This is a genomic window from Acidocella sp., from assembly GCF_036489515.1.
Taxonomy (GTDB): Bacteria; Pseudomonadota; Alphaproteobacteria; order Acetobacterales; family Acetobacteraceae; genus Acidocella.
In genome coordinates this window covers 1-55,024 of the sequence record NZ_DASXFO010000040.1, presented here as the reverse complement: position 1 = coordinate 55,024, position 55,024 = coordinate 1, and the positions used below count along the sequence as shown (strand labels likewise).

The 55,024-nt window shown below is 63.0% G+C and carries 58 protein-coding genes (1 of these 58 cut by a window edge); 33 read left to right on the top strand and 25 right to left on the bottom strand.

Features of this window, described 5'->3' with window-relative positions:
- Positions 1 to 852 carry the 3' portion of an RluA family pseudouridine synthase gene (locus tag VGG47_RS05995; protein ID WP_331536440.1) on the top strand. The gene continues 132 nt to the left of window position 1, outside the view, so only the last 852 of its 984 coding nucleotides appear in the window; the start codon falls outside the window, past its left edge; it ends in the stop codon at positions 850 to 852.
- 247 nt (positions 853 to 1,099) lie between these two features.
- A complete protein-coding gene (rpoH, locus tag VGG47_RS05990) occupies positions 1,100 to 1,993 on the top strand; it encodes an RNA polymerase sigma factor RpoH (RefSeq protein WP_331536438.1) in 894 nt (297 codons plus the stop codon).
- A gap of 105 nt (positions 1,994 to 2,098) precedes the next feature.
- Here rpoH and dksA read toward each other — a convergent pair whose 3' ends face one another.
- Positions 2,099 to 2,515, bottom strand: coding sequence for an RNA polymerase-binding protein DksA (gene dksA / locus VGG47_RS05985; RefSeq protein ID WP_331536476.1), 417 nt, complete (start codon positions 2,513 to 2,515; stop codon positions 2,099 to 2,101).
- A 233-nt stretch (positions 2,516 to 2,748) separates the two neighbouring features.
- Between dksA and VGG47_RS05980 the strand changes: the two genes are divergently transcribed.
- From VGG47_RS05980 to VGG47_RS05965, 4 genes are all read left to right on the top strand, one after another.
- Entirely contained in the window at positions 2,749 to 3,852 is a 1,104-nt protein-coding gene (locus VGG47_RS05980; RefSeq protein WP_331536436.1) for a nucleotide-binding domain containing protein, read from the top strand.
- Between the two features lie 5 nt (positions 3,853 to 3,857).
- Entirely contained in the window at positions 3,858 to 4,631 is a 774-nt protein-coding gene (locus tag VGG47_RS05975; RefSeq protein ID WP_331536434.1) for a glycosyltransferase family 2 protein, read from the top strand.
- Positions 4,615 to 5,307: a TVP38/TMEM64 family protein gene (locus tag VGG47_RS05970; protein WP_331536432.1), complete on the top strand. Its 693-nt coding sequence runs from the start codon at positions 4,615 to 4,617 to the stop codon at positions 5,305 to 5,307. The genes VGG47_RS05975 and VGG47_RS05970 overlap by 17 nt, the downstream gene beginning before the upstream one ends.
- Positions 5,308 to 5,439: 132 nt before the next feature.
- Positions 5,440 to 6,723, top strand: coding sequence for a multidrug effflux MFS transporter (locus VGG47_RS05965; protein WP_331536430.1), 1,284 nt, complete (start codon positions 5,440 to 5,442; stop codon positions 6,721 to 6,723).
- 117 nt (positions 6,724 to 6,840) lie between these two features.
- On the opposite strand, the gene VGG47_RS05960 is transcribed toward VGG47_RS05965, so the two are convergent.
- The 5 genes from VGG47_RS05960 to VGG47_RS05940 all read right to left on the bottom strand — a co-directional run bounded on the left by VGG47_RS05960 (position 6,841) and on the right by VGG47_RS05940 (position 11,524).
- The gene (locus VGG47_RS05960) at positions 6,841 to 7,143 is read right to left on the bottom strand and encodes a glycosyltransferase (protein WP_331536428.1); all 303 of its coding nucleotides are present in this window, start codon (positions 7,141 to 7,143) and stop codon (positions 6,841 to 6,843) included.
- Complete coding sequence (locus VGG47_RS05955) at positions 7,101 to 8,108, bottom strand: glycosyltransferase (protein ID WP_331536425.1); 1,008 nt, start codon at positions 8,106 to 8,108, stop codon at positions 7,101 to 7,103. Before VGG47_RS05955 ends, VGG47_RS05960 begins: the two co-directional genes overlap by 43 nt.
- Positions 8,105 to 9,673: a hypothetical protein gene (locus tag VGG47_RS05950; protein WP_331536423.1), complete on the bottom strand. Its 1,569-nt coding sequence runs from the start codon at positions 9,671 to 9,673 to the stop codon at positions 8,105 to 8,107. The genes VGG47_RS05955 and VGG47_RS05950 overlap by 4 nt, the downstream gene beginning before the upstream one ends.
- Before the next feature lie 222 nt (positions 9,674 to 9,895).
- Complete coding sequence (locus VGG47_RS05945) at positions 9,896 to 10,552, bottom strand: glutathione S-transferase family protein (RefSeq protein WP_331536421.1); 657 nt, start codon at positions 10,550 to 10,552, stop codon at positions 9,896 to 9,898.
- Positions 10,553 to 10,678: 126 nt separating this feature from the next.
- Positions 10,679 to 11,524, bottom strand: coding sequence for an alpha/beta hydrolase (locus VGG47_RS05940; protein WP_331536419.1), 846 nt, complete (start codon positions 11,522 to 11,524; stop codon positions 10,679 to 10,681).
- A 107-nt stretch (positions 11,525 to 11,631) separates the two neighbouring features.
- On the opposite strand from VGG47_RS05940, the gene folP reads away from it, so the two are divergent.
- The 4 genes from folP (at position 11,632) to VGG47_RS05920 (ending at position 15,126) form a co-directional block, all read left to right on the top strand.
- Entirely contained in the window at positions 11,632 to 12,480 is an 849-nt protein-coding gene (gene folP, locus VGG47_RS05935; RefSeq protein ID WP_331536417.1) for a dihydropteroate synthase, read from the top strand.
- On the top strand, positions 12,464 to 13,837 hold the full coding sequence (gene glmM / locus VGG47_RS05930) for a phosphoglucosamine mutase (RefSeq protein WP_331536415.1): 1,374 nt from the start codon (positions 12,464 to 12,466) through the stop codon (positions 13,835 to 13,837). Before folP ends, glmM begins: the two co-directional genes overlap by 17 nt.
- Entirely contained in the window at positions 13,834 to 14,622 is a 789-nt protein-coding gene (gene thiD / locus VGG47_RS05925) for a bifunctional hydroxymethylpyrimidine kinase/phosphomethylpyrimidine kinase (RefSeq protein ID WP_331536413.1), read from the top strand. The genes glmM and thiD overlap by 4 nt, the downstream gene beginning before the upstream one ends.
- Positions 14,623 to 14,949: 327 nt before the next feature.
- Positions 14,950 to 15,126, top strand: a complete 177-nt coding sequence (locus VGG47_RS05920) for a hypothetical protein (protein WP_331536411.1) — start codon at positions 14,950 to 14,952, stop codon at positions 15,124 to 15,126.
- 179 nt (positions 15,127 to 15,305) lie between these two features.
- Here VGG47_RS05920 and VGG47_RS05915 read toward each other — a convergent pair whose 3' ends face one another.
- The 6 genes from VGG47_RS05915 to VGG47_RS05890 form a co-directional block, all read right to left on the bottom strand.
- The gene (locus VGG47_RS05915; protein ID WP_331536409.1) at positions 15,306 to 16,712 is read right to left on the bottom strand and encodes an NAD(P)(+) transhydrogenase (Re/Si-specific) subunit beta; all 1,407 of its coding nucleotides are present in this window, start codon (positions 16,710 to 16,712) and stop codon (positions 15,306 to 15,308) included.
- 12 nt (positions 16,713 to 16,724) lie between these two features.
- Positions 16,725 to 17,114, bottom strand: a complete 390-nt coding sequence (locus VGG47_RS05910) for a proton-translocating transhydrogenase family protein (RefSeq protein ID WP_331536407.1) — start codon at positions 17,112 to 17,114, stop codon at positions 16,725 to 16,727.
- Positions 17,115 to 17,127: 13 nt separating this feature from the next.
- Positions 17,128 to 18,264 carry a Re/Si-specific NAD(P)(+) transhydrogenase subunit alpha gene (locus tag VGG47_RS05905; protein ID WP_331536405.1) on the bottom strand — a complete coding sequence of 379 codons (1,137 nt, stop codon included), beginning with the start codon at positions 18,262 to 18,264 and terminating at the stop codon, positions 17,128 to 17,130.
- 160 nt (positions 18,265 to 18,424) lie between these two features.
- The gene (locus VGG47_RS05900; RefSeq protein ID WP_331536404.1) at positions 18,425 to 19,123 is read right to left on the bottom strand and encodes a class I SAM-dependent methyltransferase; all 699 of its coding nucleotides are present in this window, start codon (positions 19,121 to 19,123) and stop codon (positions 18,425 to 18,427) included.
- 175 nt (positions 19,124 to 19,298) lie between these two features.
- The gene (locus tag VGG47_RS05895; RefSeq protein ID WP_331536402.1) at positions 19,299 to 20,651 is read right to left on the bottom strand and encodes an ABC1 kinase family protein; all 1,353 of its coding nucleotides are present in this window, start codon (positions 20,649 to 20,651) and stop codon (positions 19,299 to 19,301) included.
- Positions 20,651 to 22,459, bottom strand: coding sequence for a M3 family oligoendopeptidase (locus tag VGG47_RS05890; RefSeq protein ID WP_331536399.1), 1,809 nt, complete (start codon positions 22,457 to 22,459; stop codon positions 20,651 to 20,653). Before VGG47_RS05890 ends, VGG47_RS05895 begins: the two co-directional genes overlap by 1 nt.
- A gap of 132 nt (positions 22,460 to 22,591) precedes the next feature.
- On the opposite strand from VGG47_RS05890, the gene VGG47_RS05885 reads away from it, so the two are divergent.
- The 6 genes from VGG47_RS05885 (at position 22,592) to VGG47_RS05860 (ending at position 29,084) form a co-directional block, all read left to right on the top strand.
- A complete protein-coding gene (locus VGG47_RS05885) occupies positions 22,592 to 24,169 on the top strand; it encodes an APC family permease (protein ID WP_331536397.1) in 1,578 nt (525 codons plus the stop codon).
- Between the two features lie 115 nt (positions 24,170 to 24,284).
- Positions 24,285 to 25,010, top strand: a complete 726-nt coding sequence (locus VGG47_RS05880) for a glutathione S-transferase (RefSeq protein ID WP_331536395.1) — start codon at positions 24,285 to 24,287, stop codon at positions 25,008 to 25,010.
- Between the two features lie 218 nt (positions 25,011 to 25,228).
- Positions 25,229 to 25,843, top strand: a complete 615-nt coding sequence (locus VGG47_RS05875) for a pyridoxamine 5'-phosphate oxidase family protein (RefSeq protein ID WP_331536393.1) — start codon at positions 25,229 to 25,231, stop codon at positions 25,841 to 25,843.
- A gap of 293 nt (positions 25,844 to 26,136) precedes the next feature.
- On the top strand, positions 26,137 to 27,255 hold the full coding sequence (locus tag VGG47_RS05870; protein WP_331536391.1) for an ABC transporter substrate-binding protein: 1,119 nt from the start codon (positions 26,137 to 26,139) through the stop codon (positions 27,253 to 27,255).
- A gap of 1 nt (position 27,256) precedes the next feature.
- The gene (locus tag VGG47_RS05865) at positions 27,257 to 28,315 is read left to right on the top strand and encodes a FecCD family ABC transporter permease (RefSeq protein ID WP_331536389.1); all 1,059 of its coding nucleotides are present in this window, start codon (positions 27,257 to 27,259) and stop codon (positions 28,313 to 28,315) included.
- Positions 28,308 to 29,084, top strand: a complete 777-nt coding sequence (locus tag VGG47_RS05860) for an ABC transporter ATP-binding protein (RefSeq protein ID WP_331536387.1) — start codon at positions 28,308 to 28,310, stop codon at positions 29,082 to 29,084. Before VGG47_RS05865 ends, VGG47_RS05860 begins: the two co-directional genes overlap by 8 nt.
- 247 nt (positions 29,085 to 29,331) lie before the next feature.
- Here the strand turns inward: VGG47_RS05860 and VGG47_RS05855 are convergent, their stop codons facing one another.
- Complete coding sequence (locus VGG47_RS05855; RefSeq protein WP_331536385.1) at positions 29,332 to 30,012, bottom strand: EAL domain-containing protein; 681 nt, start codon at positions 30,010 to 30,012, stop codon at positions 29,332 to 29,334.
- 237 nt (positions 30,013 to 30,249) lie between these two features.
- Between VGG47_RS05855 and VGG47_RS05850 the strand changes: the two genes are divergently transcribed.
- The gene (locus VGG47_RS05850; protein WP_331536384.1) at positions 30,250 to 31,020 is read left to right on the top strand and encodes an MgtC/SapB family protein; all 771 of its coding nucleotides are present in this window, start codon (positions 30,250 to 30,252) and stop codon (positions 31,018 to 31,020) included.
- 80 nt (positions 31,021 to 31,100) lie between these two features.
- Here VGG47_RS05850 and VGG47_RS05845 read toward each other — a convergent pair whose 3' ends face one another.
- Both VGG47_RS05845 and VGG47_RS05840 read right to left on the bottom strand, forming a co-directional pair.
- On the bottom strand, positions 31,101 to 31,889 hold the full coding sequence (locus VGG47_RS05845) for a methyltransferase (protein WP_331536382.1): 789 nt from the start codon (positions 31,887 to 31,889) through the stop codon (positions 31,101 to 31,103).
- A 306-nt stretch (positions 31,890 to 32,195) separates the two neighbouring features.
- The gene (locus VGG47_RS05840) at positions 32,196 to 32,777 is read right to left on the bottom strand and encodes a TetR/AcrR family transcriptional regulator (protein ID WP_331536380.1); all 582 of its coding nucleotides are present in this window, start codon (positions 32,775 to 32,777) and stop codon (positions 32,196 to 32,198) included.
- 200 nt (positions 32,778 to 32,977) lie between these two features.
- On the opposite strand from VGG47_RS05840, the gene VGG47_RS05835 reads away from it, so the two are divergent.
- From VGG47_RS05835 to VGG47_RS05825, 3 genes are all read left to right on the top strand, one after another.
- Entirely contained in the window at positions 32,978 to 33,139 is a 162-nt protein-coding gene (locus VGG47_RS05835; protein ID WP_331536378.1) for a hypothetical protein, read from the top strand.
- 73 nt (positions 33,140 to 33,212) lie between these two features.
- Entirely contained in the window at positions 33,213 to 33,422 is a 210-nt protein-coding gene (locus tag VGG47_RS05830; protein WP_331536376.1) for a hypothetical protein, read from the top strand.
- Positions 33,423 to 34,106: 684 nt separating this feature from the next.
- Entirely contained in the window at positions 34,107 to 34,361 is a 255-nt protein-coding gene (locus tag VGG47_RS05825) for a DUF1150 family protein (RefSeq protein WP_331536374.1), read from the top strand.
- Positions 34,362 to 34,434: 73 nt separating this feature from the next.
- Here VGG47_RS05825 and VGG47_RS05820 read toward each other — a convergent pair whose 3' ends face one another.
- Complete coding sequence (locus VGG47_RS05820; RefSeq protein WP_331536372.1) at positions 34,435 to 35,298, bottom strand: LysR family transcriptional regulator; 864 nt, start codon at positions 35,296 to 35,298, stop codon at positions 34,435 to 34,437.
- 93 nt (positions 35,299 to 35,391) lie between these two features.
- Between VGG47_RS05820 and tam the strand changes: the two genes are divergently transcribed.
- The 3 genes from tam to VGG47_RS05805 are packed head-to-tail and all read left to right on the top strand — an operon-like array spanning position 35,392 to position 37,364.
- Complete coding sequence (gene tam, locus VGG47_RS05815; protein WP_331536370.1) at positions 35,392 to 36,195, top strand: trans-aconitate 2-methyltransferase; 804 nt, start codon at positions 35,392 to 35,394, stop codon at positions 36,193 to 36,195.
- 9 nt (positions 36,196 to 36,204) lie between these two features.
- Positions 36,205 to 36,825: a chromate transporter gene (locus tag VGG47_RS05810; RefSeq protein WP_331536368.1), complete on the top strand. Its 621-nt coding sequence runs from the start codon at positions 36,205 to 36,207 to the stop codon at positions 36,823 to 36,825.
- Positions 36,822 to 37,364 (top strand): chromate transporter, encoded by a 543-nt coding sequence (locus VGG47_RS05805; RefSeq protein ID WP_331536366.1) that lies wholly within the window; start codon positions 36,822 to 36,824, stop codon positions 37,362 to 37,364. The genes VGG47_RS05810 and VGG47_RS05805 overlap by 4 nt, the downstream gene beginning before the upstream one ends.
- A gap of 180 nt (positions 37,365 to 37,544) precedes the next feature.
- Here the strand turns inward: VGG47_RS05805 and katG are convergent, their stop codons facing one another.
- Positions 37,545 to 39,728 carry a catalase/peroxidase HPI gene (gene katG, locus VGG47_RS05800; RefSeq protein ID WP_331536364.1) on the bottom strand — a complete coding sequence of 728 codons (2,184 nt, stop codon included), beginning with the start codon at positions 39,726 to 39,728 and terminating at the stop codon, positions 37,545 to 37,547.
- Positions 39,729 to 40,146: 418 nt separating this feature from the next.
- On the opposite strand from katG, the gene VGG47_RS05795 reads away from it, so the two are divergent.
- The 3 genes from VGG47_RS05795 (at position 40,147) to VGG47_RS05785 (ending at position 43,456) form a co-directional block, all read left to right on the top strand.
- Positions 40,147 to 42,102, top strand: a complete 1,956-nt coding sequence (locus VGG47_RS05795; RefSeq protein ID WP_331536362.1) for a methyl-accepting chemotaxis protein — start codon at positions 40,147 to 40,149, stop codon at positions 42,100 to 42,102.
- Positions 42,103 to 42,128: 26 nt separating this feature from the next.
- On the top strand, positions 42,129 to 42,587 hold the full coding sequence (locus VGG47_RS05790; protein ID WP_331536360.1) for a chemotaxis protein CheW: 459 nt from the start codon (positions 42,129 to 42,131) through the stop codon (positions 42,585 to 42,587).
- 299 nt (positions 42,588 to 42,886) lie between these two features.
- Positions 42,887 to 43,456 (top strand): serine hydrolase domain-containing protein, encoded by a 570-nt coding sequence (locus VGG47_RS05785; protein WP_331536358.1) that lies wholly within the window; start codon positions 42,887 to 42,889, stop codon positions 43,454 to 43,456.
- On the opposite strand, the gene VGG47_RS05780 is transcribed toward VGG47_RS05785, so the two are convergent.
- On the bottom strand, positions 43,440 to 44,117 hold the full coding sequence (locus VGG47_RS05780) for a TetR/AcrR family transcriptional regulator (protein ID WP_331536356.1): 678 nt from the start codon (positions 44,115 to 44,117) through the stop codon (positions 43,440 to 43,442). The genes VGG47_RS05785 and VGG47_RS05780 overlap by 17 nt on opposite strands.
- A 312-nt stretch (positions 44,118 to 44,429) precedes the next feature.
- Between VGG47_RS05780 and VGG47_RS05775 the strand changes: the two genes are divergently transcribed.
- Both VGG47_RS05775 and VGG47_RS05770 read left to right on the top strand, forming a co-directional pair.
- Positions 44,430 to 44,633, top strand: a complete 204-nt coding sequence (locus VGG47_RS05775; RefSeq protein WP_331536353.1) for a hypothetical protein — start codon at positions 44,430 to 44,432, stop codon at positions 44,631 to 44,633.
- A gap of 72 nt (positions 44,634 to 44,705) precedes the next feature.
- A complete protein-coding gene (locus VGG47_RS05770; protein ID WP_331536351.1) occupies positions 44,706 to 44,930 on the top strand; it encodes a hypothetical protein in 225 nt (74 codons plus the stop codon).
- 292 nt (positions 44,931 to 45,222) lie between these two features.
- Here the strand turns inward: VGG47_RS05770 and VGG47_RS05765 are convergent, their stop codons facing one another.
- Positions 45,223 to 45,534, bottom strand: a complete 312-nt coding sequence (locus tag VGG47_RS05765) for a DUF2312 domain-containing protein (RefSeq protein WP_331536349.1) — start codon at positions 45,532 to 45,534, stop codon at positions 45,223 to 45,225.
- Between the two features lie 219 nt (positions 45,535 to 45,753).
- Positions 45,754 to 46,059, bottom strand: a complete 306-nt coding sequence (locus VGG47_RS05760) for a DUF1244 domain-containing protein (protein WP_331536347.1) — start codon at positions 46,057 to 46,059, stop codon at positions 45,754 to 45,756.
- Between the two features lie 48 nt (positions 46,060 to 46,107).
- On the opposite strand from VGG47_RS05760, the gene VGG47_RS05755 reads away from it, so the two are divergent.
- On the top strand, positions 46,108 to 47,202 hold the full coding sequence (locus VGG47_RS05755; RefSeq protein ID WP_331536345.1) for a glycerate kinase type-2 family protein: 1,095 nt from the start codon (positions 46,108 to 46,110) through the stop codon (positions 47,200 to 47,202).
- Positions 47,203 to 47,218: 16 nt separating this feature from the next.
- A complete protein-coding gene (gene pyk, locus VGG47_RS05750; RefSeq protein WP_331536343.1) occupies positions 47,219 to 48,643 on the top strand; it encodes a pyruvate kinase in 1,425 nt (474 codons plus the stop codon).
- A gap of 53 nt (positions 48,644 to 48,696) precedes the next feature.
- Here pyk and VGG47_RS05745 read toward each other — a convergent pair whose 3' ends face one another.
- Complete coding sequence (locus VGG47_RS05745) at positions 48,697 to 48,858, bottom strand: hypothetical protein (protein ID WP_331536341.1); 162 nt, start codon at positions 48,856 to 48,858, stop codon at positions 48,697 to 48,699.
- Positions 48,859 to 48,954: 96 nt separating this feature from the next.
- Between VGG47_RS05745 and VGG47_RS05740 the strand changes: the two genes are divergently transcribed.
- Both VGG47_RS05740 and VGG47_RS05735 read left to right on the top strand, forming a co-directional pair.
- On the top strand, positions 48,955 to 49,752 hold the full coding sequence (locus VGG47_RS05740; RefSeq protein WP_331536339.1) for a hypothetical protein: 798 nt from the start codon (positions 48,955 to 48,957) through the stop codon (positions 49,750 to 49,752).
- Complete coding sequence (locus VGG47_RS05735) at positions 49,749 to 50,537, top strand: tyrosine-protein phosphatase (RefSeq protein WP_331536337.1); 789 nt, start codon at positions 49,749 to 49,751, stop codon at positions 50,535 to 50,537. The genes VGG47_RS05740 and VGG47_RS05735 overlap by 4 nt, the downstream gene beginning before the upstream one ends.
- Before the next feature lie 200 nt (positions 50,538 to 50,737).
- On the opposite strand, the gene VGG47_RS05730 is transcribed toward VGG47_RS05735, so the two are convergent.
- The 4 genes from VGG47_RS05730 to VGG47_RS05715 form a co-directional block, all read right to left on the bottom strand.
- Positions 50,738 to 51,823, bottom strand: a complete 1,086-nt coding sequence (locus tag VGG47_RS05730; RefSeq protein ID WP_331536335.1) for an OmpA family protein — start codon at positions 51,821 to 51,823, stop codon at positions 50,738 to 50,740.
- A gap of 402 nt (positions 51,824 to 52,225) precedes the next feature.
- A complete protein-coding gene (locus VGG47_RS05725) occupies positions 52,226 to 52,837 on the bottom strand; it encodes a DUF2155 domain-containing protein (RefSeq protein ID WP_331536333.1) in 612 nt (203 codons plus the stop codon).
- Positions 52,838 to 52,840: 3 nt separating this feature from the next.
- Positions 52,841 to 53,344, bottom strand: coding sequence for an outer membrane lipid asymmetry maintenance protein MlaD (gene mlaD / locus VGG47_RS05720; protein WP_331536331.1), 504 nt, complete (start codon positions 53,342 to 53,344; stop codon positions 52,841 to 52,843).
- Entirely contained in the window at positions 53,344 to 53,766 is a 423-nt protein-coding gene (locus VGG47_RS05715; protein WP_408841577.1) for an NADH:ubiquinone oxidoreductase subunit NDUFA12, read from the bottom strand. Before VGG47_RS05715 ends, mlaD begins: the two co-directional genes overlap by 1 nt.
- Positions 53,767 to 53,783: 17 nt before the next feature.
- Here VGG47_RS05715 and VGG47_RS05710 point away from each other — a divergent pair.
- Positions 53,784 to 55,024 (top strand): hypothetical protein (locus VGG47_RS05710; protein ID WP_331536329.1); only part of this gene is annotated, 1,241 nt, incomplete at its 3' end.

Here is a 55,024-nt window from a genome sequence, read left to right as displayed (position 1 = left end):
GAAGGACGGCTCAGCCGCGACGGCGCCGTCGCCACCGACGTTTCAGCGACGGTGCAACCCGGCGCCTCTTACCGGCTGCTTCTGCCGGCGCCTGAGCCCGCGACCCCGCAGGGAGAAGAGATACCTCTGGCCATTCTCTACGAGGACGATGCGCTGCTGGTGCTGGACAAGCCGGCCGGGCTGGTGGTCCACCCTGCCCCCGGCAATCCCGACGGCACCCTGGTCAACGCCCTCATCGCCCATTGTGGCGCCAGCCTCACCGGCATCGGCGGCGAGCGCCGCCCCGGCATCGTGCACCGGCTGGACAAGGACACATCCGGGGTGATGGTGGTGGCCAAGACCGAGCTCGCCCACACCCGCCTCTCCGCCGCCTTCGCCAGCCGCAACCTCGACCGCGAATACAAGGCGATCTGCTGGGGCCTGCCCAACCCCGCCAAGGGCACGATCGAGGGTGATATCGGCCGCGATCCGCGCGACCGCAAACGCATGGCCGTGGTCACCCGCAACGGCAAGGCGGCACTAACCAATTACCGAATAATCCGTAATTTCGGGACCGCCGCGGCACTCATCGCGCTACGTCTGGGCACCGGCCGCACGCATCAGATCCGCGTCCACATGGCGCATATCGGCCATCCTCTGATGGGCGACGCGGTCTATCTGCGCCGCCGCCCGGCGGTCGCCAAAACCCTCCCTCCGCTGGCGCTGGGGCTCGCCCTGGATTTCCCCCGCCAAGCCTTACACGCTGAAATGCTTGGGTTTTCTCACCCCATTACCGGCGCAAAGCTCAGCTTCACGGCGCCCCCGCCGGCGGATTTCCTGGCGCTGGAAGCCGCTCTCGACACATGCGCGTGAAACAGGACTGCTATTGTCCCAATTTGATTGACCCTGCGCGACCGCTCCCCATAAACTGCGCCCAACGTGTTGTCTCACTCCGTTTCTCTTCTAACCGGTTCGTTACTGCCTTTTAAGCGGCATGCCGGGCTCACGGTGCTACACAGGACGGGTCCCGACGACAACCTTGGCTTGAATCGCGTTTCGCTATGCTCCTCGCTTTTTCGATCATCGCGAAATTCGACAATTTTTTGGGAGATTCCACCTCATGGCCTCCAATGTTTCTTCCCCCGCCCCCGATGCCAGCCTCACCCGGTACATGCAGGAGATCCGCAAGTATCCGATGCTGGCGCACGAGGAAGAGGAACGCCTGGCCCGGGCCTGGCGCGACCAGGGGGACCAGGGTGCTGCGCATACGCTGGTCAACTCGCATCTGCGGCTGGTGGCGAAAATCGCCATGGGCTATCGCGGCTACGGCCTGCCGGTCGGCGAGCTGATCTCCGAAGGCAATGTCGGCATGATGCAGGCGGTGAAGCGCTTTGATCCCGATCGCGGCTTTCGCCTCTCGACCTATGCGATGTGGTGGATCCGCGCCGCCATCCAGGAATATATCCTGCATTCCTGGTCGCTGGTGAAAATGGGCACCACCGCCGCGCAAAAGAAGCTGTTCTTCAACCTGCGGCGGCTCAAAGGGCAGATGCAGGCGATCGAAGATGGCGACCTCAAACCCGATCAGGTTGCCAGAATCGCGCATCTGCTCGACGTGCCGGAACAGGACGTGGTGAACATGAATCGCCGCCTGTCCTCTCCCGACAACAGCCTGAACGCCCCCATCAAGATGGACGGCGAGGGCGAATGGCAGGATTGGCTGGTCGATGACAGCGACAGCCAGGAAACCGAAATGGCCGATCGCGAGGAACTCACCGGCCGCAAGGCTCTCCTCGCCACGGCATTAAAAACGCTGTCGGACCGGGAGCGCCACATCCTGATCGAGCGCCGCCTGAAGGACAACCCGACGACGCTGGAGGAGCTCTCGCAGCAATACAACATCTCGCGCGAGCGCGTGCGCCAGATCGAGGTGCGCGGCTTCGAGAAGCTGCAAAAGTCGATGAAAACCCAGGTCGCCGAGCAGCGCCAGGCGGTCCAGGCCCGCATGGCCTAAGACCTCAGAAGAAAGCGGCCGCTTTTTGAAAAAAGCGGCGCAAAAACTTCTTTTATGCTGGGCCATGGGCGTTGTCTCTGACACCGCCCATGGCCCTTTTGTTCCCTAATCGTCGCGATGCACGCGCTCCATGCGTTCATGGCGCTCCTGCGCCTCGATCGACAGCGTGGCGATCGGCCGCGCCTCGAGCCGCTTCAGCCCGATCGGCTCGCCGGTCTCCTCGCAATAGCCGTAAGTATCGTTTTCGATCCGCAGCAGCGCCTGGTCGATCTTGCCGATCAGCTTGCGGGCGCGGTCCCGTGTGCGCAGCTCCAGCGCCCGGTCGGTCTCGACACTGGCCCGGTCGGTGATGTCGGCTTCGAGAATCCCCCCCTCGCCGAGCGAAGCCAGCGTCCCGTTGGCTTCCTTGACGAGGTCAGCACGCCAACGCAGCAATTTCTGGCGGAAATATTCAGTCTGCATCGGATTCATGAACGCCTCGTCGTCGGAGGGCCGGTAATCCGGTGGCAACGAAATGAGCATGCCGTCCGTATCCTTCATTGCTTTCAGGCCGATCATGACCGACGGCCCGTTTTGTGCCGGCTTATAGCGACCGGCCCCGGCCAAGCCAAGCGCCGTGCAATACTGCCTGCCCCTTGTCATACCAATTTCAAGCACCTACCTGTCGCTCACGCCTTTTTGCGGTGCAACATCTGGCGAAATCAGGGAGCGCGTGCCATTTTCGACGTCATATTTGGCGACAGAATCACGACAAAATGACTTCCATGATCCCCACCGCGTTGGCCATGACCCTCGCCGACGGCGTGTCCGTATGCGACCGGTTCGGTCCGGGCAGCCGCCTGCGCCTGCACGACGAGGCCGCCGTTTTCGCGCCCGCCGACGTCACCACGCCGGCCAGCAGCTCATTGTCCCCTAACGCCGCACGGAACATCCTGGGTCAGCCCATTGCCTTCCTCGCCTTCGGCAATCAGGCGGCGCCGCCGGACCTCGATGCCTTGGCGCCGATCATGGACATGGTCATCGCCGCCCAGGGCGGCTTCATGGCCACGAGCTTCGCCAATCCCGCCTATGGCCGCACGGTGTTCCAGGGGCATCTGTTCCAGCACGGGCAACTGGTGGTGAACCTCGTCCACGCTTTGTCCGAGCGGCTGAGCGGCCGGGTCGCGCTGATCGCCCACGACGTCACCGCCGCCGGCCCGGCCGCGATCCGCGCCCGCGTCACCGCCGCCCGCGAGCAGGGTGTCGCCCTGGCGCTGATCGACGCCGCCGACTTAAGCCCCCAGGCCACGATCCGCGAGGCAATCAGCGCCCAGCCACTCATCGGCGGCCCCGCCTGGCTGCTGCCCCAAACGCAGGACACGGCCATCTCACCTGGCACGGTGGCGGCGGAAAAAGCCGCCATCCTGTCCGGCGCGCTGGACCGCCAGACTCTCTTCCAGCTCGGCGCCGCCGCCGCGGTGCTGCCGCTCCTGCGGCTCGACCCGGCCGCCCCCGACGCCCTGCCCGCCGCCCGCCTCTGGGCCGCCGCGCAGACGGCGCAAAAAATCATTATTTCCACGTCCGTCCCGCCGGACCGGCTCGCCCCTGGCGTGAGCGGCACCGCCCTCCTCGCAGAAATCGCCGCAGACCTTGCCGCCGCCGGCTGGCGCCGTTTCGTGCTCAACGGCAACGACACCGCCAGCGCAATCCTGGCGCGACTCGGCGTCACCATGCTCGACACCGGCGCACCCGCCGCCGGCCTCCGCTGGCTTCATGCAAAGGGTTACAGTTTTTTACCAAAACCCGGCGGGTTTGGCGGCCGCGATCTCTTCCTTGACGGATTTGAGCCACACATACGCCTTAATGAAACGGCTAGATGAAGCGCATGAACATCGAACCCAAATTCCAGAGCAAACCGGAAACCGCCGCCGACACGCCGCTGATTTCGGTCGTTGTCCCGGTGCATAACGAGGCTCCGAACATCGCGCCGCTGATCAGCGCGATCTCCGCCTCGCTGGCCGGCATCGACCACGAGATCGTCTATGTCGATGACGGCAGCTCTGATGCGAGTCCGAAAGTACTGGCGGAAATCGCTGCTTCTCTCCCCACTTTGGTCCGGGTGCGCCACAAGCAGAGCTGCGGCCAGAGTGCGGCGGTCATCACCGGCGTAAAATCCGCGCGCGGCACCTACATCGCCACGCTGGACGGCGACGGGCAGAACGACCCGGCCGACATTCCGGCGATGCTGGAGGCCGCCCTCAAGGCCGAAGCCTCCGGGCCCAACCCGGTGCTGATCGCCGGCCACCGCACCACCCGCAAGGATTCCGAGGCGAAGCGCTGGGGCTCGCGCATCGCCAACAAGGTGCGCGGCAAACTTCTGAACGACGGTACGCCCGATACCGGCTGCGGCCTCAAACTGTTCCGCCGCGCCGCGTTCCTGGAACTGCCGCATTTCGATCATATCCACCGCTTCCTGCCGGCTTTGTTCATCCGCGCCGGCGGCCATGTGGTCTCGGTGCCGGTGCGCCACCATGCGCGCGCGCATGGCGCCTCGCATTACGGCACCTGGGACCGGCTCAAAGTCGGCATCGTCGATTTGTTCGGCGTCGCCTGGCTGCAGCGTCGTTGGAAGCAACCGCAACTTGACCCAAATCCGTGAGCCCCACGACATGAACCGCCCGAAACCCGCTCTTGCCGCCACCCGCGCCTTAAAGCCGGCCCTGATGGCCGGCGGCATGATCGCGGTGGCCGCCGCCCTGCCGCTGTTCGGCGGCGGCTCGGCACAGAGCACGCTCACCGACATGATCGCGCAAGGCGGCGTGCGCGGCCCGGCGATGTTTCTCCTCCTCGCCACCTTCCTCACCGCTATCGGCCTGCCGCGACAGATCCCCGCTTTCGTCGCCGGCTACGCCTTCGGCCCCTGGTACGGCACCGCCATCGCTTTGGTCAGCCAGGTGCTCGCCTGCAGCCTGGATTTCATCTGGGCCCGCGCCATCGGCCAGGATTTCGTGCGCCGCCGCTTCGGCAAGATGATGACGAAGATCGACACCACGCTCTGCGCCCAGCCCTTCATCGCCACGCTCACGCTGCGGCTGCTGCCGGTGGGCAGCAATATTCTGCTCAATCTCGCGGCCGGTCTCTCCTCGGTGCGCGCCTTCCCGTTCCTGCTCGCGTCAACCATCGGCTTCCTGCCGCAGACCGTGATTTTCGCCGTCTTCGGCCAGGGCAGCGCGCCGAGCCACGCGCATATGCTCTTGCTCGGCGGCGCGATGTTCGCGGTCTCCGCTTTGCTCGGCCTGGTTCTGCTCCGCCGCCGGCCTGCCCTTGGCGCATAAGGACTAAAAGAAAGCGGCCGCTTTTTGAAAAAAGCGGCGCAAAAACTTTTTTATGCTGGGTCATGGGTGTTGTCGCTGACACAGCCCACGAGCCAAGCTCCATTACTCTAGCTCGTAAAGCTTTTTTCACCCTTGGCACTCGATCAACCGGTGGGCTCTGCCCCCTTTTCTGCGGCCGCCTCCCCCGGCGCCAGAATCCCGCATCCGGGCATGGGCTTTCGCGAGTTCGTCGCCTGCCTCGCGTTGATGCAGGCGATCGTGTCTCTGGCCATCGACATGATGGTCCCGGCCCTCGGGCAAATCGGCGCGGCCATGCATCTCGAAGCCGCGAACCAGCGGCAATGGGTGATCACCGCCTTCATGCTCGGCTTCGCCGCGGCACAGCTCGTCTACGGCATCGCCGCCGACCGTTTCGGCCGCAAGCCCGTGCTGCTGTTTGCACTCGGCCTGTACGTGCTGTGCAGCCTCCTCACCGCCGCCGCGCCGGACTTCACCTGGCTGCTCGCCGCCCGCTTCCTGCAGGGCATCGGCGCCGCCGGCACCCGCGTAATCTCCATCTCCATCATCCGCGACTGCTATGCCGGACGCCGCATGGCGCAGGTCAGCTCCCTCACCTTCATGGTGTTCCTCGGCGCGCCGATCATCGCCCCCTCGATCGGCCAGGCGGTCCTGCTGGTCGCGCATTGGCCGGTGATCTTCCTCGGCCTCGGCGCCTACGCCACGCTGATCTGGATATGGGTGGCGCTGCGCCTGCCGGAAACGCTGAACCGCGCGGACGAGCGCGCCCTCTCCATCGCCGACATCACCGCCGCCTTTCGCGTCACCCTCAGCAACCGCATGGCGCTCGGCTACACCCTGGCCATGACCGCCCTGCTCGGCAGCTGGAACGGCTTCATCAACTCCGCGCAGCAGGTGTTCGCCCAGGTGTTCCTGGTGCCCAAACTGTTTCCGTTGATTTTCGCCGGCTGCGCGATGTGCATGGCAGTGGCGGCGCTCACCAATGCGCGGCTGGTGGAACGGCTGGGGATGCGCCCGCTCTCGCACGCCGCTTTGCTCGGCTTCATCGCCATCTCCGTGGTCCAGGCCACGCTCGGCCTGACCGGGCACGACACGCTGCTCCGCTTCGCCGTGCTCCAGGGGATGATGATGTTCTGCTTCGGCCTGCTCGCCGGCAACTGCAACGCCATCGCCATGGAACCGCTCGGCCATATCGCCGGCACCGCCGCCTCGGTGCTGGGCACGGTCTCGATGCTCGGCGCCGCCCTGGTCGGCTTCCTGATCGGCCAGAGTTTCGACGGCACGATCAAGCCACTCACCACCGGCTTCATCCTCTGCAGCCTGCTCGGCCTCGCCGTGGTGCTGGCAGCGGAAGGCGGCGTGCTGTTCCGCCACCGCTCGGTGCCGGACAGGAAGTAAGGAAGACTACTTTTTGTGAACAAAAAGTAGCAAAAAAACTTTGTTATGCTGGGTCATGGGCTGTGTCGGCGACAACGCCCCTGACCCAGCATAACAAAAATTTTTGCGCCGCTTTTTTTAAAAAGCGGCCACTTCCTTCCCCCGATAAACCCGCAAATACCCCCGCACCATCTCCTCCCGCCGCGCCGGTTTTTTGATCCCCCCGGCCAGACTGTCCCAGAGCCCTTCCTCCGTGCAGGCGCGCTGCATCGTCTCGGCCAAGGCCCGTGCGTCGCCGCGCGGAAACAGCAGCCCGTCGCCCCCATCGGTCACACGCTCCGCCAGCGCCCCGGCATCGGCGGCGATCACCGGCCGGCCGCAAGCCCAAGCCTCGGAAATCACCAGGCAGAACGCCTCCCCCAGAGCGAAGGCACCACGCACCAGTCGATCCGCGCCATCCGCGCCGGCAACTGCTCGGGATGATAGGCGCCATTGAACACCACCAGCCGCTCCGCCACCGGCAGCTTTTCCTCTTCGGCCAGGAATTTCTCAATCTCGGCGCGGCATTCCGCCGAGGCGAAGCGGAGATTATCGCCGTTGATTTCCGCTTGAAAACCCAAAAATCCTTCCGCCCGCAACAGGCTGACGGCGCGGAGCAGAGTCTGCAGCCCCTTCGCGTCCACCAATTGCCCGAAAAAGCCAAAGCGGTTGCGCCGCTTCCTGGCCAGCTTGGGTTTAGCGGGCGGCAGGCTCACCTCGTTGGTGACATGGCTGAGCTTGTGCGCCGCGATCCCCCAGTCGACGAAATGCCGGATCATGAAGCGGCTCGGCACCGTGACAGCGTCCACCACCTGCAAATGCCGCTTCATCCACATCTCACGCAGGAAGAAATGTTCCGGCGGCAGCGTGGGCAGGCATTGATGACAGCGCACCGGCGAGGCCTTGCTGCACAGCGCATCCTCGTGCCGGCGCAGCATATGCCCATTGGCGGCGCAGATGATGAGGAACTCATGCGCCGTGAACACGATCCGCGCCGCCGGCAGAACCCGCCGCGTCAGGGTCAGAAAATCGATCCCGAACGTCATGAAATGGTGGAAATGCACCACCTCCGGCGCGACGAGGCGCAAAAACGCCTCGAACGCCTCGGCCAGCAGCGCGCTGCCGCTCTTCTCCCAGCCATGGTCGTATTCCTGGGCGAGGAACAGGAATTCGTTCTCCCGTCCGTCGAAGCCGGTGATTCGCGCGCCGCTCTTGAACATCGCCGGCGTGGTCTGGTCGGCGGAGGCGAGCAGCACCGGCTCGATCTCCGGCACTTCCGCCAAGCCCTGGAACAGCTCGTAGGCGACGGTCTGCGACCCGCCGCGCACCAGCTCCGGATGGTACAGACTCACCAGCAGCACCTTCATGAGTGCAACTCTGCGTGCTCCGGTGCGGGGCCCAGCAGGCCGTTCTGCACCGTGTCTTTCCAGGTCGTGGTGAACAGCCAGCGGTTCACCACCGCAGCCCCCTCGTGCTGCGGCTTGCGCACAGCACCTTTGCCCTCCAGATGCCAGAGCCGCAGATCCTGCAACCAGACCGGACAGCCCGCCGCCAGGCTGCGCAGGCACAGATCCGCGTCCTCGTAATGCCCGAAAATATAATCCTGGCTGAACCCGCTTAAGCTCTCGAACCAGGGCCGCGCCACGGACATGAACGCCCCGGTCACCGCCGGCACGCGCCGGCGCCGCAGAAGCGCCGCCGTCTCCGGCGGCGCGCCCTTGCCGGAATGTTCCACGCGCAACAGCCCGGCGCTACCGAGCCTCCCGCCGGCCAGAGCCGGCAGCGTATCGAGCTCGAAATACATTCCCGCATGCATCAGCGAGCCATCATCGTAATAAAGCGGCGCGCCGAACATCCGCACTTCCGCTTCCGCACGCTGCGCCACCACCTCGTCATGCGCGATGATCCAGTCGGCCTGGCGCGGAAACACGTCGGGGTTGACGATCAGCAGCCGGTCGCTGGCGGCATATTCAGCGGCGACATTGTTGGCGGCGCCGAACCCGGCATTGCCCGCCAGCACCACCACGGTAATGTCGAGCCCATAAATCCGCGCCGCGCGCCGCGCCTCCTTCAGCACCGCCTCGGCGATCCAGAAACTGTTCACCACATAGATGAACTCGTACGCGCCGATGCCTGGCTGCGCGGAAAACATCGCCGCCTGCAAAAACACATATTCCGGCCGCCCATACAGGCACACGATGATGGAGCCGCTATAGCGCCCGCGCGCGCCAAACCGCTCGACATAGGGCGCTGCCACCGCCCGCCGGCTCAGCAGTTTGTTGAAATCCACCAGTTGCGCGCCGATCACCGGCGCGATCGCCGCCACCGCCTCGAAATACGGGTTGCCCAGATATTGCGCGCTGGCGATGTGGCCCAGCACCAGTTTCCGCAGCTCGTGGTCGGCGATCGGCTCCGCCGCCAGCAGAAAATGCGCCTCAGCGCCGGATTTCAACCGCAGCACGACACTGCACGCGCCCCCGGTCAGGCCGCGCGCGGCGAACAGGAACCCCAAAAAACCGCAAGAGTGCCGTCCCCCCGGAAACTCCGCCTCGACATCCTGCCGCCGCAGCCGCGCCAGGGAAGCGCCGTCGAACGAGGTCAGCCAGCCCGAGAGATACAGATCGACGCGCTCCAGCCGGTCGACCGCGTCATCCACCCAGCCGAGCAGGAACACGCCGCCGGCGGGAGACAGTTTCACCACATCGATGGCGCAAAGCGGCGCCTTCACCGTGCCGCGGCGGGCCTCGGGAGCGGCGGTGAACACCACACAATCCCGCTTCAGGCGTTCCGGCCGGGCCAGCAAGCGCCCCTCGTTCCCGCCAAAGCGCTGGAAATGCTCAAGACCCGAGCGGAACGCCCCGGCGGCGACCGCCAGCCGCACATCCGGATTCAGCCGCAGATAGGTCTCCTCGTCGAAGCGCGCCTCCTCCATGCCACCCCACATTCGTTAACGAATCATTACGAATATGGGGTAGTCTCGTACTTTCGATTTCGCAAGAAATTTAAGGCACAAAAAGGAAGGCTACTTTTTGTGAACAAAAATTAGCAAAAAACTTTGCTAATTTGGATCATGGGCGCTGCCGCCGACAACGCCCATGGCCCAGCATAACAAAAGTTTTTGCGCCGCTTTTTTCAAAAAGCGGCTACTTTCCTTTTACTGGCCTAAAGCTTCATATTTCTCGACCAGCCATTCCTGAGGCTCGCGCGCCGCGCCCTCATACCATTCCACCATCAGCGGATGCCGGCGCACCGCCGCGCAATAGGCATGGGCCGCCTCGCCCAAAGGCGGTCGGTAGGCGAGCAGCCGCGCCACCACCGGCGCGTACATGGCGTCCGCCGCGTTGAAGCTGGCACCGAACAGATAAGGGCCGCCGGCGCCGAATGTCTGCCGCGTCTCGGCCCAGAGCGCCTCGATGCGGGCGATGTCGGCGAGGCTCTCCGGCGTCTGGCCAAGACCGCTATAATCCCGTCCGAGAATCATCGGCATGGCGATGCGCAGCGCCCTGAACCCCGCATGCATCTCGGCGGCGATGGCACGCGCATGCGCCCGGGCGATGCGTTCTTCCGGCCACAGCGCCGGGGCGATCTCTGCGCAATATTCGGCGATCGCCAGACTCTCCCAGACGCGTGCGCCGTCATGTTCGAGATACGGCACCATGCCGCTGGGCGAGACCTCTTTCACGGCCTTGGAATTTCCCCCTTCGAGCCGCAGGAAGATTTCCTCCGCCGGCAGACCCGCGAGCCGCACCATCAGCCAGCCGCGCAGCGACCAGGACGAATAGCGCCTTGTTCCCAGATACAGTTTCGCCATGATTACCGTACGCTCCCTCGCTAGAGCGATATTGCTTGAAACCGCATCGCGCAGCGATGCGATTGAGCAATGGAATCGCTCGTCAAAACATAGAGTAGAGCATGGTTGCTGCACAGCAACCATGCTCTACGGGAATCGGCGTACCACGGTAATCTCGTCGTCGGAACCACTCCGGGCAAACCCTCCGGCGCGGCATTCCTCGATGAACGCCAGAATATCCCGCAGCACCGGCGCGTACCAGCGCAGATAGGGGAACAACGAAACCAGAAGGCCGGTATGGCCGATCCGGGCATAGACCCGCGTCTCCACCGGCGCGCCGAACTGGCGCAGTTTGGCGGCGAGGCTTGCGGTATTACGTGGCAGCACCGCCCGGTCGACAGCCCCAGTCAACAGGAGCATCGGGGGCGCAGCGGCATGGGCATAGGTGATCGGCTGGGTGGTGAGCGGATCGTCCGGCCCGGCAAAGATTTTTTGCAGCGTCTGGTCCTGCAGCGGTAGAAAATCATAGGCGCCGGCGAGGCCGATCATCCCTGCCAAGGCCGGCGCGTCGGCCGCCAGCGCCACCATGGCGGCGTTATAGGCACCGGCGGAATGGCCCATCAGAAACAGCGACCGTGCGTCCCCGCCATAACCACCGATCTGCGCCGCCACCCACTGCGTCGCCGCCTTGCAGTCCTCGACGAAATGCGGATAGCCGACCGTGGGCCAGAGACGGTAATCCGGCACCACGACGACAAAGCCCCGCCGTGCCAGCGCCAGCGCCACAAACGCGACATCGCCGCGCGCGCCGGAGCGCCACGACCCACCATAAAAGAACACGATCACGGGGCACTGCCCGAGCGCGCCCTCCGGCGTGTAGATGTCCAGAAGCTGGCGATCGAGCCCGCCGTAAGCAATGCCGCGCGACACCGCGACGCCCGCACGGCGGACCGTCCAGTTCAGCCAATCGATCGGTCGCGGCAACAACCTCATGATCCAGATATAATCCAGCGGCCCCGCCGCACAAGCACGCTGTTTCCTGATCTACAAGGAAGTTCCTTACAATTTTGGCAGATAAAAACTTCGTGCTAGCCAGCCGCATGACACACGCACCCGCGCATTGGGCCGGCTTGTCCCTCGACCGTCCCCTGGTCATGGGCATCCTCAACGTCACCCCGGATTCCTTCTCCGATGGCGGCAAGCACGCGGCGACCGACGCCATCGCAGCCGGCCGGGCGATGCTGGCGGCCGGCGTCGACATCATCGATATCGGCGGCGAAAGCACGCGCCCCAACGCCGTTCCCGTCACGCTGGACCAGGAAATCGCCCGCGTGCAACCGGTGATCGCCGCTCTGGCGCAGGAAGGAGCGGTGATTTCCGCCGACACGCGCCATGCCGCGACCATGGAAGCCGCACTCCAAGCCGGTGCGCGCATCATCAACGATGTCTCCGGCCTGAAGCACGATCCGCGCGCCGCTGCCCTGGTGGCGCAAGCCGGCTGCCCGGTGGTGCTGATGCATATGCGCGGCACGCCGCAAACCATGAACTGCCAGGCACATTACGCAAATTTGATCGAGGACGTGCTGGCGGAGCTCACCGCCACCCGCGACGGCGCCCTTAAAGCCGGCATCCGCGCCGACAACATCGCGCTCGATCCCGGTCTCGGCTTCGCCAAGCTCGGCCCCCAAAATATTTCGGTCCTGCGCGCCACGCGCCGCCTCGCGGCACTCGGCCACCCAGTGCTGATCGGCCTCTCGCGAAAAAAATTCATCGGCGAGGCCGGTCTTGAATCTGACGCCCAAAAACGCTTCCCGGGCTCGCTCGCGGCCGGGCTCTACGCGCTTTCACAAGGCGCGCACATCCTGCGCGTGCACGACGTGGCGGAAACGCTCCAGGCTTTGCGCGTTTGGGAAAGGCTGGTAGCGGTAGACGATGACCCAGAACCCTAAGCGCCGTCTGTTTGGCACAGACGGTATCCGCGGCACCGCCAATACCGCGCCCATGACGGCGGAAATCGCCCTCAAACTCGGCCAGGCCGCCGGGCTGCTGTTCACCCGCGGCGATCACCGCCACCGCGTCATCATCGGCAAGGACACGCGACTCTCCGGCTATATGCTGGAACCGGCACTGACCGCCGGCTTCATCGGCGCGGGCATGAACGTCACCCTGGCCGGGCCGCTGCCGACGCCCGCCATCGCCATGCTGACCCGCTCGCTGCGGCTGGATCTCGGCGTCGTCATCTCCGCCTCGCACAACCCGTACGAGGATAACGGCATCAAGCTCTTCGGCCCCGACGGCAACAAACTCTCCGACGAGACGGAGCGGGAAATCGAGGCGCTGATGGACAGCGACCTCTCCGCCCGCCTCGCCCGGCCGGACCGGCTGGGCCGCGCCTCGCGCCTGGTGGACGCCGCCGGACGCTATATCGAAGCCGCAAAATCTTCGCTCGAACGCGGCCTGCGCCTCGACGGCCTGCGCATCGTGCTCGATTGCGCCAACGGCGCCGCCTACAAGGTCGCCCCCGCCGCTTTATGGGAGCTGGGCGCCACCGTGATCCCCATCGGGGTCGAGCCCGACGGCTTCAACATCAACAAGGAGGTCGGCTCCACCGTGCCGCAGCATCTCTGCGCCGCGGTGCTGGAGCATGGCGCGGATATCGGCATCGCGCTCGACGGCGACGCCGACCGCGTGATCCTGGCCGATGAGCGCGGCGAGATCATCGACGGCGACCAGATTCTCGGCCTGATCGCGCGCGACATGCAGGCCAGCGGCCGCCTGACCGGTGACGGCATCGTCGCCACCGTGATGTCCAATCTCGGGCTGGAACGCTTCCTCGCCGGCCTCGGCCTGACCTTGCGCCGCACCCAGGTCGGCGACCGCTACGTCGCCGAAACCATGCGGGCGGAGCAGAAGAATCTCGGCGGCGAGCAGTCCGGCCATGTCATCCTCTCCGACTTCTCCACCACCGGGGACGGGCTGGTCGCGGCCCTGCAGGTGCTGGCGGTGCTGGTGCGCTCGGGCAAACGCGCGTCGGAGGCCTGCCGCGTGTTCGCGCCGCTGCCGCAGCTGCTGCGCAACGTGCGCTATGCCGGCGCCTCGCCGCTGCGCCTGCCGCATATCCAGGCCGCCATCGAAGCCGCCTCGGCCCGGCTGGAGGCGACCGGCCGCGTGCTGATCCGCGCCTCCGGCACCGAGCCGCTGATCCGCGTGATGGCCGAGGGCGAGGACCGCGCGCTGATCCAGGGCATCGTCGAAGAGCTCTGCGCCACCATCGCGCACGCCACCACCGCCGAAGCCGCGGAATGATGTTCCGCGTCCTGACCATCGCCGGCTCCGATTCCGGGGGCGGCGCCGGCATCGAGGCGGACGTGAAGACCATTTCGGCGCTGGGCGCCTATGCCTGCACCACGATCACCGCCCTCACCGCCCAGAACACGCTGGGCGTCGCGGGCGTGCACAGCGTGCCGGCGGATTTCGTGCGCCTGTCGATGCAGACCGTGCTCGCCGATCTCGGCGCCGATGCCATCAAACTCGGCATGCTGACCAACGCGGACATCATCAGCGCCGTCGCGGACACGCTGCCGGACAACATTCCCGTGGTGCTGGACCCGGTGATGGTCGCCACCTCCGGCGCCGTGCTGCTGCCCGACGCGGCGATCGACATCCTGCGCCTGCGCCTCCTGCCCCGCGCCAGCATCGTCACCCCCAATCTGCCGGAAGCCCAAAAGCTCACCGGCTTGCCCGTCGGCACGGAGCAGGAATGCATCGCCGCCGGCCGCGCGCTGCTGGCACGCGGCGCCCAGGCGGCGTTGATCAAAGGCGGCCATGGCGAGGGCGAGACGCTGACCGACTATCTGGTCACGCCGGGCGGCGTGGAGCGGATCAGCCTGCCGCGCCTGACCACACGCAACACCCACGGCACCGGCTGCACCCTGGCCTCGGCGATCGCCACCGGCCTCGCCCAGGGCATGACGCTGCCCGACGCCGTACGCCGCGCCCGCGCCTATCTGCACGAGGCGATCCGCACTGCTCCGGGCTTCGGGGCCGGACACGGGCCGGTTAATCACCTGGTCGCACCGCCAAATAGGTGAGCGAAGAGGAAGGCTACTTTTTGTGAACAAAAAGTAGCAAAAAAACTTTATGAGTCTGGGCCATGGGCTTTGTCGCCGACACAGCCCATGCCCCAGCATAATAAAAGTTTTTGCGCCGCTTTGGCTCGAAAAGCGGCCACTTTTACGCACAATAGTGCAGACACAAAAACTAACATGCAACCGTAACGTTCCGATCAAGCAACCCAGTCATGCAGGTCGCAAAATCCAATTGCACCAGCATCCCAGCGGGCTTATTTCACACGTCGAGACTTAGGACAGGGAACGTCCTTCACTCGGGTTCACCCCGTCAGATGAAGGAATTTTGACATGAAGTTTGAAAACAGCACTTTCTCCCGCGCCGGCGAAGCCCGCCTCCTGGCCGCTGAAGGCGAACGCGAAATCGCCCGTGCGATCGTCGCTTTCTTCGCCCGCCTGCTCAAGGGCAAAAAGCCCGTCGCCAGCCAGGCCGCGCGCGATACCGCGAACAATCTGATCCTGCACTAAGAGGATGCGCAAAAACTTCTGCTAATCTGGGCTATGGGCGTCGTCACCGACAACGCCCGTAGCCCAGATTAGCAAAGTTTTTTTGCTTCTTTTTGTTCACAAAAAGAAGCCTTCCTTTCTTAGATAAAAAAACCGGCGGCCTCACGGCCGCCGGTTTTTATTTGGCAGGTTGACTGACCTTAGTGGTTCAGCGCCTGCACGATCTCTTCGGTCATCTTCTTCGCATCGCCGAACAGCATCATCGTGTTGTCGCGGAAGAACAGCTCGTTATCCACGCCGGCATAGCCCGAGGACATGGAGCGCTTCACGAACAGCACTGTCTTGGCCTTGTCGACTTCGAGGATCGGCATGCCGAAGATCGGCGAGGCCGGGTTCGTCTTGGCAGCCGGGTTGGTCACGTCATTCGCGCCGATCACGTACACCACGTCCGCGGTGGCGAACTCGTTGTTGATCTGCTCGAGCTCGAACACTTCGTCATACGGCACATTGGCTTCCGCCAGCAGCACGTTCATGTGCCCGGGCATACGCCCCGCCACCGGATGGATGGCGTATTTGACGTCGACATTGTCCTTTTTCAGGATGTCGGCCATTTCGCGCAGCGCGTGCTGCGCCTGGGACACCGCCATGCCGTAACCCGGCACCACGATCACCTTGGAGGCGTTCTTCATGATGAAGGCCGCATCGTCGGCGGAGCCGATCTTCACCGCCTTGTCGCCAGCCGGGCCACCAGCGGCCGCTGCCACGCCGGTGGTGCCGAAGCCGCCCGCGATCACGTTGATGATGCTGCGGTTCATGCCCTTGCACATGATGTAGGACAGGATCGCACCGGAGGAGCCGACCAGCGCGCCGGTCACGATCAGCGCCAGGTTGCCGATGGTGAAGCCGATGCCCGAGGCCGCCCAACCCGAATAGGAGTTCAGCATCGAGACGACCACCGGCATGTCCGCGCCGCCGATCGGGATGATCAGCAGCAGGCCGAGCGCCAGAGCGGTCAGCGCGATCAGGCCGAACAGAATGAAGCTGCCGCCGGAAATCACGAACAGGACGATCAGCACCACGATCAGGATGCCGAGGCCCATGTTCAGCTTGTGCTGACCGCGGAACATGATCGGCGTGCCCGACATCAGCGCCTGCAGTTTGGCGAAGGCGATGAGCGAGCCGGTGAAGGTGATCGCGCCGATCGCGAGGCCGATCGACATCTCGATCAGGCTCTCAACATGGATGTGATGCGGCGCACCGATGCCAAAGCTCTGCGGCGCGTTCAGCGCCGAGGCGGCGACGCACAGCGCGGCGAGACCGACCAGCGAGTGGAAGGCCGCGACCAGCTGCGGCAGCGCGGTCATCTTGATGCGCAGGGCCACGACCGTGCCGATGGCGCCGCCGATGGCGACGCCGAGGATGATCAGCAGGCTGCCGCCGATGGTCATGTCACCATGCGCGAAGGTCGCCAAAATGGCGATGAGCATACCGATGATGCCCATCTGGTTGCCGCGGCGCGACGTGGTCGGATGGGAAAGGCCCCGCAGCGCGAGGATGAACAGGACCGCCGCGACCAGGTAGGCTAACGACGTAAAAGACTGATCCATGTACGGCTTGCCTTACTTCTTACGGAACATCGACAGCATGCGGTTGGTCACCACAAAGCCGCCGAAAATGTTGACGCTGACCAGCACCACGGCGATGAAGCCGAACACATGCGCCACCGTGCTGCCATGCAGCCCGGTCGCCAGCATGGCGCCGACGATGATCACCGAGGAGATCGCGTTGGTCACGGCCATCAGCGGCGAGTGCAGCGCCGGGGTGACGCTCCACACCACATAATAGCCGACGAAGATCGCCAGCACGAAAATGCTGAACAGATAGACGAAGGGCGCGGCCGGATGCACGTTCTGCGCCACCACCGCCGCTACGCCGGCGGCGTTCTGCGCCAGGATCGAGGCCTGATGCGCGAGGTTGGCGGCCTGTGCCGCCAAATCGGCTGGGGTCATGTCTGGAACTCCTTCAAGCAGACTTGGGCTGGAAGGCGGGGTGAACCACCTGGCCGCCCTTGGTCAGAAGCACACCTTTGATGATGTCGTCGCTCTCGGTGAGCTTCGGCGCCTTCGCTTCCTTGTCCCAGAAGGTGGTCAGGAAGGTCAGCAGGTTGCGGGCATACAGCGCGCTGGACGCGACCGCGATGCGCGCCGGCCAGTTGCGGTGGCCGATGATGGTCACGCCGTTGGCCGTGGTGATCACCTCGCCCGGCACCGTGTCGGCGCAGTTGCCGCCGGCATCGGCGGCCAGGTCGATGACGATGCTGCCCGGCTTCATCGAGGCGACCATCTCGGACGTCACGATCACCGGCGCCTTGCGGCCCTGCACCAGCGCGGTGCAGATGACGATGTCATTCTTGGCCACGGTCGTCGCCATCAGTTCCGCCTGTTTCTTGCGGAACTCGTCGGACATCTGGGTGGCATAAGCGCCGGTCTGTTTGGCGCTCTCCTCGTCATCGACGCCCACATAGGTGGCGCCGAGCGACCTGATCTCTTCCTTCGCCGCCGGACGCACGTCGGTGCCGGAGACGATGCCGCCAAGACGGCGCGCCGTGGCGATCGCCTGCAGCCCGGCCACGCCGGCGCCGATCACGAAGACGCGGGCCGGCGGTACGGTGCCGGCGGCGGTCATCATCATCGGAAAGCCGCGCGCGAACGAGTTCGCGGATTCGATCACCGCGCGATAGCCGGCCAGGTTCGCCTGGCTGGACAGCACGTCCATGCTCTGCGCGCGGGTGATGCGCGGCAGCATTTCCATCGCCACGCCGTCGATCCCGGCGGCGGCCAGAGCCGGCACCAGTTCGGGGTCGCCGAACGTGTTCATCGTGCACACCAGCAGCGTGCCACGCGCCATCTGCGCGCGGATTTCTGGTTCCGGCGCCTGCACAGCGAACAGAATGGCCGCACCGTTCAGCGCGGCCTTCGGATCGGCGGCGATCTCCGCCCCCGCCGCCTTGAATTCCTCATCGGAAATCGAGGCAGTCAGACCGGCGCCAGCCTCAACCGCAACGGCCAGACCCAATCCGATCAACTTTTTCACTGTATCCGGCGTCGCCGCCACGCGAGCTTCGCCCGCCCGGCGTTCTCTCAAAACCGCTAGACGCATCTAAACATCCCTTAGATCGTAACAAATTAGGGTCACCATGAGGGACCCCGCCTAATTATTCAAGCATAAGAAGGGAAGCCCTTTCACGGACATGGCGCCCCGCTTCACGCGCAGCACTCCCCCCTCTTGCGTAACCCGCCAGCACCCCAAGATGCGGGAATTAGATAATCATTACCGCGACATGTCCCTTCTCCGCGGAGAAGCCGAGATAACGGTAGGATAGGCCGGAACTGGTGATGAACTCCTGAAACGCCTTGTACTCATGCGCCCGCCATCCAGGATAATTGAAATATTCATCAAACACGATGACCGTGCCCGGGGCAATACGCGCACGCAATTGTTCAAAAATCACGGTGGTTGAGACATAAATATCACAATCGACATGGATCAGCGCGCAATTATCTGTCTCGGCGGCAAGAAAGCGCGGCAAGGTCTGGTCGAACCAGCCGACATGCAGCTTCGCGTTCGCCGGCACCTTCGGCAGCTTGCCCTTGAGCGAGAACGCCCCCGCCCCTTCCTTGGTGCCGCCCCAATCGCCGGGGAGCCCCTCGAAACTGTCGAACCCATGCACGTCGCGCTTGGTCAGGCTGGCGAGATGCCGCAGCGAGGCGCCCTTCTCGACGCCGAATTCCAGCACCAGCCCGCGCTCCGGGGCGCGGGAGAGAGCGAATTTGAGCAGGTCCAGCCGGTCCTGCAACACCATCGCCTCGCCCATATGCGCGATGATGTAGTCCACCGCCTCGCGCTTGGCATGCAGGCGCAAATCGATCCACAAATCATTCGCGTAGAATGAGTGCAAAAATTTCCGATAGGCGCGGGCAAAGAACCCCTCGCCGAACCCACGTTTGAAAATGGCCATGTCCGGCTCTTACCGCCAGCCCCGAAGCCAAGCAAAGGGAAAGGCTACTTTTTGTGAACAAAAAGTAGCAAAAAAACTTTATGAGTCTGGGCTATGGGCGTTGTCGGGGACAACGCCCATAGCCCAGCATAGCCAAAAGTTTTTGCGCCGCTTTTTTTAAAAAGCGGCTACTTCCTTACTGCGCATCCGGCACCCCAGCCTCCAGCAGCGCCGCCGCCTGACGGGCGCGGAGCGCTTCGGCGTCGAATTCCGCCACGGTCTCGTGGAACAGCCGGCTCCAGTTCAGCTCCGCCTTCAGGCGCAGGAACACGCTGCCGAGCCCGATCGCCGAGCGGTCCATCAGCACGAATTCGCGCGGCGGGCGCACCCCGCCGGTGCGCTGCAGCCCGCTATGGACCTTTTGCGCCACCGCCCGGCCGAACTGGGTGTCGCCATCCTCCTGGATCGGCCGCACCCGGTCCTGGATCAGCGGCTCATACAGGAACCGCGCCCAGTCGTTCAGCACCTCGATCTGTTCGGCGGTGATGCCTTTGAAGCCCCAGATGTCATAGGCGTGGCGGGCGCGCTCCAGGTCACTGTCGCGCACGGCGGCATAAAGCTCGAGCACGCCGCCGACGAAATGCGGCTGGAACACGCGGATCGAGCCGTAATCCAGCAGGTTCAGCCCGCCGCTCTCGCTCACCTGGTAATTGCCCAGATGCGGATCGCCATGGATCACGCCATAACGATAGAACGGAATGTACCAGCCCCGGAACAACGCCGCCGCCAAGGCGTTGCGCTGCTCCTGGCTGGGATTGCCCTCCAGCCAGTTCTTGAAGCCTACGCCCTTCAGCCAGGTCATCGTCAGCAGCCGCCCGGTCGTATACTCCGCCACCGGCTCCGGCACATTCACGTCCGGCACATGGTCGAGCATGATGCGGTAGAGCCGCATCTGCGCCGCCTCGCGGTGGTAATCCAGTTCCTCGCGCAACCGCGCGGAGAGCTCGACATAGATGTCATCCTGGATGATGGCGTTGTCCATGCGCTTGTACACGGCCATGGCCAGCTTCACTTGACGCAGATCCGCCTCGATGACGCTCGGCATGTCCGGATATTGCAGCTTGCACGCCACTTCGCGCCCGTCCGGCAAGGTGGCGCGGTGCACCTGGCCGAGGCTCGCCGCGGCCACCGCCTCGCGGGTGAAAGAGCTGAATTTCGTCTCCCAATTCGCCCCCAGCTCGCTCTGCATGCGGCGGCGCACGAAGGCCCAGCCCATCGGCGGCGCGTTGGATTGCAGTTCGGCCAGTTGCGCCGCGTATTCCTCCGGCAGCGCGTCCGGCACGGTGGAGAGGAACTGCGCCACCTTCATCATCGGCCCCTTCATGCTGCCGAGAACCGCCTTGAGGTCCTCCGCATGCCGGGCCTTGTCAGTCTTGATGCCGAACACACGCTCACCGGTGATGCGCGCGGCGATGCCGCCGACCGCGCCCGAGGTGCGGGCCATCCGGCGCATCTCGCCGAACAGGCTGCTGCTCTCGCGATCGGCCATCAGGCGGCGAGCTCGTCGATGAAGCCGGAAATCACATCCAGCCCTTTTTGCCAGAATTGCGGATCCGAGGCGTCCAGCCCGAACGGCGCCAGCAACTCCTTATGCCGCAGCGTGCCGCCGGCCTTCAGCATCGTCAGATATTTCTCCGCAAAGGCCGCCTTGTCCTCGGTCTCCTGGAACACGGCGTAGAGCGCGTTCACCAGACAGTCGCCGAAGGCATAGGCGTACACATAAAACGGCGAGTGGATGAAATGCGGCACATAGGCCCAGAACAGCCGGTATTCCTCCGCGAAATTGAAAGCCGGCCCCAGGCTCTCGGTCTGCACCTCCAGCCAGAGCTCGCCGATCCGCCCCGGCAGCAGCTCACCCTGGCGGCGCTCTTCATGCACTTTCAGCTCGAACTGGTAGAAGGCGATCTGCCGCACCACCGTGTTCAGCATGTCCTCGACTTTTTGCGCCAGCATGATTTTGCGCCGGCGCGGATCGGTTTCCGCGTCCAGGAGCGCGCGGAAGGTCAGCATCTCGCCGAACACGCTGGCGGTCTCGGCCAAAGTCAGAGGCGTGCCGGACATGAGATAGCCTTGCTCGGCCGCCAGCACCTGATGCGCGCCGTGGCCCAGCTCATGCGCCAAAGTCATCACGTCGCGCGTGCGGCCGTGATAGTTCATCAGCACATAGGGGTGCGCGGAAGGCACGGTGGGGTGAGCGAACGCGCCGCCGGATTTGCCCGGCCGCAGCGCCGCGTCGATCCAGTTTTTCTCGAAGAACGGCTGGATCGTCGCGGCGAGACGCGGGTCGAACGCCCCATAGGCACTTAAGACCCGCGACTGCGCCTGCTCCCAAGAAATCGCCGTGTCGTCGTCGTCCGGCAGCGGCGCGTTGCGGTCCCAGTATTCGAGCGTCTCCAGCCCCAGCCACTTCGCCTTCATGCCGTAATAACGGTGCGCCAGCTTGCCGTAGGAGGCCACGACCGCACGGGTCAGCGCCGCCACGACTTCGTCCTCGACCATGTTGGAGAGGTTGCGCGCCGAGGCCGGCGCCGGATATTTCCGCCAAGTGTCGACGATCTCCTTATCCTTGGCGAGCGTGTTGGTGATCAGCGAGAACAGTTTTTCGTGGCGCGCCATCGCCTCACCGACCGCCTGACCGGCGGCTTGGCGGGTGCTGCGGTCGGCATCGGACAATTTGTTCAGCGCCGCCGAGAGCGTCAACTCCTCACCCTTCACCGTCACGCGCAGGGCGGCGGTGGTCTCGTCGAACAGCCGGCTCCAGGCCGCGTGGCCGGTGACCTCTTTCTCATGCAGCAGCTTTTCCAGCTCGTCGGAAAGTTGGTGCGGCAGGAACACGCGCAGGTCGCGGAACCAGGGCGCATAGCGGGCCAGCGCCGGGTCCCGCAGTTTCTCCGCCAGCTCCGCCTCGCCGATCAGGTTCAGCTCCAGCGTGAAGAACAGCAGATGCGTGCTGATCGTCGTGACCCGCTCGGACATCGTCTGGTAGAATTTCCCGTGCGCGGGATCGGTGGAGTCAGCGCTGAACAGCAGCTGCGCATAGGACATCACCCGGCCGAGGCTCTCCTCGATCCGCTCATATTTTTGGACCGCCAGCGCCAGGTCCGCGCCGCTCACCCCGGCTAAATGACCGCGATAGTCCTGCTCGAATTTTTTTGCCTCGTCCCCGGCCTGGGCCAGGTCCGCCGCGATGCGCGGATCGGCGGCGCCGGCGTAAAGATCGCCCAGATCCCAGACCGGCAATTCTTGGGAAGCTTCGGAAAACCCTTCTGGATGCCTGACGATTTCAGTCTTGCGCATGGAAAATACCGCCTGTGTTTGCCGGCCAAGATGTAAGCCCAAATCCGCGCCCGTCAAATGACCGGTCCCGCAGGCTTCCCTTGCCTTTTCTGCATCCTGCCCTCACATCCGCGCGACACCGTGGAGAAAGTCATGTCGGCAAGGGGTTTGAGGCGTGAAGCCGGACGCACAGGCCTGTTATTCGCCAGCCTTGGCGGCATGATCGGTTCCGGCTGGCTTTTCGGCGCATTGAACGCGGCGAAGATCGCCGGCCCGGCCTCGCTCATCTCCTGGGTCATCGGCGGCATCGCCGTCCTCCTGCTGGCTTTCGTCTTCGCCGAGCTGTCGACCATGTTCCCGCGCCCGGGCGCAGTTATCGTGTTCCCCAAGCTCTGCTTCGGCCCCCTCACCGCGCAGGTGATGAGCTGGATCAATTTTCTGGCCTATATCGCGGTGGCGCCGGTCGAGGCCGTGGCCATCGTCTCCTACGCCAACAATTTCGCCCCCGGCCTCGTCAACCCCAGCGCCGGCACGCTCACCTTGAAAGGGGTCATCGCGTCGGCGGTGCTGATGGCGGCGTTCAACGTCATCAACCTGCTCGCCATCCGGCTGGTGCTCCACGTGAACAACGCCATCACCTGGTGGAAGCTCGCCGTGCCGGCGCTCACCGTCATCGCTTTGATCGCCGTGCATTTCCGGGCGCAGAATTTCTTTCAATACGGGTTCGCGCCGGCCGGCCTTGGCGGCACCTTCGCGGCGGTGTCGGGCTCGGGCATCATCTTCACCTATCTCGGCTTTCGCCAGGCGATCGAGCTCGCCGGCGAATCCGCTAATCCCAGCCGCAACCTGCCTTTCGCCATTCTCGGCTCGGTGCTGCTCTGCGTCCTGCTCTATCTCGGCCTGCAAATCGCCTTTATCGGCGCTTTGACCCCCAGCAACCTCGCCAACGGGTGGGCGCATCTCAGCTTTCCGGGCATTTCCGGCCCGTTCGCGGGGCTGGCCGGCGGGCTCGGCCTCACCTGGCTCGCCGCCACGCTCTATGCCGATGCTGCGATCTCCCCGGGCGGCACCGGGATCATCTACATCACCACCGCCGCCCGCGTGGTCTATGCCACCGCCGATGAGGGCCTGGCCCCGCGCCGCCTCGCCGGCCTGTCCGCCGCCGGCGTGCCGGTGCCAAGCCTCATCCTCGCTTTCCTGGTCGGGCTGCTGTTCCTCGCCCCGCTGCCGTCCTGGCGCAGCCTCGTCACCTATCTCTCCTCGATCGGCGTGCTCGCCTACGGCGTCGGCCCGGTGGTGTTTTATGCCTTTCGCCGTACCCTGCCGGAGCAGGATTTCCCGCGCCCGTTCCGGCTGCGCCATGGCGATCTCGTCGCCGCACTCGCCTTCATCGTCGCCAATCTGGTGGTGTTCTGGGCCGGCGCCTCGGTCACCAACCATCTGTTCGGCGGGCTGCTGATCGCATTCCTGCTCTATGTCGGCTGGCAATTCGCCCGGCACGGCACGCTGGAGCATTTGCACTGGCGTGGCGCGCTCTGGCTCGGCCCCTATTTTTTCGGCCTCTGGCTGATCACTTTTCTGGGGCCGCTGCACGGCACGCACACACTCGGACCCGTATCCGGCCCGGTGGTCATCGCGCTGTTCAGCCTTCTGATCCTGCGCCTTGCTTGCGCCTGCGCCCTGGCCGATCCGGCCGAAGCGAAGGCCAGATTCAAGCAGACGCACAGCTAAAGCGAAGGGAAGACTACTTTTTGTGAACAAAAAGTAGCAAAAAAACTTTATTGGTTTGGGGCATGGGCGTGGGCGCCGACAATGCCTATGGCCACTTTCTTGGAGGCAGCGCGGCATGGCGTATGAACTCTATTACTGGAGCGGCTTGCAAGGGCGTGGCGAGTTCGTCCGCCTCGCCTTCGAGGAGGCCGGCATGGACTATGTCGACGTCGCCCGCCGTCCGGACGGCGACGCGGCGATGCTGAAAATCATGCAGCGCAAAACCGCGCCGCCTCCCCCCTTCGCCCCGCCCTTTCTTAAAGATGGCAACCTCATCGTCTCGCATGTCGCCAACATTCTGATGTATCTCGGCCCCAAACTCGGCCTCGTGCCTCAGGACCAAGCCGGACAGCATATCCTGCACGGAATGCAACTCACCATCACCGATTTCGTCACCGAGGTGCATGACACGCATCACCCGATCTCGGGCGAGCTGTATTACGAGGACCAGAAAGAGCCAGCCAAAGCCCGCACCGCCGCGTTCCTGGCCAACCGCGTCCCTAAATATTTCGGCTATTTCGAACGCGCGCTGCAGCAGAACCCGCATGGGCCGGCGCATGTTTTCGGGCCCTCGCTCACTTACGTGGACCTGTCATTGTTCCAGCTGGTGGAAGGGATGCGCTACGCATTTCCGCGCGCCATGCGAGGTTACGCGAACGATTATCCGGCGCTTGCGAAATGCCACGACGCGGTGCGCCGCCGGCCGCGGATTGCCGCCTATCTGAAATCCGAACGCCGGCTCGCCTTCAACTTGACAGGCATTTTCCGGCATTATCCTGAACTCGACCAGGCCCCGGCGTGAGGCCGAGGAAAGCGGCCGCTTTTCGAGCCAAAGCGGCGCAAAAACTTTTGTTATGCTGGTCCATGGGCGTTGGCGCCGACATCGCCCATGCCCCAGGTTAGTAAAGTTTTTTGCTTCTTTTTGTTCACAAAAAGAAGCCTTCCTACCCTTCCCTTTTGCGACACCATTGTTAACATTAAGATACAATCTCTTACACCGTACACCGAGGAGCGTCCTGAATGCCACATACGGTCACAAATGTGGAACAACTGGAAAAGATCTATGGAACGCCACACGAGCGGGCTCTGTGGAAGGAAATCGACTTTCTGAACGAAGACTATCAGGCCTTTGTGAAGGCCTCGCCTCTCATTATTCTGGCGACAGTAGGTGACGGCGGCACCGATTGCTCTCCGAAGGGGGATTTTCCCGGTTTCGTTAGAATTCTGGATGCACGGACCCTCGCCGTCCCCGACAGGCCGGGCAATAACAGGATCGATAATTTACGTAACATTGTGGTTGATTCTCGGGTATCGCTATTGTTTCTGGTGCCAGGCGTGGGTGAGACGCTGCGTGTCAACGGACACGCTGAGATCACGGTCGACCCTGAACTCCTCGCGACATTCAAAGTCGATGGCAAACTGCCGCGCACGGTCATCGTTGTTAAGATCGACGCGGCCTATTTTCATTGCTCGAAGGCAGTTATGCGTTCCGACCTTTGGAACCCGGAAAAACATGTTGAACGCAGCCTCCTGCCCAGCCCGGGGGCAATGCATAAACGTCTAACTGGCGGCGCGTTTGACGCGGTCACGTACGACCGGGAATTACCCGAGCGCACAAAAGCCGGTTTGTATTGATTCGATCGGCCAGAAGGTAGCCCCCGCGCAGCCAACGTGAAACCGCCTATGGGAAGGCACCAGCCCGCCATTTAGACAGGGATGCTGTCTCTTCTTCCGCTTGCTCAGCCCGCGCTTATGACATCCCTGGTATTGCGGATGCGCCGGGGCGCGAGCTTCACCTCCAATTGCGAAAGATTTTCATTTGCAGTAGCGAGGCCACCTTATTCGCCCCTCGCGACGTTCGGGTCGGGATGCGGATGAAGAATTGGAGGTCTGCGATGTGGGGCGACCTGAAGCGGCTTGGGTTTTTTATGTTGGTCGTGGGCGCGCTCGCGGGTTCTGCGGGGGCTGCTGACGCGGCGACGCCCGCCTACCCGGTGACGGTGACGGACATGGCCGGACGGCAGGTGACGATCACCAGCCCTCCGCAGCGCATCGCTTTGCAGGACGGGCGGGTTGCGCTCGACCTCGCGCTGCTGGATCGGAAAGATCCGTTTCAGCGGGTCGTCGTCTGGAACAACCTGATCCGCCGGTTCAGCCCCGCGACCTGGGCTGTGTTGGCCGACCGTTGGCCGAATGCGGCGCGGATTCCCGATATGGGATTCGGTGACGACGGCGCGGTCAATGTCGAAGAGATCGTCGCCAGTAACCCACAGCTCCTGATCGCCGAACTGCGGGCCCGCCCGGTGCTCGAGCAGGACGGCGCCATGCGCACCCTGGCCAGCCTCCACATTCCGGTGGTGTTCGTGGACGATTCCGTCAATCCGGTGCCGGGTGCCGCGGCAAGCGTGACCCTGCTCGGGCAAGTCCTGAACCGCGAACCCGAGGCGAAGGCATACACGGATTTTTACAACGCCCATCTGGCGCATCTGACCGCCACGATCGATGCGCTGCCCAAACCCCATCCGCTGGTGTTCATCGAGGCGCTTGCCGGCCAGGGCGGGTCGGCCGGGTGCTGCTTCACCCACGGTAATTTCGGTTGGGGCCTGCTCGTGCAGGCCGTCGGGGCGCGCAATCTGGGCTCGACCTTGCTGCGCACGCCGGCCGGTCAGGTGTCCACGGAAACGCTGCTTGCCAAGCAGCCGGATGTCTTCGTGATGACCGGCCGCGGCCCGGGCGGCCCGATGCCGGGCTTCGGCTATGGCGGAAACCAGGCGCAGATCGAACAGCGGCTGCGGTCGCTCGAGTTGCGGCCCGGTTTCTCCGCGCTCAACGCGGTGCAGGACGACCGCGTGTACGGCATCTATCATCCGTTTTATTCGAGCGTGTTCAACATCATCGGGCTCGAATACCTGGCGAAGTTCATCTACCCCGAAGCGTTCCGCGCGCTCGATCCGGCGGCGACCTATGAGACGCTGATCGCCCAGTTCACCGACATCCCCGCGGCGCCAGTGCAGTTCGGTCTCCAGGCGCCCGCTATTGGCGGCTGACATGGCAGCCACCTCGCTGGCCGCTTCCTACCGGCGCGGCACGACGCGGCGCGGCTTCATCCTGGTGGCGCTGGGTGTCGCCTGCGTCATCGGCATGCTGGCGGAACTCATGATCGGCGCCGGCACGCTGTCCCTGCCGGACGTGTTGCACGGGCTGCTCCGGCCGGGGGATGTGGATCCATCCACACGCGTGATCCTCTGGCAGCTGCGCCTGCCGATCGTCTGCACGGCAGCACTTGCCGGCGCGGGGCTCGCGATTGCGGGGGGCTTGATGCAGTCCGCGCTGCGCAATCCGTTAGCCGAGCCCTTCACGCTGGGCCTTTCCTCGGCTGCCGGCTTCGGCGCTGCCCTTGCGATCGTCTTTGGCTCCGGAACCGTGGCCGTTTTCAACTGGCTGCCGCCGGACCTGACGATCTTCGTCAGCGCTTTCGCCTTCTCACTCCTTGTTATCCTGGGTATCGGCGTGCTGGCGCACCGGCAGCGCATGACACCGGATACGATCGCTCTGCTCGGAATCGCGATCCATTTCACCTTTTCGTCCCTGCTCGCGTTGACCCAATATCTCGCCAATGCCGACCAGCTGCAGAGCCTCGTATTCTGGCTCCTGGGTTCGGTGCAGCGGACGAGCTGGACCAAGGTCGAAATCGATGCGGTACTGCTCGCTTTGATCGCGCCGGTCTTGTTGGCGCGCGCCTGGATGCTGACGGCGGTACGCGGATTCGGAGACGAGGCCGCGGTGCTCGGCATCAAGGTGCAGCGGGTGCGCTTCCTCATGCTGTTCGCGGCCGCTCTGCTGGCCGGCTCAGTAACGGCAACGGTCGGGATCGTGGGGTTCGTCGGCCTGGTCGGCCCGCATATCGCGCGCATGCTCGTGGGCGAGGACCAGCGCTTCGCTTTGCCGGCCGCCGCGGCCTGCGGCGTTCTGATCATGACGACAGCGGCGATCGCCAGCGAGATCATCATCCCCGGGGCCGTGCTGCCGATCGGGATGCTGACCGCCCTGCTCGGCGTGCCGTTCTTTCTTGTCCAGATTCTGAGGGCGCGGGGATCACATGCTTAAGGTCGAGCAGTTTGGCGTGTCGCTGGGCCGCAAGAGGGTTGTCTCCGATGTCGCCTTCACCGCGGCACCGGGAACTTCCGTTGCGGTACTCGGCCGCAATGGCGCTGGCAAGACAACATTGATCCGTGCACTGGCCGGCATCCTGCCGGCACAGGGCCGCATCCGGCTTGGCGATGTCGATCTCGGCGCCCTGGCCCCCGCCGCGCGCGGCCAGCTGATCGGCTACATGGCCCAGGATCTTGCCGCGCTCTCGGCGCGCCTCAGCGTGCTTGAACTGCTGGTGCTCGCGCAGAATACCCATGTCGTCGGCTGGCGCGCACGCACCGACACAATCAACGCCGCGGAGGCGTTGCTGGACGAGCTGGGCCTCACCGCTCTGGCGCGGGCCATGCCCACGGAATTATCCGGCGGCCAACGGCAAATGGTCGGGCTCGCGCTCGCGCTGATCCGCAAGCCGCGTCTTCTCCTGCTCGATGAGCCGACCTCGGCGCTGGACATCGCCAACCAATTGCACCTGCTCGAGATGGTGCGTGCCTACACCGCCCGTCATGGCGTCGTCACCGTGATGATCCTGCACGATCTCAACCTGGCCGACCGTTTCGTGGATGCCGCACTGATGCTCGACCGCGGCACAGTCGCCGCCTTCGGGCCGGTCGCGACGTTGCTGAATCGCGAAAGGCTTGCCGAGATCTACGGTATTGACTGCAATATCATCGAGGTGTCCGGCGGACGCCGTCTCATCTACCCGATTGCGGCGTCTAACGGCTGAAGTAAGAAAGCAGCCGCTTTTTAAAAAAAGCGGCGCAAAAATTTTTGTTATGCTGGGCTATGGGCGTTGTCGGAGACACCGCCCATAGCCCAGCATAACAAAGTTTTTTTGCTACTTTTTGTTCACAAAAAGTAGTCTGCTGGGATGAGCATAAAGGAACCCCTGCAGCAAATCTGCTCCGGATTCCACGGCCAATGTATGTTGCTCTGCCGTTTCGATGCCTTCGCATACGGACTGCGCGCCAAGGTCACGGATGATTTCCAATCGGCAGGACCAGCCTCGCTCTGGAACTGACCATTGACTGGACCATGAAGCTGCGATCCAGTTTCACGAAATCCGGTGTCAGCTGCCACAGCCGATCGAAATTGGAATGTTGACAGCCAAAATCGTCAATGGCGATGCGAAAGCCGCGGCTTTGGTAAGATGCGATGGCCTCCATCAAGCGTCCCAGGTCGTTGATGCGCGACTCAAGGATTTCCAGCACCACCTGCCTCGGGCTCAATCCGCAATAACCGAGCAGAGTCTCGAAGGCGTCACCGTGGGCGCCGCCGTCTACATGCAGCAAATGCTGCCCGTCTACGTTCAGAAACAGCACATTGCCCGGCTCGGCCTGGAGGGCGAAATTGACCGCGTGGATGGTCCGGCAAAGCCGGTCGAAAAAAACGATCTCCTTCGATTTTTTCGGCAGGCTGAACGCCCGGTGCGGAGGAATGGCGAGTCCCTGTTCATTGCTGGCCCGCAGCAAAGCCTCGAAGGCGAACGGCTTCATGGTGGAGGCCAGAAGCACGGGCTGGAACACGCTGCGCAGCTGCAGGCCGTCATAGCACCCCGAGGCCCCCATTTCTCCAAAGGAGAGATAACGGGAGTGAAGATGGGGATTGTCGAAATATTCAAGTAGTTTGGCGGACTGCGTGGGGTTTTGCGCCATCGAAGAGCTCATGCCGCTTACCCTAGAGCCATAATTTGCAAATGGAAATTTCTCTCCCAAAAGCAGTTGAGATTCCTTGCGGTTGCGTTAGGCCACGCCTCCCTCGATGCAGATAAGCTATGATCCCAGCCTGTTTACGGGTGATGTCCATAATTTTGAGTATACATCCCCTTGTTTGGTCGTCTAGACTTCCCAAGCTTGCGCAAAGAGATTCGTGGAGAAAGGGGGAAACAGGACTTGGTCAATTTGGCCGGGCAGGGATGGCTGCAACTGAGCGAACTGACGCTGGCTTTTATCTTATCGGCATTGGTGGGCGCAGAGAGAGAAATCCGCCAAAAGAGCGCCGGGTTAAGAACACATACTTTGGTCGGTGTGTCAGCTGCCTTGTTCATGCTGATCTCGAAATACGGGTTCATGAACATCTTGTCCTATGGCCGAGTGGTTCTCGACCCCTCTCGAGTAGCGGCTCAGGTTGTGTCGGGCATCGGATTTATCGGCGGAGGCGTCATCTTTATGCGACGCGACGTCGTGCGAGGGCTGACCACCGCTGCATCGATCTGGTTCACCGCTGCTCTGGGAATGGCTTGTGGCGCCGGCTTGCCCATCCTGGCTTTGGCAACGACCCTTGGTCATTTCGTGATTATGTTGGTGTTTCCAAAATTGGCAGAATCTCTACCGAGATCAAAAAAACTCGCCACGGAAATACACATTTCTTATGCGGCCGGAAGAGGTTTGCTGCGGAAAATTCTTATCGGATGTACCGAACTCCGATTTGGGATCGACCGCGTACAGCTTGATCAGGAGGATTTTTTTATGGCGGACCTCGAAGAGGTTTCGGACCTCGCTGATGATGAACATCGTGAACAAAGAAACGTACCGAAAGGTTTTGTCTCCCTTAGAATGCTCGTCAAAGGGAAGCGGCCAATTTCACATCTCATTGCCCGGCTGAGCGAGATTGATGGCGTGCGGGACGTTGGTCGATTGGGCGATGAGCATGAACACGATTAGCCAAAAGGCTTTCACCCGACCGAAATTTGCGCTGTTGCGCCATAACCATCGTGGCCAGCCCGGCCAGGCCCCGTGCCGCCTCAAGGGCCATGCAGCATGCCGTAGACCACTTGATAGCTGGCGGTACAGCCAGCCTGAAACGGCTTCAGCACCTGACGGAACTGAGCCGGGGTGAGAGGTTTGTGGCCTGGCGCGGGCTGTCCAGCGCCGAGGTCTTTTAAAGATCGGGCAAAGGCATGGCCAGTCACGTGGTGATCCCGGATGGTCTCGACTTCGATCGTGCCGGCACAATGCTCTGGCCAGGGGAAGCTATCCACCGACGGGTAAGGGTGTAGCCCGGGCCTGAAGCCGAGGGTTTCGTGGGCGGCGCGCCATTCGGCAAAGCTCTCCGCGCCGAGCGTGGCGAAGACAAACCTGCCGCCGGGGCTCAGCAGATCAGCCAGCCGGGCGATACCGCCGCGCAGATCGGCAAACCATTGCATGGCAAGCGATGAGGCGATGAGGTCGAATCCGCCAAGCGTCGTGTCTGGGGCTTCACCGTCCATGTGCCGGTAGCTGGCGCGAGAGCCAAGACGGAGGCGAGCGCGTTCCAACATGACGGGGGAGATATCCGTGACGACCAGTTCGGCCAGTGGGTAGAGCGAAGCCAGATGCGTGCTGAGCAGCCCGGTGCCGCAGCCGATTTCCAATATGCGTTTGGGCGGGGTGGACAGTGCTGCGGCGATGCGCGTGGCAAGCCGGTGCGCAACCCACGGCTGCACGCTGGCCACATGATCATAATCCGCAGCGCGGGCGGAGAATGAAGCAGAGATGCGCTCTTTCATGCCAGCAGCGGCGCCAAGAGGCTCAGGGACATCGACGTTGCTCATGACCAGGGGGATGAACGGTTCATCCAGAGCGCACAAGGCCAGGGGAAAACCGCCAATCTTTAGCGCTTAGAGATCGCTCCGATTGTCATCGTCGAATGTTCCTTGGTTCGACCTGCAAAGCGCCTGCTCCTTCGTCCCGATCTGCCATCGGCAAGCCGCCGCGCGGAAATCTTGTCAGAGATCGCCTCGCTCAGAGGCCACCGCGCAGCGGCGCGGTAGCGTCCTTGACGAGATTGAGCACGGTGGCAGGCTGGTGGCAGGTCGAGGCGATGAAAATCCCCGTCCCTTATCTCCGTCAGCCCCCGTCTATTTCAGGACTTTTTCGAAAATCATGCGCTTGTAGCGGACCAAGGGGATGGCGCTGCGCTGGGTTTTGGCGATGACAATGGAACCTTGCAGCGCCGCGAACAGGAAGCCGGCGGCCTCCTCACAATCATAATCTTCCGGCAACTCACCTGCAGCCACCGCCGCTTTCAGGCAGTCGGCGAAGGATTGCCGTATATTCTCGAACATCTCGACCAGGCGCAGCCGCATGGCTTCGGACTGATCGACGACCTCCGCACCGAAATTGCCGAACAGGCAACCGCGGCGCATGTCGGCGCCATTCTGAACGGCGATGTTATGATCGATATAGGCGGCAATGCGCTCGAGCGGCCGCAGGGCCTCGTTGCTCAGTGTCTCAGCGATGTGGGCCCGGCTATTGCGGTAATACAGGTCGAGAATTTCGAGGCCAAACGCCTCCTTCGACGCGAAATGGTTGGTGAACGAGCCCAGCGGCACCTGCGCGGCCTGGGCGATGTCCCGGACGCTGGCGCCGCCAAAGCCCCGCTCATGCACGATGCGCAGGCCTTCGGTGAGAATCTTGCTGCGGTTCGATGCTTTTGCCATGATCGATAAATATGTTCGTACGTATTGAACGTCAAGAGAGAGCAAATTCAACGCCAGGGCTCATTCCGTTTCCACATATCAGGCACTGAACCTGCGCGGCTAGAGAATGGCTCTTTGTCGTTGACGATGTACGTACGTACGTATATATCGCTGGTCATGCCGGAACGATCATGCCCCGGCTGCTTCAAGGATAGTTTCCGATGTTCAAATTCACCAAGATCCTGCCCGCCATCGCTCTGGCGGTCGTTCTGTCCCCGCTGGCTGCGCAAGCGCATACCGCCCAGCAGGCTCAGGGCAGCAACCAGACCCTCGTGCAGAGCGGTCCGGCCAACCAGCAGTTTCCTGACTCCGTCGGCGGCTAAATTTTCGTCGGTTTTTTAAACTCAATCACGACCTAGGACTTGTCTGGGCCGTAATCCAGAAAGGGTTCCTCAAATGTCTATCACTTCGAAATTCCTGCCGGCCTTGGCTTTGGCCGTCGCTCTGTCCCCGGTGGCGGCTTACGCGCACAGCAATGCGCAGGGTGGCCAGGCCCAGGCCTATCAGGCCGCGCAGGCCAATGCCGTCACGCCGAGCTCCGCCACCATCGACAACCCGACGCCCGTTTATAGCAACCACGCGTTCCCCGACTCCTTCGGCGGGTAACCAACCCTCTCCCGATCCTTCGGCCTTCATATTCAGGCCGAATCTGATCGCAGACTTTTCCAAATGTCTGTGACTTGACCGAACGACTCGCCCGCCAAGTTCAACGATAGCTGCCGTCATGTCCCGGGACATTTTGGGAATTGCGACAGCTGTCGTGGCGAGTGTCTCAGGCGCTCAGCCGCCGCACCGCATCGCGGATGATCCCGTAGAATTTTACGGGAGACCCCAGCAGGGCCGATTCCCGCGAGGTGAAATCTCCTCAAAACAAATTTCAAAAATGATGCAACGCTAACGGGCCCCGCAGGCATCCTGGACGATCCGGCTGCCTGCGCTGCACTGAGCCGTCAGGCTCGGCCCGTCTTTTTAGGTTACGATCCGAAATCAGCAATGTTGGCCCGAATCAGCTGAAGTTTGGCCGAAAGTAACCGGCCCTCAGCATTGCTGTACCCCACCCAAAGACCTTATTTTTCAAAAAACGATTTCCTCAGAACCAACTGAGCCTTGGCTGTTACTTAAACAACGACCAGCAAGTGTGTGGCATAGGAAATAAGGGTGCAGATATGATCGAAGATAAATCCACGCAACTCCATCGGCGAGAACTGTCGTTTTCCCGACTTAAAGAAACCAGTCGCCTCTAATCGGCTTGCGCGGCATGTTTTTCCGTTTAGACAAGGAATTTTTTTCATGGCCATCAAGAGACATGACGGCACAGACTGTGCTGTTCTTGGGACGAGCCTGGCTCACTATTTCATTTCAACCGCGCAGCTGGAAAGTTTGGGGGTGGATGAAATTGCGTTCGTGAAGCCTGTGATAACAAACGACGGCCCTGCTTTCTCCATTCATGCGGCGGATGGAACACCAATGGCGATCGCTTCCAACGCACAACTGGCGGCCGCGGCCATTATTCAGAACGATATGATTCCCAAAATGATGCATTAAGGCACGAAGCAACGAAACGCCAAAAAAACGACCACTCACGGTGTTAACTGCCGCATGATTTCCCGAAGGCGCATCAGTGTCGGGGCAGCTGGTCTGAGCGGCGCATCGCAAAGCTCAGCGGCGCGGACAATCCAGGGCAGCCGGCCAGCGTGCGGTAGATGATGCCCTCCCCGCCCAGGCGCTGCATGGAGGCCGGCACCACGGAGACGCCAAGGCCCGCCGCGACCAGGCTTAGGGTCGCGGTCAGCCGCGGCGCTTCCTGCGCCAGCGCCGGGCTAAAGCCGGCGGCACGGCAGGCGGCCAGGATGGCGTCATAAAGGCCCGGCCCGGCCGGACGGCGATAGAGGACAAAGGCCTCCCTGGCCAAGTCGGAAAGTGCCAGTGGCGTTGCGCTGTCCGCCGTGAGGGCGTGCCCGACGGGCAGGGCCGCCACCATCGGCTCGTCCAGCACGGCATCCACCAGAAGGTCGGGGACGTTTCCCACGGGAGACCGCACGAAAGCCGCGTCGAGCCGCTTATGTCGCAGCGCGTCCACCAGCTCGCTGGTGCCGGCCTCTTCCATCACGACGGCAACGCCAGGAAAGACCTCGCGAAACTTGCGGATTGCCGACGATACGTAGGGGTGAAGAGCGGCCGAGCTGGTGAAGCCGATCGCCAGCCGCCCCTGCTCGCCACGGGCAGCCCGGCGCACGGCTTCCGCCACGCCTTCCGATCGCGCCAGCACCGCGCGCGCTTCATCTAACAACACCAGGCCGGCCTCCGTCGCACGCACGCCGCGCGGTGTCCGGTGCAGCAGCCGAACGCCCAGTTCGGCTTCCAAGCCCTGAAGCAGCCGCGTCAGCGGCGGTTGTTGCATGCCGAGCCGTTCGGCGGCACGGGTAACGTGGCCCTCCTCAGCGACTGCAACGAAGGCGCGGAGCCGGCGAAGTTCGATCATACCCACAGAGTATCAGAATTGTACTCATAATGCATTGGACATCATACCAGGGCCGTCCCCATATCCATGGCAGTGTCAACGGAGGGGAGTTTCATGATGACCGAAGACAGTGGGGTGCATGGTAAAATGGGCTGGTCGTCCAAGCAGTATGTCACCTTCGAGAGCGAGCGCACCCGCCCGGTGCGGGACCTGCTGAGTGCCGTTCCGGACATCGCTGCGCGCTCCGTGGTGGATCTCGGTTGCGGTCCCGGCAATTCGACTGAGGTCCTTGCCGCGCGGTTCCCCGGTGCCACCGTTACCGGGCTGGACAGCTCCCCCGACATGATCGAAGCCGCTCGCAAGCGGCTGCCGGCGCTGCGGTTCGAGGTCGCGGCGATCGAGGCCTGGAACGAGGCGGGGCCGTTCGATGCCATCCTGGCGAACGCCGTCCTCCAATGGCTGCCCGAGCATGCGACGTTGCTGCCACGCCTCATCGGCAAACTGGCGCCCGGCGCCAGCCTCGCCGTGCAAATGCCCGACAACTTGGATGAACCCGCTCATCGGCTGATGCGTGATGTCGCGGCGGACGGCCCCTGGGCCGGAAAACTCGCCGACGCGGCCGGCGCACGCACCACGATTGAAGGCCCGGCCTGGTATTTCGGGCTCCTGCAGCAGCATTGCAGCCGCGTCGACATATGGCGGACCACCTATCATCACCCGCTCACCGGCGGAGCTGACGCCATCGTGGAGTGGTTCAAGGGCAGCGGCCTTCGGCCGTTCCTCGCACCACTGGCAGCGGACGAACAGGCGGCTTACCTCGATCGTTACCGCGCGGCGGTGGCCCAAGCCTACCCCGCGCTACCGGACGGCACCGTGCTGCTGCCCTTCCCGCGGTTCTTCATCGTCGCGACGCGATGAGGAAAGGACATGGCGTCATTGTACGTACACAATGAGGGCGTTACTGGCCTTTCTGACAATCCAGATCAAAGCCTCAAGCCGAGGCCAACCAGCTGGCAGTTGTTCTGGAATCTTGCGCTCGTTGGTCTCTGCGGTTTTGGTGGCGTCCTGCCCTGGGCGCGGCGCAGACTCGTCGACCGGCGCGGTTGGCTGAGCGAGTGGGAATTCGCGGAGCTTCTTGCACTCGGACAACTCATGCCGGGGCCGAATATCGCAAACCTCGTCGTTATATACGCGCGGCGCCAAAGAGGCGCACGGGGAGCCATCTCAGCGATCTCTGGCCTCTATATTTTTCCAACGATGATCACGATCTTGCTGGGGAGCCTCTATGCGCGTTGGGGGCGGATCCCGGTCGTCGAACAAATGTTCGGTGCCATTATGCCGATCGCTGCGGGTCTGGTGATCGGTACGGCGCTGCGCCTCGGAAGAAGTCTACCGGCGACGGCGCATACATTCATCTTCATCTTTCTTGCTTTTTGTATGATGGCGTTATTGGCATGGCCTCTCTGGTTAGTTTTGGTCCTACTTGCCCCGGCCTCACTCATGATCGCCTGGCGCCGTGCGCACCATGACGCTGGGCGTCCCTCATGACCGCCACCATCGGCGATCTCGCCCTACACTGCATACTCTGGTCCCTCCTTGCCCTGGGCGGCAATGCGGCGGTTCTTTCCGCAATTCAACACTATACCGTGGATGTTCGGCACTGGCTGACCGGCGCGCAATTCGTCGCGTTCTTTGCCTTATCTCAAGCAGCCCCGGGGCCAAACGGCATGGCCCTCGTCCTCATCGGTCAAAAGGCCGCCGGCCTGCTGGGGGCTCTCACCGCCTTGATCGCAACGGTCGTGCTGTCTTCCATACTCGCCTATCACGGCGGCGCCTATCTTGACCGGCATGGGGATGTTCCCTGGGTTAAATCCATTCGTCAGGGTTTTGCCCCGATCACTGTCGGACTCGTCCTTTCCGGAAGTTTCGTTCTGGCACGGACAACAGATGTCTCGTGGCCGAGACTCATCCTGACCGTCATTAGCGCCATCATTATTTTCCGAACCAAGGCCAATCCACTTTGGCTCATTGGCCTCGGCGCCGCGTTCGGCCTGTTGAGCGGAATCGGGCATATGCGGATTTTCTGAAAGTAAGCGGCCGCTTTTTAAAAAAAGCGGCGCAAAAATTTTTATAATGCTGGGCCTTGGGCGTTGTCCACGACAACGCCCAAGGCCCAAATTAGCAAAGTTTTTTTGCTACTTTTTGTTCACAAAAAGTAGTCTTCTCTTTCCCTTACGCGGCCCTGCTTGCGCAGGGCCGTTTTCATATCAACCGTTCAGGTCGAAACGATCGAGGTTCATCACCTTGGTCCAGGCGGCGACGAAGTCCTTGACGAACTTCTCCTTCGCGTCCGCGCTGGCGTAAACCTCGGCCAGAGCGCGCAGCACCGAGTGCGAGCCGAACACCAGGTCGACACGGGTGCCGGTCCACTTGACCGCGCCGGTCTTGCGGTCGCGACCCTCGTACACGTCCTTGGCCTCAGAGACCGCCGTCCACTGCGTGCTCATATCCAGCAGGTTGACGAAGAAGTCATTCGTCAACACGCCCGGCTGGTCAGTGAACACGCCGTGGGTGGAGCCGTCGGCGTTGATGTTGATGGCGCGCAGGCCACCGATCAGCACCGTCATCTCGGGCGCGGTCAAGGTCAGCAGCTGCGCCTTGTCGATCAGAACCACCTCGGCAGGCACCGTAAGTCCGGCCTTCTGGTAGTTACGGAAGCCGTCCGCGACCGGTTCGAGTCCGGCGAAGGAGGCGACATCCGTCTGCTCCTGTGAGGCGTCCGTGCGGCCGGGTGCGAACGGCACCGTCACGTTGTGGCCGGCGGCCTTGGCCACCTGCTCGACACCGGCGTTGCCGGCCAGCACGATCAGGTCGGCCAGCGAGACTTGTCTGCCATTGCTCGCCGCCTGGTTGAACTCGGCCTGGACGCCCTCCAATGCCTTGAGCACCTTGGCCAGCTGTGCGGGCCGGTTGACCTCCCAGTCCTTCTGCGGTGCGAGGCGGATGCGCGCACCGTTGGCGCCGCCGCGCTTGTCGCCGCCACGGAACGTGGAGGCCGAAGCCCAGGCAGTGCCGACCAGCTCGGACACGGTCAGGCCCGTGGCCAGCAGCTTGACCTTGAGGGCGGCAATGTCTGCCTCGTCGATCAGTTTGTGATCGACGGCGGGCACCACGTCCTGCCAGATCAGTTCTTCCTTCGGCACTTCCGGGCCAATGTAGCGCGAGCGCGGGCCCAGATCGCGATGGGTCAGCTTGAACCAGGCGCGGGCGAACGCCTCGGCGAAAGCCTGCGGGTTCTCCAGGAAACGGCGCGAAATCTTCTCGTAGGCCGGGTCGACGCGCAGCGACAGGTCGGTCGTGAGCATGGTCGGCTTGTGCTTCTTGGACGGATCGTGCGCGTCGGGGATGACGGCCTCAGCGTCCTTGGCCTCCCACTGGATGGCGCCAGCCGGGCTGCGGGTCTGCACCCATTCGTACTTGAACAGGTTCTCGAAGAAGAAGTTGCTCCACTGCGCCGGCGTCTGCGTCCAGGTCACTTCCAGGCCGCTGCCGATGGCGTCTTTGCCGCTGCCAGTGCCAAAGTTGCTGATCCAGCCCAAGCCCTGCGCCTCCAGACCAGCGCCTTCAGGCTCCGGCCCCTTATGGGACTCGGCAGAGGCGCCGTGGGTCTTGCCGAAGGTGTGGCCACCCGCGATCAGCGCAACGGTTTCCTCGTCGTTCATCGCCATGCGGGCGAACGTCTCGCGGATGAATTTGGCCGCGGAAACCGGGTCGCCATTGGCGCCGGGGCCTTCCGGATTGACGTAGATCAGGCCCATTTCGGTGGCGCTGAGCGGCTCTCCGAGGGTCTCGAGGGTCCGGTGCGCCAGCCATGTGGTCTCGGAACCCCAGTTCACGTCGAGGTCCGGTTCCCAGCTATCCTCGCGGCCGCCCGCGAAACCGAAGGTGCGAAAGCCCATGGTCTCCAGCGCCACGTTGCCGGTGAGGATCAGCAGATCGGCCCAGGAAATCTGCTGGCCGTATTTCTGCTTGATCGGCCACAGCAGGCGGCGCGATTTGTCGATGTTGACGTTGTCCGGCCAGCTGTTGAGCGGGGCGAAGCGCTGTTGACCGCGACCGCCACCGCCACGGCCGTCGCTCAGGCGGTAAGTGCCGGCGGCGTGCCACGACATGCGGATGAATTGCGGGCCATAATGGCCGAAATCGGCCGGCCACCAATCCTGCGAGTCGGTCATCAGCTTGCGCAGGTCATTCTTCAGCGCCTGGTAGTCAAGCTTCTTGAATTCTTCACGGTAGTTGAACGTCTGGTTCAACGGATCGGATTTGGCCGAGTGCTGGTTCAGCAGGTCGACGCGCAGCTGCTCAGGCCACCAACCGGAGTTTTGAGTGCCGCCGCCGGCGATTGATTTGGAGGAGTCACCTGAAAACGGGCATTTGGCTTCAGTTGTCACGGCTTTTCCTTCTTTGGGTGAGGCTTCGGATGGATGATGGGGGCACAATCACGGCAAATGCCGCGAAAGACAAGATCAGGCCTTTTCCAGAAAAATCTTGTACGGTCAGGTGGGCGGCTTGAAGAAAGATGGTCGGCCGAGGGAAGGCTGCCGCCCGGAACACCTTCCCGCACCTGGCGGCCTTAAGCTGGCCGCACACATCAAAAGGCGGGTGGGCAAGTCCGCTCATAAGTTTCGGGAGTCGCATTATTTACATTTAGCACAATTATTATATCTTAAAGCGATTACGGTGGTAGTTTTTTAAACCTAAGGTTATAGGACCTCCATATTTTTGGGTGTAATCTTCACAAGAGATAACGCCTCGGTCGGTTTCACCCGGATGCCTCAAGAGCATCTTTTGATCAGCAGGGGGTTGCGCGTGAAAAATCTTCCCATTGCCAGTAAAATCCTGGCGGTCCTTGGCGTCTTCGGCGTCTTTGTTATTAGCGTCGTCATCTACAACGCGCTGCAGATGCAGAGTATCAACAGCGGATATCAGCGGGATACAAAGACGTCGATCTCCGCCGAGATCGATATGACGCGGGCCGGCCAAGCTATAACTGGGGTGGAATCGAATATCGAATGGGTGCTGGTTTCGAGCTCCCCAGAAGAGCGTCATGCCGCAGCCTCCAGGATTGGTTTCAATCTCAAGAACTTTGATACCGCGACGGTCTCTGCCGGGTTGGATTTGCCGGCTCAGGCGTCTGAATTCGAATCCCTGCATACCCAAGGCGACGCCGTCGTCGATACGTCCTGCGCCCTGGCGATCAAGCTTGGAGTGGCCGCGACAACCCTGCCCGAAATCCAGGCCTCAGAAACTGAATACCTTACCAACTGCCAACCTGTTTTTGCCCCGCTTATCGGTGACATGAGAACCGAAGCGAATACGCTACATGCGCAGGCGCAGGCTGATCAAACCCATCTCGCCGCGACCGCGAATCACACGATTTTTGTCGCCCTGATGGCGGCCATTCTGGGGTTGATGGCGGTTCTGCTGGGCGGGTATTTTGCCGTCCGTGCTTGGGTCTCTTCGCCGATCAAAGCCCTTGAAAGCACGATGAGCAAGCTTGCCGGTGGCCAGTTGCAGGCGATGGTGCTTGGTGCCGAACGCAAGGATGAAATCGGCGGCATGGCGCGGGCCGTGCAGGTGTTCAAGGATGGCGGCCTGGAGAAGCTGCGGCTGGAAGAGAAAGCCAAAGCGACGGCGGCGCAGGTCGAGGCGGAGCGGGCGCTCAACGAGGCCGAGCGGGCCGAGGCGGCGGCGCAGCAACGCCTCGTGGTCGAGTCCATAGCGACGGGGCTCGAAAAACTTTCCGGCGGCGATCTGCTGTTCCGCCTGACCGCGGCGTTCTCGAGCGACTACGAAAAACTGCGCGGCGATTTCAACGCGACAATGGAGAAACTGCAGGAGACGATGCAGGCGATCGCCGCCAACACCCAGGGCGTGCGGTCGGGGGCGAAGGAGATCACCCAGGCTTCTGATGATCTGTCGCGCCGCACCGAGCAGCAGGCGGCGAACCTGGAAGAAACGGCGGCGGCGTTGGATCAGATCACCGCGACGGTGCGCCGCACCGCGGAAGTCGCGAACGAGGCGCGGGATCTGGTGTCGACCTCGAAGACCGATGCGGAACGTTCCGGCGACGTGGTGCGCCAGACGGTGGGAGCGATGGACGGGATCGAATCCTCGTCCAAGCAGATCGCTAACATCATCGGCGTGATCGACGAGATCGCCTTCCAGACCAATCTTCTGGCGCTCAATGCGGGCGTGGAAGCGGCGCGCGCCGGCGATGCGGGCCGCGGCTTTGCGGTGGTGGCGACCGAGGTGCGGGCGCTGGCGCAGCGTTCGGCTGATGCGGCGAAGGAGATCAAGACGCTGATCTCGGCTTCGACGCAACAGGTCGATGTCGGCGTGAGGCTGGTGAGCGAGACCGGCCAGGCGCTGGGCCGTATCGTCACGCAGGTGAACCAGCTGAACGGGCTGGTTGTGGAGCTGGCGGCCTCGGCCAAGGAGCAGGCAACCGGGCTCGGCGAGGTGAACGCTGCGGTCAACCAGATGGATCAGGTGACGCAGCAGAACGCGGCGATGGTCGAGCAGGCGACCGCGGCGAGCCACGGCCTCTCGGGCGAAGCCCAGGAACTCGCCCGTCTCGTCGGGCAGTTCGACATCGGTGAGAGCGTTGCGGCACCGGTGCTCAAGCGGGCTGTGCCCAAGGTGCTGCCAAAGCCGCGCACCGTCGTGACCACGTCCGCGCGCAAGGTCGTCATGCTGCCGAGCCAGGATAGGGCGCGGCACCCAGCCCCAGCCGGTGCGGCTGATGACTGGAGCGAATTCTGATGATGGCCAATGACCTGTCTCGTCCCATGGGCGAAAGCAATCAGTTGCTGTGCGTGCGCCTGGGTGATCAGGAATTTGCCCTGAACATCCGCGCCATTCGGGAAATCAGGGGGTGGATTTCTTCCACCCCCCTCCCGCACGCGCCGTCCTACATCAAGGGCATGATCAATCTGCGCGGCAGCGTGCTGGCCATCATCGATCTGGCGGAACGTCTGGGCCTGCCGAGCGTGCCGCCGAACACGACCTCGGTGGTCGTCGTGATTGAAGAGGGGGCGCGCGTGATCGGCCTGTTGGTCGATGCGGTGTCCGACATCATCACCGCAACCGAGGAGATGCGCCAGGTCGCGCCGGAGACCGGCAGTGCTGCCTCCCGCGACTATGTCGAAGGGCTGCTCATGCGCGACAAGCAGATCATCAGCGTGCTGTCGATCCCGGCCATTATGCCCAAAGACACAACCAACGAAGCCGAACCCGAGTCAGCGTAGACAGCCGTCAGAAGATATTCGGGGTTCGGAACAGCTCGACGACGGGATAGGGCTGCAAATGCTAGATCGTATTCCGGCCGTCGGGCTGTGATCGGGCGCCGCCCGGTGCTGCGCGAATCGACGCGTTGCGCGGCGCTTGCTTAAGATGCACGTATCGATCGCGCGATGAGATCCTACAACAACAAGAAATCAGGAGGTTCGGTGGTTGCGATGCACGACCTGATCAGCCGAAAAATTCAGGGGGTAGGTTAGCCCTGGCGGACGTTGGCTTTGCGGCCGCTCTTGAAGAAAACTTCGAGATGGCGCGGCAGGCCGGGACCCTGCCGAACATCCACGGTGTCGTGGCGGTACGCGGCGGAAGAATCGTTTTCGAACGATATCTGGCCGGGCCTGATTTTGGCGGCGGAAGACCGCGCGGTGTGGTGCGCTTCGGGCCCGAGACGTTGCACGACATGCGCTCGATCACGAAGAGCATCGTCGGGCTGCTTTACGGAATCGCCCTCCAGGCCGGCTTGGTGCCGGGCCCTGAGGCCAAGCTGCTCGACCAGTTCCCGCAATATCGCGACCTTCCTGATGCCGAGCAGCGCCAAATCCTGACCATCAGGCACGCGCTGACCATGACGCTGGGAACGCAATGGGACGAACTGTCCTTTCCCTACGGCGATCCCCGCAATGGGGAAACCGCCATGAATGAAGCGGCCGACCGTTATCGCTATATATTGGAGCGGCCGATTTCGGGACCGCCTGGCCTGCGATGGATTTACAATGGTGGGACCACGGCATTGCTCGCCAAGCTCATCGCCCAGGGCACAGGGCACAGGGCACACTCTACCAGGCTTCGCGTCTCAGGTCCTATAAAGCATGCGTGACATCCCCGAGCGGCAGGCCTCCATCGTGCGGGTCGACCTCGCCGGTGCGCTCGGGTTTCTGCAGCAGCCTGGAAAACAAGACGGTGTCCAGCTGCTCCATGGGTGCGATGCTGCGCGTCGCCTTCGACAATAGAATCGCCCCTTGCAGGGCGGAAAGAATAAATCCGGCCAGTTCCTTCGGCTTCGCGCTGCGCGGCAGTTCGCCTTCCTTTATGGCGGCGTTCAGGCAGGCACTCAGCGCGGCCTGCAACTGGCCGAAGACTTCCACCAGGCGCCGGCGGATCGGCTCGTTCTGGCCAGTCGCCTCGGCGCTGAAATTTCCGAGCATACAGCCGCTCCGCAGATCGTCCGAAATCACACTCTGCCTGATGGCTTCGACATATTCGCGCAAGCGTTGCAGCGGCGACAGCATTTCGTTTGCCAATGTCCGGGCGATGATGGCGCAGACATCCGCGAAATACAGATTGAGGATCTCCAGCCCGAACGCCTCTTTCGACACGAAATTGTTCGTAAACGACCCCTGCGGTACGCCCGCCGCCGTGACGATGTCACGGACACTCGCGCCGGAAAAACCTTGCTCGTGCACAACGCGAAGGCCGGCCTGCAGGATTTTTTCACGATTGGAGATCTTCGTCATGTCGGACGAAATACGGGCGTCCATATTTATTTGTCAATCGAGTCACAAAAAGGTCATTATCGCATCCCGATTTTAATTCACTCCGCCGATAAAACTATTTGTTTTCAGCATCGATCTCGCGCAAAAATCCCATAAAGTTGCATTTGATGCTTATTTTACCAAGATGTCTTGAATCGTCTATCAATCATTAGAAATTTTCAGGCATTCACTTTCCTGCCACGAGGCCGTCGATTTTCGCGGGCAAAACCACCCTTTTCGCACTTGCAGCAAAATCTGTGTACGTACATATTGCGGCCATCGACGATCTGGTCGATCTATCAAAATCGGATGATTACAATGAATTTCTCTATGAAAATCCTGCCCGCGATGGCTCTGGCGATCGCACTGTCACCCTTCGCCGCACAGGCGCAGAGCGCACACCAGCCGGCCGCCACGCAAACGCACGATCACGTCGACGCGGTGATGGTCAGCTCTGCGACCATCGACAACCCGACGCACGTCTACAGCAACAATCTCTTCCCCGACTCCTTCGGCGGTTAACCCCGCGTTTCTGACTACACTTACTTGATGACCCAAGACTCGTCTGGGCCAAAATCCAGAAAGGTTCCTAAAATGTCTATCGCTTCAAAACTTTTGCCGGCCATGGCTTTGGCCATCGCTCTGGCCCCGTTGGCCGCTAACGCGCGTGATACGCAGCCCGGCCCGGCCCAGTACTATCTGGCCCCGCTGCCTCATCAGACCGTGCAACAGCACTCTCACACCGACAAGGTGATGGTGAGCTCCGCCACGATCGATAGCCCCTCGCCTTACTATAGCGTCTCCTCGGCAGGCCGCTGATCACGCCTCGCCCCTGCGGAGCCTTTTAAAATACCGGCCCGCTAAGCCCAACGATAGCTGCCGTCATTCTCCGAGCATATTCGGGGAATAACGGCAGCTGTCGTGCTGAGATCGACGAAAGGAAGGCTACTTTTTGTGAACAAAAAGTAGCAAAAAAACTTTATTAATTTGGGCCATGGGCATTGTCGGTGACGATGCCCATGGCCCAGCATAGCAAAAATTTTTGCGCCGCTTTTTTTAAAAAGCGGCCGCTTTTAGCTTTCATTACCCCAGACCGCGCTCAATGGCGCAATCACATGCCAAGGGCGCGCCTGTAGATATCAAGCAGCGTCTCCTGCTCCTCGATTTCCGCAGGCTCTTTCTTGCGCAGCCTGAGAATTTGTTTCAGGACGGCGACGTCAAATCCCGCAGATTTGGCTTCAGAGAAAATATCCTTGATATCGCTCGCAAGAGCCTTCCGCTCTTCTTCCAGGCGTTCCACGCGATCGATGATGCTGCGCAAACGGTCGACGGCAACACCACCGACTGCAGGGTCTGGATTGGCAGCCTGCCTGGCCCGGCTCGCGGCAGCGTCGTCCGTGGTGTCAAATGGTGCTTCAGACATGAATTTCCTCTAGGCCTCTGGTGAGTTAGGACGTCGGGGCGACTGAGGCGGCTGGCAAGCCCAGACAGCCTGTCGACTCTAAACTTAGACTACAAATTGACGGGGGCAAAAGGACTCGCCCGCGACCTTCGTCGGCTTGTCATCGGTGGTCGCGTCAAGCGCCATGGGGCTCTCCTTTGCTCGAAGAGCCGAGGGGATAGAGCGACCCCGCCCCCAGCGTCAATGCCCCGTGGATTTGAATTTCTGCGCTGCCTCGTCCGCGGCCGGCTTGTGGTATTTCGCCTGCCACTCCTTGTAGGGCATGCCGTAGACGATCTCGCGCGCATCGGCATCGGCGAGCGTGAGCCCCAAGCCCTCCGCCGCCTCGCGATACCAGCGTGACAGGCAATTCCGGCAAAATCCTGCGAGATTCATCAATTCGATATTTTGCACGTCGGTCCGCTCACGCAGATGCTTGACCAGCGCCCGGAACGCAGCCGCCTCCAGCCTTTCGGTAGTGGCGGGATCGAAGGTGGGTTTGCTCATGCTTCCGGCTCCTGTCATAAAGGAAGTGTGGAGGACCATAACGCTAATATGCTTCGCGCGATATTCCAGGCGGCGATCGCTGCCGCCGACCCTGCCCTCTCCCTGAAGCCGCATCTGCCCGCCCCCGGCAAAGGCCGCAACATCGTCATCGGCGCCGGCAAGGCCGCGTCCTCGATGGCCGCGGCCTTGGAAGCCGCTTGGCCGGATGTGGCCCTCGAGGGCGTGGTGGTAACCCGCTACGGCCACAAGACACCCACGCAAAAGATCACGGTGCTCGAAGCCGCACACCCCGTGCCCGACGCCGCCAGCGAGGACGCCGCGCGAAAAATCATGGCGGCCGTGCAGAACTTGCGGCCCGAAGACCAGGTGATCGCGCTGATCTCCGGCGGCGCCTCGGCGCTGCTCACTTTGCCGGCGCCGGGCCTCACGCTCGACGACAAAAAACTCGTCAACAAGGCGCTGCTCGCCTCGGGGGCGCCGATCGGCACGATGAACCGCATCCGCAAGCAGCTCTCGGCGATCAAAGGCGGCAAGCTCGCCGCCGCCTGCGCGCCGGCAAAGCTGGTGACGCTGGCGATCTCCGACGTGCCGGGCGATTCCCCCGCGGTCATCGGCTCCGGCCCGACCTGGTACGAGGGCGCGGACTACCGCATGATCGCCACGCCGATGATGGCGCTGCAAGCCGCCGCCAAGGCAGCTGACATACCCTACAAAATTCTCGGCGATGCGCTGGAGGGCGAAGCCGCCGCCCTCGGCCGCGAGATGGCGGCGCAGGCCCTGCGCGAAACCGGGCCGATGCTGCTGCTCTCGGGCGGCGAGACCACGGTGACCATCGACAACGGCACGCCCGGCCGCGGCGGCCGCAACACCGAATTCCTGCTCAGCCTCGCCATCGCCCTGAACGGCGCGAAAAACATCTCCGCACTCGCCGGCGACTCCGACGGCATCGACGGCACCGAGGACGCGGCTGGCGCGATCATCACGCCCGACACCCTTGCGCGCGGCCGGGCACTGGGACTGGACGCCACGCAATTTTTGAATTCTCATGACAGTTACAGCTATTTCAGCGCGCTGGGCGATCTCGTGATCACCGGCCCTACCATGACAAACGTGAATGATATCCGCGCCATCCTGATCTCTTAGGGAAGCAATAACGAAAATGAGCGAACGTTTCCGCCGTCATCGCCGCACGAAGATCATCGCCACGCTGGGGCCCGCCAGCTCGACGCCGGAAATGATCGGTCAGCTGTTCCAGGCCGGGGCGGATGTGTTCCGCCTCAACTTCTCCCACGGGTCTCACGAAGACCATGCCGCGCGCATCGAGATGATCCGCGCGTTGGAGAAAAAATTCGGCCGCCCGATCGGCATCCTTGCCGACGTGCAGGGGCCGAAGCTGCGGGTCGGCCAGTTCCAGTCCGGCCGCGTGCAACTGCAGGCCGGCCAGAACTTCGTGCTCGACATGAACCCCGCCCCCGGGGACACCCGCCGCGTCTGCCTGCCGCATCCGGAAATTCTCGCCGCCGCCGAGATCGGCGCGACGCTGTTGCTCGATGACGGCAAATTGCGCCTGCGCGTGGTCCGCAAGCGCGACGACCATCTGCTCACGGAAATCCTCAACGGCGGCGTGCTGTCGGACCGCAAGGGCGTCAATATTCCTGACGTCGTGTTGCCAATCCCCGCGCTCACGCAAAAAGACCTCGCCGATCTCGACTTCGTGCTGCCGCTCGGCATCGACTATATCGGCCTGTCCTTCGTGCAGCGCCCGGAAGACGTGGTCCAGGCCAAGGAGATCGCCGCCGGCCGTGCTTTGGTGATGGTCAAGCTGGAAAAACCGCAGGCGCTGGAAAATCTCGATGGAATTCTCGACGCCGCCGACGCGGTGATGGTGGCGCGCGGCGATCTCGGCGTGGAGCTCCCGCCGGAAGACGTGCCGATCGCGCAAAAACGCATCATCCGCGCCGCCCAGCAGCGCGGCATGCCGGTGGTGGTGGCGACGCAAATGCTCGAGAGCATGATTTCCGCTCCCGCCCCGACCCGCGCCGAGGCCTCCGATGTAGCGACCGCCGTGTTCGACGGCGCTGACGCCGTGATGCTCTCGGCGGAATCCGCCGCCGGCCAGTATCCGCGCGAGGCGGTCAACATGATGGACCGCATCGTCGCCCGGGTGGAGCGCGACGAGGATTGGCGCCGCGCCATCGACGCCAAGCGCCCGGCGCCGGAAAATTCCTCCGCCGATGCGATCGCCGCCGCCGCCGTGCAGGTGGCGCGCACGATCGGCGCGCAGGCCATCGTGGCGCTCACCGAATCCGGCTCCACGGCGCTGCGCGTGGCGCGCGAGCGGCCGGATTGCCCGGTGCTGGGCCTGACCATCAGCGAAACCGTGGCGCGCCGCCTGGCCGCCGTCTGGGGCGTGCACGCGGCGGTCACCCGCGAGGTGCATTCCATGACCGAGGCCGTGGCGAACGCGACAAAAATCGCCCGGCTCGAAGGCTTCGCCAGCAAGGGCGACGAAATCGTGGTGGTCGCCGGCGTGCCGTTCGGCCAGCCCGGCACCACCAACGCGCTGCGCGTGGTGCGGCTCTAGGAAGAGAAAAGAAAGACTTCTTTTTGTGAACAAAAAGAAGCAAAAAAACTTTATTAATCTGGGCCTTGGGCATTGTCGGGGACAACGCCCATGGCCCAGCATAGAAAAAAATTTTGCGCCGCTTTTTTAAAAGCGGCCGCTTTCTTCCCTTCAAGCCCCCGCCGATCACGTTTTGCTGCATTCCAAAAAAATCGTTTAATTTGAATGCGCTGCAAGGAAATCTTGCGGCCATTTCCAGCTTGGCCCCCCTCCGCTTTGCCTGTATTGAAGGGGACGGAGCGCCAGAATCATTTCGGAAGGATTATTATACAGTGGATTTTACCAGGGCGGATAAGAACAAGGCGGTGGCGGGCCTGGCGACGGGCCTCGCCTTGCTGGCTCTGACCAGCTGCAACCGACATCCGCCGGTAGTGGCCGCAGCGCCGCCGCCGCCGGTCGGCCATGTCTATGCCACGCAGGTGGAGCTGCCGCCGCCGGTCTCGCCGCGCATCCGCTTCACTTCCGACGAGGAAGAGCAGGCGCAGCAGGCGTTCAACGTCATCGGCCTGAAATCCGCGCTGATGGTGGCCGCTCTCTCCTGCGACGACCAAACCCAATACGACGCCTTCATGCACACGTTCCAGCCGGATATCCTGGCGGACCAGCACGTCATGGACGCCTATTTCCGCAAGGCCAGCGGCCCTTATAGCGGGCAGAAAATGGAAGACAATTTCGTCACCCTGCTGGCCAACAACCAGTCGGTCAGCGGCATCGGGCAGGGCCGCCCCTTCTGTCTCAACAACCAGGCCGAGTTCACCGCAGTGGCGGCGCTGAGAACTGAGGTGCAGCTGAACACCTTCGTCACCGACCGTGCACCGGGCGCGCTGCCCAGCGCGGCGCCGATGGTCGAGGTCGCCAGCGCCGCGTCGGCCCATCATGTGTATGAGACGAGGCACGTCGACACGCGTCATGAACGTGACGTGCATGAAGTGCATCATGAAGTGCATGTCGTGGTGAAGCACACCGTCACCAAGGCCAAGGTCACGACGAAGGCCGCGACCAAGGGCAGCAGCAAGGTCGAAGCCACCGCCCAGACCGCGAGCAAGAAAGTCGTGGCCAGCCAGCCATGAGGGAGCAAGCGCCGCCGCCCTTGCTCGGCGGCGCCCCGAATTTCCGCGCCATCGCCCCCTTCCCCGCCGCCGATGGGCGGCGGCTGAAGCCGAACACGCTGTATCGGTCCGGGGAATTATCCCGCCTCAATGCGACGGATCTTGGCTGTCTCGCCCAGCTTGGCATCCGCCTGGTCTGCGACCTGCGCAGCCAGGCCGAGCAGACGCGCTACCTGTCCCGCTGGCCGGAGGATAGCCGGCACCGCCGTCTGGACCTGCCCGGGCTCGATGGCACCGATGCCAGCCCCGCGAAAATCTTTGCGCTGATCCTGCGCGACCCCACCCCGCGCGGCGCGCGCCTCGCCATGGACACTCTGTATCGCCGCAAGCCGCGCGCCTATGCGCCGCAGCTTGGCCGGCTGTTTTCCAGTATTTTACAGGAAAGTTCCCTGCCGCTGCTGATCCATTGCCACGCCGGCAAGGACCGCACCGGCTTCTTCACCGCCATGCTGCTCGCCGCCGCCGGCATTTCGCGGGAAAATATTCTGGCCGACTATGTCGCGACCGGACACTTCTTCGCCGCCGAAACCGAGGCGCCGCAGATGGCGGCCTGGGCGGAACGTGCCTTTGGCCAGGCGTTAGACATCCCCACCGCCTTGCCGCTGGCCGAGGCCCGGCCGGAATATCTGCAAGCCGCCTTCGCCGCGATCGACGATGAGTTTGGCGGGATGACGAGCTATCTGACCGAGGCGGTCGGGCTGTCGGCGCCGGCGCTGCGCGCGTTTCGCGACCTTGTTTTGGAGTAAGAAAGTAGCCGCTTTTTAAAAAAAGCGGCGCAAAAATTTTTACTATGCTGGGGCATGGGCGGCGTCCCCGACAACGCCCACGGCCCAGCATAGCAAAGTTTTTTTGCTACTTTTTGTTCACAAAAAGTAGTGCTTTCTTCCTTCGCTCAAAAAAAAGCCCCGGCGGTTTCCCGCCGGGGCTTTTCTGTACGTAGAGACGCTTAGTTGAGAACGATCTCGACGCGGCGGTTCTGCGGCTCGCGCACGCCCGGGCCGGTCGGCACCAGCAGGTGCGTCTCGCCGTAAGCGTGGATCTCGATTTCCGACTGCGACACGCCATCGGTGACCAGCTGTGCGGCAACCGCCTGAGCGCGGCGCATCGACAGGCCCTGGTTGTAGGTCGGCGTACCGGAGGTGTCGGTGTAGCCGGAGACGTCGAGCGTGGTGACGTTCTGGGTGTGGCTGTCCGTAGCGGCCTGGGAGATGATCTGCGTGGCGCGCGGCGTCAGGCTGGCCTGGTTCCAGTCAAAGAACACCAGATAGGTCTTGGCCGGAGCCGGAGCCGGGGCGGCAACCGGTGCAGCCACCGGGGCCGGGGCCGGCGGCACGGGCCGCGGCGTGAACAGCTGGTAGCGCAGGCCGACATTGATCTGGTTGTTGTACTCGGAGCCGACCTTCATGCTCGCCGGCTCGCCGTCAAAGGAGCCATCGAACTTGCGGGAATCGGCCAGTGCGACGAAGCGGTATTCCAGCGTCGCGGACAGGCCCGGCACGAAGGAGATCGGGTAGGAGACACCGACGATGCCCTGATAGGCCAGCGAGCCACGGGTCTTGTCGAAGCTGTAGTCGCCCGCGTTGAGGCCGTTGAAGGCGTCTTCCTGCCAGCCGATGCCGGCGCCCACATACGGGAACAAGTAGGGCAGGCCGATGTCGAAATCATAATAGGCGTTCGCGAAAACGCCGTAACGCCCCTCATAGCCGCGGCTGGCGTCGCCGGCACCGTTGACCCGCAACTTGTTAAAGCCGTTGCTGATGTAGTCGCCCTCGAGTTCAGCGCGCCAGCCATTGCCGAACCCGTACCCGACGGCGCCGTTGATGTCATAGCCGTTATTCGTGAAGATCCGCGCGGTATCCGAGGTCACGGTGTTGCCGTGGACGATATTCTTCGCCTTCTGGCTGCTTTCCATGTTGTAGCCAGCACCAAGGCTCACATACGGGCCGGTGACGGGCTGCGCGTTGGCAGCGTGGGAAATCGCAACAGGTGCGGCCAGCACAGTCGCGGCAAGCAAGGCATAACGAAACTTCATTCGTGTGACTCCTCAGTAGACAGGCAATCAGGTTCGCAGTGGACCCGGGCGAGTATCTGGCAACATGAGGCCGCCGATGAAAGAGCAGATTCCGCCTTTCGAGCCAGCTGTAGCAAATATGTCACATATCATCGCGAAATCATAACGAATGAATCTTCTGCCATTTTCCTGCAGAAAGACTATTGCGTTTTCACAATGAGGTAGAACTGGATCAGCGCCGCAAAAAGGAAGTGGCCGCTTTTTAAAAAAAGCGGCGCAAAAATTTTTACTCCGCTGGGCCATGGGCTGTGTCGCCGAAAACGCCCACGGCCCAAACTAATAAAGTTTTTTTGCTACTTTTTGTTCACAAAAAGTAGCCTTCCTTACCGTTCCTCCCTCAGAACGGTTTCAAGCCATCTCGTTCTAGGAGCAGCCGATGACCCTGAATGTTTCGCTGCCATCCCCCACCACGGTGGCGCCTGGCGTCGAACGCACCATCCAGCCACGGTAGAGCGTGGTGCTGGAAGCATCACCGCCCGCCGGGGTCACTGTCATGAAAATGGCCGCATCCGGCAACTCGTTGGGCGGCCGCGTGTCGCAGGCCTGCACGCTGACCTGCAGATCGCCGATCACGCTTTGCCCACCGACGGGAACGCTCACCTTCGAGGTGCCGCCATCGACCTCGCTGAGCACGCCGAGTGTCGCCGTCGTGCCCGGCACCCAAGTGTTCGGGATGACCGGCGCGGTATCGGGCGGGGCGGCGGGTGCGGCAGTGGCCGGCGCGGCACCGGCTGGCGCACTCGGCGCTTCCGGCGCGGGCACGTCCTCATTGGCGGGCGGCACCGGCGTCTGCACCAGCCCTGGCGGCGGCGGCGCAAGCGGCGCCATGGGCGCCACCGGCGTGGACGGCGCCGCGACGATGGGTGGCGCCAGCGGCACGGCAATCACGGAATTCCCATTGCCTTGGGTCTGCGCCCAGGCCGGGGCGCTCAGGGGCAGCAGCAAGGCCACCGCAACCGCAAGAGAAAGGCGCATAGCTTATTTACCCCCGGACGGCGCGGGCGCAGCTGTCGCCGCGCCGGACTTGCCGCCGCTGGAACTGCCGCCCATGGAGAAAATGAATTTTCCGAGCAGATCCTCGATATTGATCGCCGACTGAGTCACCGCGAAGGATTGTCCCGGCGCCAGCATGGTGTTCGACCCGCCCGGCGAGATCGCCACGTAAGCGCCGCCGAGCAGCCCGTCCGAGGCGATCGAGGCGCTGCTGTCCGCAGGGATCTTGATGTCGTCGTTCAGCGCCAACCGCACGAGCGCGGCATAGGTGGTGGGGTCGAGGCGCTCATCGGCGACATGGCCGACGATAACGCCGCCGATCTTCACATCCGCACCGACGGTGAGCGCGCCGATGCTGGAAAACTGCGCCCGCAGCGTATAGCCGCCGGTGGTCACCGCACCGGTGCGATTGAGCGCATAGCCCAGAAACACCACGGCGACGATGATGACGGCGAAACCAGTGAGGGTTTCCGGAAGCCTCCGCGCCATCAGCCCAGGTCCGGCGTCCAGGCCTCATAATCCGCCGCGGCACGGGCACGCTTGCCACCGGCATAATCATGTCCCGCCGGGCGATGGCCGGCGGGCGTGCCGGTCAGGTTCGGCTGGTGTGGTTTCTGCCAGGGTTGCCGGCCCGTGCTGGGCAGCGGCTCATCGGTGAGATGGTGCAGCCAGGCATGCCACTCCGGCCCCACCGTGGAGGCCTCCGGCGCGCCGGCATAGACCACCCACCGCATCGTGCGCCCGCCCTTCTGGCGGCCGGGCCGTTCAAAATATTTGTTGCCCAGCGCGTCCTGCCCGACATACCCGCCGCGGCGCAGCGTGAAGAGGAACAGGCCGGGATTGCGCATGAAACCGCTAATCCCGCCGAGCTGGCTGATCGAGACTTTAGCATCGGTTTTTGATGTGCTCATGGGGACGGATATAGGAGATGGCGGCGCTCTGGTCCATCGCTGGAATTTTTCCAGACTATCCACAGGATTTTGTGGTCAACCGGCCGTTTCACCACAACATCCACTTTCCCTACGGACCAGTTCCGCTTAAGTTCCTGGCCATGGGAACTTACAAGACGCACAAATCCTGGCACGGCATCCGGCAGGCGGTGTTCACCGCGCAGGCCGACCCAGACGCGCCGCCGGTCACCGTCAAAATTCCCGCCAGTTGGGGCCAAGGAGCCGCCGATGCGCTGGCCGCCATGCTGCCCACCGCAAAACGCATCGACCTCGCCCTCGCCGCGGAAAGCTGGATCGCGCCGATCACCGCCCGCGCCGCCACCGCGAAAATTGCCGCGCCGCTTGGCGATGAACTGCACGCGCTGCTGGCCGCCCGCCGCGGCGCGCCGGATGCTTCTGTCTGGGCGAATGCCTGGGCAAACAAGGCGACCGCCGTGCCCGGCTTCACCCTCAACCCGAACGCATTCCTGGACGAAACCGGCGGTTTCGACGCCGCTGCCTTCGCCGCCGCAGCGCAGCTCGCGGTCACCGCGCTGACCCTCGCCGCCCCGGCGGCGCAGCGCCTGGCGCTCGGTTTCACGGATCTTAATCTGTTCCTGGCCCGCCTCGGCCTCGATTATGATTCCGCCGAAGCCCGCGACACGGCGGTGACGCTGACCGCGCTGCTGAGCGCCGCCGCCGATTGCGCCTCCGCCGCTTTGCTGGCGCGTAGCACCCCCTCGGGCCACGCGATTTCGCTCCCGCCTCTGCCCGCCCGCTGCGCGGCGCCCGGCCTGCGCGCCGCGGCCCTGGCGGCGCAAGAGGCCGCCGCCACCTGCGGCACGCGCCGGCACGAGAGCCTGCTCGGCTTCTCCGAGGATCCCGCCGTCGAAGCCCTGCTCGGCGCGGAAATCCGCAATTTCGCGCCTGCCCTTTCGCCGCTGGACGCCGACGGGCGGATGGCCCAGTGGGCGACACAGAAACTCGCGGCCCAGGGCCTCTCCGCCGAGGCGGCGCTGACCCGGATGCTCAGCGGCGAAACGCTGTTCGCGGCACCGCGCCCGGCCGCGCATTTGGCGATGCATGACGCGCTGGCGCCGCTGGTGGCGGCGATGCCCGACCGCCCCGCCGCCCCCATGCCGCCGCTTCGCGCCAGCCGGCGCGAAGCGCTGCCCGCCCGCCGCAGCGGCTACACGCAGAAAGTCAGCGTCGGTGGCCACAAGCTCTTTCTCTCGACCGG

Coding starts and splice junctions, on each gene's coding strand:
- VGG47_RS05760 (WP_331536347.1), bottom strand. CDS start 46,059: ATGAGCAAACCCACCTTCGATCCCGCCACTACCGAAAGGCTGGAGGCG.
- folP (WP_331536417.1), top strand. CDS start 11,632: ATGACACACGCACCCGCGCATTGGGCCGGCTTGTCCCTCGACCGTCCC.
- VGG47_RS05980 (WP_331536436.1), top strand. CDS start 2,749: ATGACTTCCATGATCCCCACCGCGTTGGCCATGACCCTCGCCGACGGC.
- VGG47_RS05950 (WP_331536423.1), bottom strand. CDS start 9,673: ATGGAGGAGGCGCGCTTCGACGAGGAGACCTATCTGCGGCTGAATCCG.
- VGG47_RS05825 (WP_331536374.1), top strand. CDS start 34,107: ATGGCCATCAAGAGACATGACGGCACAGACTGTGCTGTTCTTGGGACG.
- VGG47_RS05840 (WP_331536380.1), bottom strand. CDS start 32,777: ATGGCAAAAGCATCGAACCGCAGCAAGATTCTCACCGAAGGCCTGCGC.
- mlaD (WP_331536331.1), bottom strand. CDS start 53,344: ATGGCGCGGAGGCTTCCGGAAACCCTCACTGGTTTCGCCGTCATCATC.
- VGG47_RS05890 (WP_331536399.1), bottom strand. CDS start 22,459: ATGCGCAAGACTGAAATCGTCAGGCATCCAGAAGGGTTTTCCGAAGCT.
- VGG47_RS05855 (WP_331536385.1), bottom strand. CDS start 30,012: ATGGCGCAAAACCCCACGCAGTCCGCCAAACTACTTGAATATTTCGAC.
- VGG47_RS05765 (WP_331536349.1), bottom strand. CDS start 45,534: ATGTCTGAAGCACCATTTGACACCACGGACGACGCTGCCGCGAGCCGG.
- VGG47_RS05775 (WP_331536353.1), top strand. CDS start 44,430: ATGAATTTCTCTATGAAAATCCTGCCCGCGATGGCTCTGGCGATCGCA.
- VGG47_RS05865 (WP_331536389.1), top strand. CDS start 27,257: ATGGCAGCCACCTCGCTGGCCGCTTCCTACCGGCGCGGCACGACGCGG.
- dksA (WP_331536476.1), bottom strand. CDS start 2,515: ATGCTCATTTCGTTGCCACCGGATTACCGGCCCTCCGACGACGAGGCG.
- VGG47_RS05910 (WP_331536407.1), bottom strand. CDS start 17,114: ATGACCCCAGCCGATTTGGCGGCACAGGCCGCCAACCTCGCGCATCAG.
- VGG47_RS05785 (WP_331536358.1), top strand. CDS start 42,887: ATGGCGCGGCAGGCCGGGACCCTGCCGAACATCCACGGTGTCGTGGCG.
- VGG47_RS05830 (WP_331536376.1), top strand. CDS start 33,213: ATGTCTATCACTTCGAAATTCCTGCCGGCCTTGGCTTTGGCCGTCGCT.
- VGG47_RS05940 (WP_331536419.1), bottom strand. CDS start 11,524: ATGAGGTTGTTGCCGCGACCGATCGATTGGCTGAACTGGACGGTCCGC.
- VGG47_RS05895 (WP_331536402.1), bottom strand. CDS start 20,651: ATGGCCGATCGCGAGAGCAGCAGCCTGTTCGGCGAGATGCGCCGGATG.
- pyk (WP_331536343.1), top strand. CDS start 47,219: ATGAGCGAACGTTTCCGCCGTCATCGCCGCACGAAGATCATCGCCACG.
- VGG47_RS05735 (WP_331536337.1), top strand. CDS start 49,749: ATGAGGGAGCAAGCGCCGCCGCCCTTGCTCGGCGGCGCCCCGAATTTC.
- VGG47_RS05810 (WP_331536368.1), top strand. CDS start 36,205: ATGGCGTCATTGTACGTACACAATGAGGGCGTTACTGGCCTTTCTGAC.
- VGG47_RS05715 (WP_408841577.1), bottom strand. CDS start 53,766: ATGAGCACATCAAAAACCGATGCTAAAGTCTCGATCAGCCAGCTCGGC.
- VGG47_RS05975 (WP_331536434.1), top strand. CDS start 3,858: ATGAACATCGAACCCAAATTCCAGAGCAAACCGGAAACCGCCGCCGAC.
- VGG47_RS05790 (WP_331536360.1), top strand. CDS start 42,129: ATGGGCGAAAGCAATCAGTTGCTGTGCGTGCGCCTGGGTGATCAGGAA.
- VGG47_RS05885 (WP_331536397.1), top strand. CDS start 22,592: ATGTCGGCAAGGGGTTTGAGGCGTGAAGCCGGACGCACAGGCCTGTTA.
- VGG47_RS05860 (WP_331536387.1), top strand. CDS start 28,308: ATGCTTAAGGTCGAGCAGTTTGGCGTGTCGCTGGGCCGCAAGAGGGTT.
- VGG47_RS05880 (WP_331536395.1), top strand. CDS start 24,285: ATGGCGTATGAACTCTATTACTGGAGCGGCTTGCAAGGGCGTGGCGAG.
- VGG47_RS05920 (WP_331536411.1), top strand. CDS start 14,950: ATGAAGTTTGAAAACAGCACTTTCTCCCGCGCCGGCGAAGCCCGCCTC.
- VGG47_RS05845 (WP_331536382.1), bottom strand. CDS start 31,889: ATGAGCAACGTCGATGTCCCTGAGCCTCTTGGCGCCGCTGCTGGCATG.
- glmM (WP_331536415.1), top strand. CDS start 12,464: ATGACCCAGAACCCTAAGCGCCGTCTGTTTGGCACAGACGGTATCCGC.
- VGG47_RS05755 (WP_331536345.1), top strand. CDS start 46,108: ATGCTTCGCGCGATATTCCAGGCGGCGATCGCTGCCGCCGACCCTGCC.
- VGG47_RS05805 (WP_331536366.1), top strand. CDS start 36,822: ATGACCGCCACCATCGGCGATCTCGCCCTACACTGCATACTCTGGTCC.
- tam (WP_331536370.1), top strand. CDS start 35,392: ATGATGACCGAAGACAGTGGGGTGCATGGTAAAATGGGCTGGTCGTCC.
- VGG47_RS05730 (WP_331536335.1), bottom strand. CDS start 51,823: ATGAAGTTTCGTTATGCCTTGCTTGCCGCGACTGTGCTGGCCGCACCT.
- VGG47_RS05945 (WP_331536421.1), bottom strand. CDS start 10,552: ATGGCGAAACTGTATCTGGGAACAAGGCGCTATTCGTCCTGGTCGCTG.
- VGG47_RS05770 (WP_331536351.1), top strand. CDS start 44,706: ATGTCTATCGCTTCAAAACTTTTGCCGGCCATGGCTTTGGCCATCGCT.
- VGG47_RS05955 (WP_331536425.1), bottom strand. CDS start 8,108: ATGAAGGTGCTGCTGGTGAGTCTGTACCATCCGGAGCTGGTGCGCGGC.
- thiD (WP_331536413.1), top strand. CDS start 13,834: ATGATGTTCCGCGTCCTGACCATCGCCGGCTCCGATTCCGGGGGCGGC.
- VGG47_RS05870 (WP_331536391.1), top strand. CDS start 26,137: ATGTTGGTCGTGGGCGCGCTCGCGGGTTCTGCGGGGGCTGCTGACGCG.
- VGG47_RS05820 (WP_331536372.1), bottom strand. CDS start 35,298: ATGATCGAACTTCGCCGGCTCCGCGCCTTCGTTGCAGTCGCTGAGGAG.
- VGG47_RS05780 (WP_331536356.1), bottom strand. CDS start 44,117: ATGGACGCCCGTATTTCGTCCGACATGACGAAGATCTCCAATCGTGAA.
- VGG47_RS05905 (WP_331536405.1), bottom strand. CDS start 18,264: ATGCGTCTAGCGGTTTTGAGAGAACGCCGGGCGGGCGAAGCTCGCGTG.
- VGG47_RS05900 (WP_331536404.1), bottom strand. CDS start 19,123: ATGGCCATTTTCAAACGTGGGTTCGGCGAGGGGTTCTTTGCCCGCGCC.
- VGG47_RS05875 (WP_331536393.1), top strand. CDS start 25,229: ATGCCACATACGGTCACAAATGTGGAACAACTGGAAAAGATCTATGGA.
- VGG47_RS05835 (WP_331536378.1), top strand. CDS start 32,978: ATGTTCAAATTCACCAAGATCCTGCCCGCCATCGCTCTGGCGGTCGTT.
- rpoH (WP_331536438.1), top strand. CDS start 1,100: ATGGCCTCCAATGTTTCTTCCCCCGCCCCCGATGCCAGCCTCACCCGG.
- VGG47_RS05915 (WP_331536409.1), bottom strand. CDS start 16,712: ATGGATCAGTCTTTTACGTCGTTAGCCTACCTGGTCGCGGCGGTCCTG.
- VGG47_RS05725 (WP_331536333.1), bottom strand. CDS start 52,837: ATGCGCCTTTCTCTTGCGGTTGCGGTGGCCTTGCTGCTGCCCCTGAGC.